The 57,278-nt window shown below is 68.9% G+C and carries 49 protein-coding genes and 1 pseudogene (1 of these 50 running past the window's edge); 22 read left to right on the top strand and 28 right to left on the bottom strand.

All coding sequences use genetic code 11. The annotated features are described in order from the left end of the window. Positions 1 to 254, bottom strand: the 5' portion of a protein-coding gene (locus IEZ21_RS22130) for a phosphoribosyltransferase (protein ID WP_189323650.1). The gene continues 2,197 nt to the left of window position 1, outside the view; 254 of the gene's 2,451 nt are visible here — the first part of the coding sequence; it begins with the start codon at positions 252 to 254; the stop codon falls past the left edge of the window. A gap of 63 nt (positions 255 to 317) precedes the next feature. Then, positions 318 to 1,484, bottom strand: coding sequence for an HpcH/HpaI aldolase/citrate lyase family protein (locus IEZ21_RS22125; RefSeq protein WP_189323649.1), 1,167 nt, complete (start codon positions 1,482 to 1,484; stop codon positions 318 to 320). A gap of 208 nt (positions 1,485 to 1,692) precedes the next feature. Between IEZ21_RS22125 and IEZ21_RS22120 the strand changes: the two genes are divergently transcribed. After that, positions 1,693 to 2,538, top strand: a complete 846-nt coding sequence (locus IEZ21_RS22120; protein ID WP_189323648.1) for a TerD family protein — start codon at positions 1,693 to 1,695, stop codon at positions 2,536 to 2,538. A gap of 43 nt (positions 2,539 to 2,581) precedes the next feature. On the opposite strand, the gene IEZ21_RS22115 is transcribed toward IEZ21_RS22120, so the two are convergent. The 6 genes from IEZ21_RS22115 to IEZ21_RS22090 all read right to left on the bottom strand — a co-directional run bounded on the left by IEZ21_RS22115 (position 2,582) and on the right by IEZ21_RS22090 (position 7,109). Next, positions 2,582 to 3,322, bottom strand: a complete 741-nt coding sequence (locus IEZ21_RS22115) for a TerD family protein (protein ID WP_189323647.1) — start codon at positions 3,320 to 3,322, stop codon at positions 2,582 to 2,584. A gap of 127 nt (positions 3,323 to 3,449) precedes the next feature. After that, positions 3,450 to 4,595, bottom strand: a complete 1,146-nt coding sequence (locus IEZ21_RS22110) for a DUF475 domain-containing protein (RefSeq protein ID WP_033320664.1) — start codon at positions 4,593 to 4,595, stop codon at positions 3,450 to 3,452. Between the two features lie 49 nt (positions 4,596 to 4,644). Next, the gene (locus tag IEZ21_RS22105) at positions 4,645 to 5,220 is read right to left on the bottom strand and encodes a TerD family protein (protein WP_033320665.1); all 576 of its coding nucleotides are present in this window, start codon (positions 5,218 to 5,220) and stop codon (positions 4,645 to 4,647) included. Between the two features lie 125 nt (positions 5,221 to 5,345). Beyond that, complete coding sequence (locus IEZ21_RS22100; RefSeq protein WP_033320773.1) at positions 5,346 to 5,921, bottom strand: TerD family protein; 576 nt, start codon at positions 5,919 to 5,921, stop codon at positions 5,346 to 5,348. Between the two features lie 113 nt (positions 5,922 to 6,034). Further along, a complete protein-coding gene (locus IEZ21_RS22095; protein WP_189323646.1) occupies positions 6,035 to 6,493 on the bottom strand; it encodes a peroxiredoxin in 459 nt (152 codons plus the stop codon). Between the two features lie 178 nt (positions 6,494 to 6,671). Beyond that, positions 6,672 to 7,109 (bottom strand): DUF3052 domain-containing protein, encoded by a 438-nt coding sequence (locus tag IEZ21_RS22090; RefSeq protein WP_033320667.1) that lies wholly within the window; start codon positions 7,107 to 7,109, stop codon positions 6,672 to 6,674. A gap of 479 nt (positions 7,110 to 7,588) precedes the next feature. On the opposite strand from IEZ21_RS22090, the gene aceE reads away from it, so the two are divergent. Both aceE and IEZ21_RS22080 read left to right on the top strand, forming a co-directional pair. After that, the gene (aceE, locus tag IEZ21_RS22085; protein ID WP_189323645.1) at positions 7,589 to 10,336 is read left to right on the top strand and encodes a pyruvate dehydrogenase (acetyl-transferring), homodimeric type; all 2,748 of its coding nucleotides are present in this window, start codon (positions 7,589 to 7,591) and stop codon (positions 10,334 to 10,336) included. 392 nt (positions 10,337 to 10,728) lie between these two features. Continuing rightward, positions 10,729 to 11,484 (top strand): potassium channel family protein, encoded by a 756-nt coding sequence (locus IEZ21_RS22080; RefSeq protein ID WP_189323644.1) that lies wholly within the window; start codon positions 10,729 to 10,731, stop codon positions 11,482 to 11,484. Between the two features lie 71 nt (positions 11,485 to 11,555). On the opposite strand, the gene IEZ21_RS22075 is transcribed toward IEZ21_RS22080, so the two are convergent. Both IEZ21_RS22075 and IEZ21_RS22070 read right to left on the bottom strand, forming a co-directional pair. Then, entirely contained in the window at positions 11,556 to 11,864 is a 309-nt protein-coding gene (locus IEZ21_RS22075) for a hypothetical protein (RefSeq protein WP_033320670.1), read from the bottom strand. A 285-nt stretch (positions 11,865 to 12,149) separates the two neighbouring features. Beyond that, complete coding sequence (locus tag IEZ21_RS22070; RefSeq protein WP_189323643.1) at positions 12,150 to 13,772, bottom strand: MFS transporter; 1,623 nt, start codon at positions 13,770 to 13,772, stop codon at positions 12,150 to 12,152. Between the two features lie 175 nt (positions 13,773 to 13,947). Here IEZ21_RS22070 and IEZ21_RS22065 point away from each other — a divergent pair, with 175 nt between their 5' ends. From IEZ21_RS22065 to IEZ21_RS22050, 4 genes and pseudogenes are all read left to right on the top strand, one after another. Next, on the top strand, positions 13,948 to 14,613 hold the full coding sequence (locus IEZ21_RS22065; RefSeq protein ID WP_189323642.1) for a TetR/AcrR family transcriptional regulator: 666 nt from the start codon (positions 13,948 to 13,950) through the stop codon (positions 14,611 to 14,613). A gap of 134 nt (positions 14,614 to 14,747) precedes the next feature. Then, the gene (locus tag IEZ21_RS22060; RefSeq protein ID WP_189323641.1) at positions 14,748 to 15,968 is read left to right on the top strand and encodes an alpha/beta hydrolase; all 1,221 of its coding nucleotides are present in this window, start codon (positions 14,748 to 14,750) and stop codon (positions 15,966 to 15,968) included. Between the two features lie 67 nt (positions 15,969 to 16,035). After that, positions 16,036 to 16,899 (top strand): DUF4429 domain-containing protein, encoded by an 864-nt coding sequence (locus tag IEZ21_RS22055; protein ID WP_189323640.1) that lies wholly within the window; start codon positions 16,036 to 16,038, stop codon positions 16,897 to 16,899. Positions 16,900 to 16,983: 84 nt separating this feature from the next. Then, a pseudogene (locus IEZ21_RS22050) lies at positions 16,984 to 17,127 on the top strand (LuxR C-terminal-related transcriptional regulator); the annotation flags it as partial. 42 nt (positions 17,128 to 17,169) lie between these two features. Here IEZ21_RS22050 and IEZ21_RS22045 read toward each other — a convergent pair. After that, positions 17,170 to 18,186: an aldo/keto reductase gene (locus IEZ21_RS22045; RefSeq protein WP_189323639.1), complete on the bottom strand. Its 1,017-nt coding sequence runs from the start codon at positions 18,184 to 18,186 to the stop codon at positions 17,170 to 17,172. Next, positions 18,186 to 18,650 (bottom strand): MerR family transcriptional regulator, encoded by a 465-nt coding sequence (locus tag IEZ21_RS22040; RefSeq protein ID WP_033320675.1) that lies wholly within the window; start codon positions 18,648 to 18,650, stop codon positions 18,186 to 18,188. Before IEZ21_RS22040 ends, IEZ21_RS22045 begins: the two co-directional genes overlap by 1 nt. Before the next feature lie 108 nt (positions 18,651 to 18,758). Between IEZ21_RS22040 and IEZ21_RS22035 the strand changes: the two genes are divergently transcribed. Both IEZ21_RS22035 and IEZ21_RS22030 read left to right on the top strand, forming a co-directional pair. After that, entirely contained in the window at positions 18,759 to 19,229 is a 471-nt protein-coding gene (locus IEZ21_RS22035) for a GNAT family N-acetyltransferase (protein ID WP_189323638.1), read from the top strand. Between the two features lie 19 nt (positions 19,230 to 19,248). After that, on the top strand, positions 19,249 to 20,097 hold the full coding sequence (locus IEZ21_RS22030) for a serine hydrolase domain-containing protein (protein ID WP_189323637.1): 849 nt from the start codon (positions 19,249 to 19,251) through the stop codon (positions 20,095 to 20,097). A 7-nt stretch (positions 20,098 to 20,104) separates the two neighbouring features. On the opposite strand, the gene IEZ21_RS22025 is transcribed toward IEZ21_RS22030, so the two are convergent. Continuing rightward, positions 20,105 to 20,764 (bottom strand): pirin family protein, encoded by a 660-nt coding sequence (locus IEZ21_RS22025; protein ID WP_189323685.1) that lies wholly within the window; start codon positions 20,762 to 20,764, stop codon positions 20,105 to 20,107. Between the two features lie 60 nt (positions 20,765 to 20,824). Here IEZ21_RS22025 and fasR point away from each other — a divergent pair, with 60 nt between their 5' ends. The 5 genes from fasR to IEZ21_RS22000 all read left to right on the top strand — a co-directional run bounded on the left by fasR (position 20,825) and on the right by IEZ21_RS22000 (position 25,791). Beyond that, positions 20,825 to 22,030, top strand: coding sequence for a fatty acid biosynthesis transcriptional regulator FasR (gene fasR, locus IEZ21_RS22020; protein ID WP_189323636.1), 1,206 nt, complete (start codon positions 20,825 to 20,827; stop codon positions 22,028 to 22,030). An 89-nt stretch (positions 22,031 to 22,119) separates the two neighbouring features. After that, complete coding sequence (locus tag IEZ21_RS22015) at positions 22,120 to 23,034, top strand: ACP S-malonyltransferase (RefSeq protein WP_189323635.1); 915 nt, start codon at positions 22,120 to 22,122, stop codon at positions 23,032 to 23,034. Between the two features lie 17 nt (positions 23,035 to 23,051). Next, on the top strand, positions 23,052 to 24,083 hold the full coding sequence (locus IEZ21_RS22010; protein ID WP_189323634.1) for a ketoacyl-ACP synthase III: 1,032 nt from the start codon (positions 23,052 to 23,054) through the stop codon (positions 24,081 to 24,083). 101 nt (positions 24,084 to 24,184) lie between these two features. After that, positions 24,185 to 24,433, top strand: a complete 249-nt coding sequence (locus IEZ21_RS22005) for an acyl carrier protein (RefSeq protein ID WP_033320683.1) — start codon at positions 24,185 to 24,187, stop codon at positions 24,431 to 24,433. Between the two features lie 86 nt (positions 24,434 to 24,519). Continuing rightward, positions 24,520 to 25,791 carry a beta-ketoacyl-[acyl-carrier-protein] synthase family protein gene (locus tag IEZ21_RS22000; RefSeq protein ID WP_189323633.1) on the top strand — a complete coding sequence of 424 codons (1,272 nt, stop codon included), beginning with the start codon at positions 24,520 to 24,522 and terminating at the stop codon, positions 25,789 to 25,791. A gap of 112 nt (positions 25,792 to 25,903) precedes the next feature. On the opposite strand, the gene IEZ21_RS21995 is transcribed toward IEZ21_RS22000, so the two are convergent. Next, positions 25,904 to 26,398: a DUF3145 domain-containing protein gene (locus IEZ21_RS21995; protein ID WP_033320685.1), complete on the bottom strand. Its 495-nt coding sequence runs from the start codon at positions 26,396 to 26,398 to the stop codon at positions 25,904 to 25,906. A gap of 292 nt (positions 26,399 to 26,690) precedes the next feature. On the opposite strand from IEZ21_RS21995, the gene IEZ21_RS21990 reads away from it, so the two are divergent. Then, positions 26,691 to 27,620 carry an SGNH/GDSL hydrolase family protein gene (locus IEZ21_RS21990; RefSeq protein WP_189323632.1) on the top strand — a complete coding sequence of 310 codons (930 nt, stop codon included), beginning with the start codon at positions 26,691 to 26,693 and terminating at the stop codon, positions 27,618 to 27,620. 45 nt (positions 27,621 to 27,665) lie between these two features. On the opposite strand, the gene IEZ21_RS21985 is transcribed toward IEZ21_RS21990, so the two are convergent. Further along, positions 27,666 to 30,134, bottom strand: a complete 2,469-nt coding sequence (locus IEZ21_RS21985; RefSeq protein ID WP_189323631.1) for a glycoside hydrolase family 3 protein — start codon at positions 30,132 to 30,134, stop codon at positions 27,666 to 27,668. Positions 30,135 to 30,247: 113 nt separating this feature from the next. Here IEZ21_RS21985 and IEZ21_RS21980 point away from each other — a divergent pair, with 113 nt between their 5' ends. Both IEZ21_RS21980 and IEZ21_RS21975 read left to right on the top strand, forming a co-directional pair. Then, positions 30,248 to 30,835 (top strand): TetR/AcrR family transcriptional regulator, encoded by a 588-nt coding sequence (locus tag IEZ21_RS21980; RefSeq protein WP_189323630.1) that lies wholly within the window; start codon positions 30,248 to 30,250, stop codon positions 30,833 to 30,835. 111 nt (positions 30,836 to 30,946) lie between these two features. Beyond that, entirely contained in the window at positions 30,947 to 32,203 is a 1,257-nt protein-coding gene (locus IEZ21_RS21975; RefSeq protein WP_189323629.1) for a PA0049 family protein, read from the top strand. A gap of 21 nt (positions 32,204 to 32,224) precedes the next feature. On the opposite strand, the gene IEZ21_RS21970 is transcribed toward IEZ21_RS21975, so the two are convergent. Continuing rightward, positions 32,225 to 33,028: an EI24 domain-containing protein gene (locus tag IEZ21_RS21970; RefSeq protein ID WP_189323628.1), complete on the bottom strand. Its 804-nt coding sequence runs from the start codon at positions 33,026 to 33,028 to the stop codon at positions 32,225 to 32,227. A gap of 529 nt (positions 33,029 to 33,557) precedes the next feature. After that, positions 33,558 to 33,824 (bottom strand): hypothetical protein, encoded by a 267-nt coding sequence (locus IEZ21_RS21965; RefSeq protein ID WP_189323627.1) that lies wholly within the window; start codon positions 33,822 to 33,824, stop codon positions 33,558 to 33,560. 878 nt (positions 33,825 to 34,702) lie between these two features. Here IEZ21_RS21965 and IEZ21_RS21955 point away from each other — a divergent pair. Further along, positions 34,703 to 34,867 (top strand): hypothetical protein, encoded by a 165-nt coding sequence (locus tag IEZ21_RS21955; RefSeq protein WP_169786195.1) that lies wholly within the window; start codon positions 34,703 to 34,705, stop codon positions 34,865 to 34,867. Here the strand turns inward: IEZ21_RS21955 and recA are convergent. The 5 genes from recA to IEZ21_RS21930 all read right to left on the bottom strand — a co-directional run bounded on the left by recA (position 34,851) and on the right by IEZ21_RS21930 (position 38,679). Further along, a complete protein-coding gene (gene recA / locus IEZ21_RS21950; protein ID WP_189323626.1) occupies positions 34,851 to 35,900 on the bottom strand; it encodes a recombinase RecA in 1,050 nt (349 codons plus the stop codon). The two genes, IEZ21_RS21955 and recA, sit on opposite strands and share 17 nt — an antisense overlap. A gap of 73 nt (positions 35,901 to 35,973) precedes the next feature. Then, positions 35,974 to 36,456 (bottom strand): single-stranded DNA-binding protein, encoded by a 483-nt coding sequence (locus IEZ21_RS21945; RefSeq protein WP_189323625.1) that lies wholly within the window; start codon positions 36,454 to 36,456, stop codon positions 35,974 to 35,976. A 71-nt stretch (positions 36,457 to 36,527) separates the two neighbouring features. After that, complete coding sequence (locus IEZ21_RS21940) at positions 36,528 to 37,064, bottom strand: zinc finger domain-containing protein (RefSeq protein ID WP_189323624.1); 537 nt, start codon at positions 37,062 to 37,064, stop codon at positions 36,528 to 36,530. Positions 37,065 to 37,189: 125 nt separating this feature from the next. Then, positions 37,190 to 37,702, bottom strand: a complete 513-nt coding sequence (locus tag IEZ21_RS21935) for a hypothetical protein (protein WP_189323623.1) — start codon at positions 37,700 to 37,702, stop codon at positions 37,190 to 37,192. Beyond that, a complete protein-coding gene (locus IEZ21_RS21930) occupies positions 37,699 to 38,679 on the bottom strand; it encodes an ATP-binding protein (protein ID WP_189323622.1) in 981 nt (326 codons plus the stop codon). The genes IEZ21_RS21935 and IEZ21_RS21930 overlap by 4 nt, the downstream gene beginning before the upstream one ends. A gap of 341 nt (positions 38,680 to 39,020) precedes the next feature. Here IEZ21_RS21930 and IEZ21_RS21925 point away from each other — a divergent pair, with 341 nt between their 5' ends. Further along, positions 39,021 to 39,977: a RecB family exonuclease gene (locus IEZ21_RS21925; protein WP_189323621.1), complete on the top strand. Its 957-nt coding sequence runs from the start codon at positions 39,021 to 39,023 to the stop codon at positions 39,975 to 39,977. Here the strand turns inward: IEZ21_RS21925 and IEZ21_RS21920 are convergent. After that, positions 39,869 to 40,738, bottom strand: coding sequence for a hypothetical protein (locus tag IEZ21_RS21920; protein WP_189323620.1), 870 nt, complete (start codon positions 40,736 to 40,738; stop codon positions 39,869 to 39,871). The two genes, IEZ21_RS21925 and IEZ21_RS21920, sit on opposite strands and share 109 nt — an antisense overlap. Before the next feature lie 154 nt (positions 40,739 to 40,892). On the opposite strand from IEZ21_RS21920, the gene IEZ21_RS21915 reads away from it, so the two are divergent. The 3 genes from IEZ21_RS21915 (at position 40,893) to IEZ21_RS21905 (ending at position 50,164) form a co-directional block, all read left to right on the top strand. Next, positions 40,893 to 43,442: a M14 family zinc carboxypeptidase gene (locus IEZ21_RS21915; protein ID WP_189323619.1), complete on the top strand. Its 2,550-nt coding sequence runs from the start codon at positions 40,893 to 40,895 to the stop codon at positions 43,440 to 43,442. Positions 43,443 to 43,492: 50 nt separating this feature from the next. Beyond that, entirely contained in the window at positions 43,493 to 44,641 is a 1,149-nt protein-coding gene (locus IEZ21_RS21910; RefSeq protein WP_189323618.1) for a serine hydrolase domain-containing protein, read from the top strand. A gap of 333 nt (positions 44,642 to 44,974) precedes the next feature. After that, a complete protein-coding gene (locus IEZ21_RS21905) occupies positions 44,975 to 50,164 on the top strand; it encodes a family 43 glycosylhydrolase (RefSeq protein WP_189323617.1) in 5,190 nt (1,729 codons plus the stop codon). Positions 50,165 to 50,744: 580 nt separating this feature from the next. Here the strand turns inward: IEZ21_RS21905 and yjfF are convergent. From yjfF to IEZ21_RS21880, 5 genes are all read right to left on the bottom strand, one after another. Then, positions 50,745 to 51,773, bottom strand: a complete 1,029-nt coding sequence (gene yjfF / locus IEZ21_RS21900; protein ID WP_189323616.1) for a galactofuranose ABC transporter, permease protein YjfF — start codon at positions 51,771 to 51,773, stop codon at positions 50,745 to 50,747. Then, positions 51,773 to 52,885 (bottom strand): ABC transporter permease, encoded by a 1,113-nt coding sequence (locus tag IEZ21_RS21895; RefSeq protein WP_033320698.1) that lies wholly within the window; start codon positions 52,883 to 52,885, stop codon positions 51,773 to 51,775. Before IEZ21_RS21895 ends, yjfF begins: the two co-directional genes overlap by 1 nt. Then, a complete protein-coding gene (locus IEZ21_RS21890; RefSeq protein ID WP_189323615.1) occupies positions 52,882 to 54,420 on the bottom strand; it encodes a sugar ABC transporter ATP-binding protein in 1,539 nt (512 codons plus the stop codon). Before IEZ21_RS21890 ends, IEZ21_RS21895 begins: the two co-directional genes overlap by 4 nt. 108 nt (positions 54,421 to 54,528) lie before the next feature. Continuing rightward, the gene (locus IEZ21_RS21885) at positions 54,529 to 55,539 is read right to left on the bottom strand and encodes an ABC transporter substrate-binding protein (protein ID WP_189323614.1); all 1,011 of its coding nucleotides are present in this window, start codon (positions 55,537 to 55,539) and stop codon (positions 54,529 to 54,531) included. A 150-nt stretch (positions 55,540 to 55,689) separates the two neighbouring features. Beyond that, positions 55,690 to 56,754: a LacI family DNA-binding transcriptional regulator gene (locus IEZ21_RS21880; protein WP_189323613.1), complete on the bottom strand. Its 1,065-nt coding sequence runs from the start codon at positions 56,752 to 56,754 to the stop codon at positions 55,690 to 55,692. Positions 56,755 to 57,278: the final 524 nt, after the last annotated feature.

The raw sequence follows: 57,278 nt of genomic DNA, 5'->3' as shown, positions 1-57,278 counted from the left end.
AGCACCACGGCACGGCTCGCCGCTGCGTCGCCGAGCAGTTCACGCACCCGGTGGCCCAGTTCGTACCCGGCCTGCCACACCCTGCGCGGGCTCTGCGGTACGTGCTTGCCCAGCACGTTCGACACCAGCAGATGCGCGCGCTTGGGGTTGCGCCGCAGGGCAAGTCCAAGCAGCTCGCTCAGCTTCTCGTCACCGACGAGCTCGACGCCGAGCCGCTCGGCGACCCAGGTACCTGTCCACACCACGTTTTCCATTTAATCCCTGTGTTCGGCCGGAGAACCCGGCGGCTAAATCCTGTGCTCGGCCGGACAGACCGGTCAGCCAGGCAGCCCGGCGGCGAGCAGCTCCACGAAGCCGATGTCCTCGTTCGCGACGCCGAAGACCTCGGCGCGCTGCAGGGTGCGCTCGGCCCAGGCGCGGTGCGGCTTCACCTCGTTCATCTTGTTCGTGTACGCGGACCGCAGGACGCCTCCGCCGCCACGCTCCGGACGCAGTATGTCCTGGGCGTCGCTGTACTCCTCGTGGCTGACCACGGACAGGGCGTGCACGGGCAGTACGTGCGAGGGGTGGATGCAGGTCTTGCCGAGCAGACCGTTGGCGCGGTCGAGGGAGATCTCGCGCAGCAGCCCGTCCATGTCGTGCTCGATCAGTGCGTTGCGCAGGTCCTCGGCCTCCGGGGTGAAGGGGCTGCGGCGCAGTTGCGGCTTGAACATGCGCTCCTGGACCCGGAAGTACTCCCACACGGGCCCCGTAACCGTGAATCCGGTGCCGTCGGCCCGTCCCAGCACGTTCACCACGTCGGCGATCACGGAGGCCACGATCTGTACGTCGTACGCGGTCATGTCGGGCGCCCGGCGCAGCCCGTACGAGGAGCAGAAGTCGGTGACGCCGAGCCTGAGCGCGAGAACGCGGTCGCGGTACTTGTCGACGGCGCGGAAGATTCCCGCCAGGGTGTCCACGCGCGACTCGCGGTACAGCAGGTCCGGCGATTCGAGGACGGGCATGGCGAACAGCCGCCGCCCGCTCGCGGCCTCGGACGCGGTGAGCGCCTCCAGGAACGGTACGCCCCGCTCTTCGGTGAACTTCGGCAGTACGAAACCGGACAGCAGCCGGGCCGAGCCGCCGAGCCGCTGGACGAGGTCCGGGATCTGCTCCGGCGTACGGACGCGGACGAACAGCAGCGGCAGCTCCATATCCGGACAGCCATCGGCCAGGACCCCGAACTGCCGGACCAGGTTCTCCTCGGCACCCGGAACCTCCGAGTCGTCTATGGAGTCCTCCAGGCACAGCACCATCGAGACGACGCCGCGGTCGATCTGCTTCACGATGTCCTCGGCCAGCCGCGGTCTGGTCGCGGGGCTGTACAGCGTGGCGCCGAGGGCCACGGAGAGCATCCGGGCCGGGGATTCCGCGGTGAAGACGCAGGGTTCCTGGTGGAAGAGGCGCTGCCGCACCTCCGGAGCGATGTGCCCGAAATGACGCATAAGACTCCCCGGAGCGGCTGATCGGCCTGACGATATGTGGCCGGTAATAGTACGTAGAGACCCATGTCCGGGGTTCCCACCCGGCATGAAATTCAGGTTACGCAGACGAACACAGCCGAATACAGCCATATCCTCCAGCCTCACACCGAACGGGCCGGGGCGCACCCCCGCATTGTCGTGACCAGGATCGAGAAGGCAGGATGACCGCATGACGCACGCGATGCTGAAGGGGTCGAACGTACCGCTGAACGCCAAGGCGGTACGGTCCGTGCTGCGCTGGGCGCCGGGGCCGGGCGTTCCCGACGTGGACGCCTCGGCGCTGCTCCTCGGGCCCGACGATCGTGTGCGATCCGACGAGGACTTCGTCTTCTACAACCAGCCCCGGCATCCCTCGGGCATGGTCTGGCGGCTCGGCAAGAAGCGGGTCGCCGAGGGGCTCACCGAGACGATCCAGTCGGATCTGGCGGGCGTCGAAAAGGCCGTGACGCGGATCCTCCTGGTCGCCTCGGCGGAGGGCGAAACCTTCGACCGCGTCCGCGCCCTGCGGATCCTGCTGTACGACGCCGCCCTCGCGGACGGTGAGCCGCTGGCGTACTTCGACATCAAGCCGGAGACCGGCGAGGAGACCGCGCTGATCTGCGGTGAGCTGTACCGGCGCGGGGAGGGCTGGAAGTTCCGGGCGCTCGGCGAGGGCTATGCGAACGGCATCGAGGGTCTGGCGGGCGACTTCGGAATCGAGGTGGACGAGTCCGAGTCCGAGCCCGCGTCCGCGGGCAACTCGGCGCCGCTGCCGCCCGAGCAGCCCGCCGCCTCCGGTCTGCCCCAGCAACCCTCGCAGCCCGCCTACGGCTACCCCCCGGAGTCCGCGACCCAGCCGGCGTACGGCTATCCGCAGCCGGCCTCCCCGGGCTCGTACGCCTATCCGCAAGCCGCCCCACCCCAGCCCGCCGCGGCGACCGCCCAGCCGGCGTACGGCTATCCGCACCCGGTCCCGGCCATGCCCGACCCGGAGTTCAGGCTGCCGCCGCAGGGGCCGCAGTTCGTCGGGCGGTGAGCACCGCTTCGTCGCCGACACACCCGCTTTGGGAGAGCGGTGCTCAACGGTCGGCCTTCGCCTTGTAACCGCGGCCCCACTGAAGCCCCCACCCGTACAGCCGGTCGAGTTCGGCCTGGAACCCGTACACGAACTTCACCTCACGCCGCACGATCAGCTCGTTCTTGACGTTCTCGATCATGACCACCGCGCAGGAACGGGCCTGCGGGTGGCGCTCGTCGAGGCCGACCTCGATCCGCGGGCCGTTGCTCGGGTAGAGAGTCACGATGGCGTGCGTACGGTCGAAGGCCGGGGTCTGGTCGTAGATGTAGACGAAGACCAGGAGCCGCTTGATCTGCTCCCGGTGGTCGAGGTTGATGAAGATCGTCTCGCCCGAGCCCGAGCCGAAGCGGTCGTCGCCGCTGAGTTTCACGTACGGCGGTCCGTTGAGCTCTCCGTAGAAGCTGCCCAGCGGCTGTACGACGCCCTTGGTGCCGTCCGTCAGCTCGTACAGGCACCCCAGGTCGAGGTCGACGTTGACCATGCTCTCGGTGTGCGCCTGCACCACTTCGGGCTTGAACGCCTGGAAGGGGTGGCGCAGCAGGCTGCTGCGCCGGCCGCCGCCTATGTCGGAGGTGCGCATCCGCCAGGACAGGTTGACACGCAGATTGCCGGTGGCCGCGCCCTGTTTGGTGAGCGAGACCGACTGGTTCCGCTTGGTCAGCGTGATGGCGTTGGTCGCCGCGCTCCCCGAATCGAACTGCGTCGATCGCCCACCACGCCACAGACCGTCCCAGAAGCTCATTCCACCCCCACGGTTAGGTGTTCACCCCGACGGACAACAGACGAATACAACGGATACGACGACGGGGCGGCCATGAGGACTTCCTCGTGACCGCCCCGCCTCAAAGCGTTCCTCACCGGGAGGGGTGTCACACCCCGGACGAGACTTCTGCCTTGTCGTCCGAGGCGTCAGCTTTTCCCTCTGCTGCCGCCAGTGCGCGGTTGCGGCGGACCGAGGACCAGAAGGACCAGCCGATCAGGACGACGCCGATGAGACCGGTGATGATCTCGTTGATCTCGTACTGGATGGTGATCAGCAGGATCGCGGCGAGCGCGCCGATCGCGTAGTGCGCGCCGTGCTCCAGGTAGACGTAGTCGTCGAGCGTGCCCTCGCGGACCAGATAGACGGTGAGCGACCGGACGTACATGGCGCCGATACCGAGGCCGAGGGCCATCAGCACGATGTCGTTGGTGATGGCGAAGGCGCCGATGACACCGTCGAAGGAGAACGAGGCGTCCAGGACCTCCAGGTAGAGGAACATGAAGAAGGCCGCCTTGCCGGCCATCGCCACCGCGGAGACCGGCTTGCCGGCCTTCTTGGCCTCCTCTTCCGCTTCGTGCTCGCGCTCTTCCGATTCCTCGAGCCGATTCTCGAAGAAGCCGGAGAGACCGCCCACCACCATGTATGTGATGAGACCGGCGACGCCGGAGAGCAGCACCGTTTCCGCCTTGTCGGCGTGCCCGGCGTGCAGGTGCGCGTTCTTGGCGAAGGTCAGCGAGACGCCCAGCAGGACGATCAGCGCGATGCAGGCCGAGAGCATGTCGACCTTGCCGAGCTTGGCCAGCGGACGCTCGAGCCAGCCCAGCCACTTGATGTCACGGTCCTCGAAGATGAAGTCGAGGAAGATCATCAACAGGAACATACCGCCGAAGGCCGCGATCGACGGGTGGGCGTCGGTCACCAACTCTTCATAGCGGTCCGGGTTGTTCAGCGCCAGGTCGACGGCCTCGATGGGGCCGAGCGAGGCGCTGACCGCCACGATCACCACGGGGAAGACGAGCCGCATTCCGAAGACGGCGATCAGAATGCCGACGGTGAGGAAGATCTTCTGCCAGAAGGCGTTCATCTTCTTCAGAATTCCGGCGTTGACCACCGCGTTGTCGAAGGACAGCGAGATCTCGAGGATGGACAGGATCAGCACGACCCCGAACGCGCCCCATCCGCCGAACAGCACCGCTGCGACCAGGCCGAGCGCGGTGACCGCGAACGACCAGCCGAAGGTTTTCAGAACCACTGGCTACCCAATCATCTGTGTACGGGTCTCCCCCGCGCCGCGCGCGGCTTTACGAAACGTTGACTCCGAAGTCTAGAGCGATGCCCCGCAGCCCCGACGCGTACCCCTGTCCCACGGCTCGGAACTTCCATTCCGCGCCATATCGGTAGACCTCACCGAAGATCATCGCGGTCTCCGTGGAGGCGTCCTCGGAGAGGTCGTAGCGGGCCAGTTCCTGGCCGTCGGCCTGGTTGACGACGCGGATGAAGGCGTTGCTGACCTGGCCGAAGGTCTGGCCGCGGTTGTCGGCGTCGTGGATCGAGACCGGGAAGATGATCTTGTCGACGTTGGCGGGCACCTTGGAGAGGTCGATCAGGATGGACTCGTCGTCGCCCTCGCCCTCACCCGTGAGGTTGTCCCCGGTGTGCTCGACCGAGCCGTCCGGACTCTTGAGCTGGTTGTAGAAGATGAACCACTCGTCGCCGAGCACCCGCCCCGAGTTGCACAGCAGTGCGCTGGCGTCGAGGTCGAAGTCGGCTCCGGTGGTGGAGCGCGCATCCCAGCCGAGCCCGATCAACACCTGCGTGAGATTCGGTGCGGCCTTGGAGAGGGAGACATTGCCCCCCTTGGCGAGCGTGACGCCCATGTTTCTGTTCCTCCCCGGTCAAGCCTTCAGTTGTCGAGCGCGTCCGGCGCCGCACTAGTGGTGTGCGACGCCGGACGGGAGGTGAAGCGGCAGGTCCTGCCCTCTGCGACAGGAACCGAAAAGGCTCAGACGTTGACGCCGAAGTCCTGCGCGATGCCGCGCAGGCCCGAGGCGTAGCCCTGGCCGATGGCGCGGAACTTCCACTCCGCACCGTGACGGTACAGCTCGCCGAAGACCATCGCGGTCTCCGTCGAGGCGTCCTCGGAGAGGTCGTACCGCGCGATCTCCGCGCCGCCCGCCTGGTTCACCACGCGGATGAACGCGTTGCGGACCTGGCCGAACGACTGCTGGCGGTTCTCGGCGTCGTAGATCGAGACCGGGAACACGATCTTCTCCACGTCCGCCGGTACACCGGCGAGATTGACCTTGATCTGCTCGTCGTCGCCCTCACCCTCACCGGTGAGGTTGTCACCGGTGTGCTCGACCGAGCCGTCCTGGCTCTTGAGGTTGTTGAAGAACACGAAGTTGGCGTCGCTGCTGACCTTGCCCTCCGCGTTCGTCAGGATGGCGCTGGCGTCGAGGTCGAAGTCGGTGCCGGTGGTGGTGCGGACGTCCCACCCCAGACCGACGATGACCGCGGTAAGGCCAGGCGCCTCCTTGGAAAGCGATACGTTGCCGCCCTTGCTGAGGCTGACTCCCACGAGTCCTCCCATTCGTGTCCAGGGGCGGGGTGCCCCGTAGTGCGTTGCTATCGGATCAACGTGTCGATCCTAGTGAGGGGTTCCCTGTTGACGCAGGCCCTGCGCCCGAAGAATCACAGAGTGTCCAGCGCCTTCACGTACTCGTTCAGGTCACGCGCGTCCGGCAGCCCGTTCACGACGGTCCAGCGGACGACGCCCTCCTTGTCGATGATGAAGGTCCCGCGCACCGCGCAGCCCTTGTCCTCGTCGAAGACGCCGTACGCACGCGAGACCTCGCCGTGCGGCCAGAAGTCGGACAGCAGCGGGTACTCCAGTTCCTCCTGCTCACCGAAGACGCGCAGCGTGTGGATGGAGTCGTTGGACACGGCGAGCAGCTGGGTGTCGCGCTCGGAGAACTTCGGCAGGTTGTCGCGCAGGGCACACAGCTCGCCGGTGCACACGCCGGTGAAGGCGAAGGGATAGAAGAGCAGCACCACGTTCTTCGCTCCGCGGAACTGGGAGAGCGCCACGGTGGCCCCGTGGTTGTCCTTCAACTCGAACTCCGGCGCCTTGGTCCCAACCTCGATCGCCATGGTCCTGCCATCCCTTCCTGGGGGTTCGTCGGGCAGACTCCACCTTACGATCACCGGGGCTGCGCCCCCAGGCCCCCTCGAGTGGGCCGTTTCTCGGCTGTGGGCCCACAAAACCCCGGAGGGGCTCGCGCAAGCGAGCCCCTCCGGTACTACGAGAACGTTCGGCCCAGCGGCAGCGTCACCTCTTCGACTTGGCCGCCTTGGGCGTAGCCAACCGGCTGCCACTCCAGTCCTTGCCCACGCTGATGCTCTTGGTCTGGGACAGCCCCGCGGTCGTCGCGGCTTCGGCGATGTCGCTGGCCTCCACGTAGCCGTCACGGCCGGTCTTCGGCGTCAGCAGCAGAATGGCGCCGCCCTCTTCGACGTACGTGGTGGCATCCACCAGCGCATCCGTCAGGTCGCCGTCGTCGTCACGGAACCAGAGCACCACGGCGTCTGCGACGTCGTCGTACTCCTCGTCCACGAGCTCGCTGCCAATGACTTCCTCGATGGCCTCGCGGAGCTCCTGGTCGACGTCGTCGTCGAAGCCGATCTCCTGGACCACCTGCTCGGGCTGGAATCCCAGCCTGGCGGCCAGGCTCGTCCGCTCCTCCGCGTGGTCCGCGGTCGCGCTCACGGGTTGCCTCCTGATCATGTTTGGTAAAGGTTCAAGCCACGCGCGTGCGCGAAGCATTGGCCGTAGTCCACACGGGCGGGACGGATCGCGCAAGTACCCGGCCGTCGAGACCGCCGAAACGGTGACGATCCTGGCGGTGTCGCCGCAACCCCAGACAGCCCATCATGGCCCCAGGTGACGCACATCACAGCGATCTGCCCGCTTTGTGAATTTCGGAACCCTATGAGGGTACGGGACTCGAATGGCTTTGCGGAACGCGTTACGGGTCGGGCGTATCGTTGCGATTTGCCGGAACCCTCCCCCGGAGAACCGCGCGAACGCGCTGGTTACCCCTCGGTAGAGGTGACGTTTCCGTTTCCGAGGTACACGATGGGGACCGGTGCGACTCTCAAGGACAACGGCGAGAACGCCGACGACAACACCGAGCAAGAACCAAGAAAAACCGAGAAGAACGGCCTCCCTGAAAGCGAAGGAACAGCGTGGCTTCCGGACCCGATCGCAACCCGATCATCATTGGCGGCCTTCCGAGTCAGGTACCTGACTTCGATCCCGAAGAGACCCAGGAGTGGCTCGATTCCCTCGATGCCGCTGTCGACCAGCGCGGCCGGGAGCGAGCCCGGTATCTGATGCTGCGTCTGATCGAGCGGGCCCGCGAGAAGCGCGTGGCCGTGCCCGAGATGCGCAGCACGGACTACGTCAACACCATCGCGACCAAGGACGAGCCGTTCTTCCCCGGCAACGAGGAGATCGAGCGCAAGATCCTGAACGCGACCCGGTGGAACGCCGCGGTCATGGTCTCGCGGGCCCAGCGGCCCGGCATCGGCGTCGGCGGCCACATCGCCACCTTCGCCTCCTCCGCCTCGCTGTACGACGTAGGCTTCAACCACTTCTTCCGCGGCAAGGACGAGGGCGACGGCGGCGACCAGGTCTTCTTCCAGGGACACGCCTCGCCGGGCATCTATGCGCGCGCGTTCATGCTGGACCGCCTCTCCGAGCGGCAGCTCGACGGCTTCCGCCAGGAGAAGTCGAAGTATCCGGACGGACTGTCCAGCTACCCGCACCCCCGCTCGATGCCGGACTTCTGGGAGTTCCCGACCGTCTCCATGGGCCTCGGCCCGCTGGGCGCGATCTTCCAGGCGCGGATGAACCGCTACATGGAGGCACGCGGCATCGCGGACACCTCCAAGTCCCACGTATGGGCCTTCCTCGGCGACGGCGAGATGGACGAGCCGGAGTCGCTCGGCCAGCTGTCCATCGCCGCGCGCGAGGGCCTGGACAACCTGACCTTCGTCGTCAACTGCAACCTCCAGCGGCTCGACGGCCCGGTGCGCGGCAACGGCAAGATCATCCAGGAGCTGGAGTCGCAGTTCCGCGGTGCCGGCTGGAACGTCATCAAGCTGGTCTGGGACCGCACCTGGGACCCGCTGCTCGCCCAGGACCGCGACGGTGTGCTGGTCAACAGGCTGAACACCACGCCGGACGGCCAGTTCCAGACGTACGCCACCGAGACCGGTGCGTACATCCGCCAGCACTTCTTCGGTGACGACCACCGGCTGCGGGCCATGGTCGAGAACATGACCGACGACCAGATCTTGCACCTCGGGCGCGGCGGTCACGACCACAAGAAGGTCTACGCGGCGTACGCGGCGGCCAAGGCGCACACCGGCCAGCCGACCGTGATCCTCGCGCAGACCGTCAAGGGCTGGACCCTCGGCCCGAACTTCGAGGGCCGTAACGCCACGCACCAGATGAAGAAGCTGACGGTCGCCGATCTCAAGGGCTTCCGCGACCGCCTGCACCTGCCGATCTCGGACAAGGAGCTGGAGTCCGGCGCACCGCCGTACTACCACCCGGGCCGCGACTCGGAGGAGATCCAGTACATGCACGACCGCCGCAAGGGACTGGGCGGATACGTCCCGACCCGCGTCGTGCGCTCGAAGCCGCTGGCTCTCCCCGAGGACAAGACGTACGCGAGTGTGAAGAAGGGTTCCGGTCAGCAGTCGATCGCCACGACGATGGCGTTCGTACGGCTGCTGAAGGACCTCATGCGGGACAAGGAGATCGGCAAGCGGTTCGTGCTGATCGCGCCGGACGAGTACCGCACGTTCGGCATGGACTCGTTCTTCCCGAGTGCGAAGATCTACAACCCGCTTGGCCAGCAGTACGAGGCCGTCGACCGCGACCTGCTGCTCGCGTACAAGGAGTCGCCGACCGGGCAGATGCTGCACGACGGCATCTCCGAGGCGGGCTGTACGGCCTCGCTGATCGCGGCGGGTTCGGCGTACGCGACGCATGGCGAGCCGCTGATCCCGGTGTACGTCTTCTACTCGATGTTCGGGTTCCAGCGCACCGGTGACCAGTTCTGGCAGATGGCCGACCAACTGGCGCGCGGATTCGTACTGGGTGCGACCGCCGGGCGTACGACGCTGACCGGTGAGGGTCTGCAACACGCGGACGGACACTCGCAGTTGCTGGCCTCGACGAACCCGGGCTGTGTCGCGTACGACCCGGCCTACGGGTTCGAGATCGCGCACATCGTGCGGGACGGGCTGCGCCGGATGTACGGCTCCTCCGAGGAGCACCCGCACGGCGAGGACGTCTTCTACTACCTCACCGTCTACAACGAGCCGATCCAGCACCCGGCCGAACCTGCGAGCGTGGACGTCGAGGGCATCCTCAAGGGCATCCACCGCTTCTCGGCGGGTACTTCGGGCTCCATTCCGGCGCAGATCATGGCGTCCGGTGTCGCGGTGCCGTGGGCCGTCGAGGCGCAGAAGATCCTCGCCGAGGAGTGGAACGTCAAGGCGGACGTCTGGTCGGCGACCTCCTGGAACGAGCTGCGGCGCGAGGCCGTGGAGGTGGAGCAGCACAACCTTCTGCATCCCGAGGAGGAGCAGCGCGTTCCGTATGTGACGCGGAAGCTGTCGGATGCCGAGGGGCCGTTCGTGGCGGTTTCCGACTGGATGCGGTCGGTTCCGGATCAGATCTCGCGCTGGGTGCCCGGTACGTACCAGTCCCTGGGCGCCGACGGCTTCGGCTTCGCGGACACCCGCGGGGCCGCTCGCCGCTACTTCCACATCGACGCCCAGTCGATCGTGGTCGCGGTCCTCACGGAGCTCGCCCGCGAGGGGAAGGTCGATCGCTCGGCCCTCAAGCAGGCCGTCGACCGGTATCAGCTGCTGGATGTTTCGGCGGCGGATCCGGGCGCGGCGGGCGGCGACGCGTAGGCGCTCCGCTTGGAGAGGGTTTCCAAGGTCCGTTCCTTGACTGCAGGTCCGTTGTGGCTGGTCGCGCCCCGCGGCGGAGCCGCTAATGTCACAGCCCCGCGCCCCTAAAAGGGGCGCTCCCGGAACCGTCCGCCATCATGCTCACCAGCCACAACGAAACCCGCTTCCTCCCACCGGCGGGAGGGGCCGTGGGCCGGTGCGTCCTATGCCCGTCGCGTAGCTTCGGTCTCGGAGAACCAGGACCGTGTACCAACGCCGGGGCGTACGCCCGGCCTGCGACGGGCTGACGCACCGGCCCACGGCCCCGACCCACCACCCACCCAGGGGCGCGGGGGAACTGCGCGACCAGCCACAGTCAACCCGCAGCCGCCCAACCGCCGGAGGCACATGGTATGGACGAGCGATCGGCACAACATCGTTGGGAGCGGCGCACTCAGCAGCCGCTGATGGGGCTGGCGGTGGTGTTCGCCGCCGCCTACGCGGTGCCGATCATCTGGCCCGACGCCAGTCAGGCCGTGACAGAAGCGTGCGAGGTAGTGGAGTGGGTCGTGTGGGGAGCCTTCTCCCTCGACTACCTCGTCCGGCTCGTACTGACCGAGCGGCGGGGCGAGTTCGTGCGCACGCACTGGCTCGACCTGTGCGCCGTACTGCTGCCGCTGATCCAGCCGCTACGGCTGCTCCGGGTCGTGGCCACGGTGCTGCTTGTCGGGCAGCGGGCCAGGATGGCCACGCAGATCCGGCTCACCACGTACGTCGCGGGTGCCGTGGTCGCGCTGATGATGTTCGGCTCACTCGCCGTGCTGTCCGTCGAACGGGAGTCGCCGGACGGCAACATCAAGTCGATGGGGGACGCGGTGTGGTGGTCGTTCACCACCATGACGACCGTCGGCTACGGCGACCACGCGCCGACGACCGGCCTCGGCCGCATGATCGCGGTCGGGCTGATGCTCTCCGGGATCGCCCTGCTCGGTGTCGTCACCGCCAATATCGCGGCCTGGTTCATCGCCCGCTTCGAGTCGGACGACGTGGAGGAGCGACGGCAGACGGCCGCGATCGAGGCCCTCGCGGAGGAGGTACGGGCACTGCGCGCCCAGGTCGCCGCGCTGTCCGATTCTTCAGGGAAGGTCCCCGAGAAGAGCCGTACGTAGGGCTCGTATACAGGTGACCGCCCGCGCCCCTGACGGAGCGCGGGGCTCCCTCACGTCCCGCGGACCGCGGATCAGAACATTCCGGCCGCGGGTGTCCCTGTCCCGGCGAGCCAGACGATCGCCAGGACCGTGTCGATCGTGCCCAGCACCACGGCTATCAGTGCCGGTACCGGGCGGGCGCCGCTCCAGCTGCGTCCCATGGCGAGCCAGCCGCAGGCGATCGCCACCGGGCCGAGAATGATGCCCAGTGTGAAGAAGCCGGCGACCGCGCAGATGGCTCCGATGATTCCGAGCGTCGCGCGATCCGGCCCACTCCGATGCCACGTCCGGCCCCGTGAGCGGGGGTGCTTGCGCGTGGTGTGTCCGAAGCCCGCCATCATCAACTCCCTGGACTTTTGCTGCCGGTTCGGGCTCGATGCGGCGAGTACCCCGGTTCGTCATCCCTAGACCCGCTCTCCGGGACCAGAGTTGGATCCGCGGCGCGCCATCCCCCTCCGGCGGCGCGCCGCGGCCTGGCCCGACTGCCGTGGCGTACGGATCAGTTGAACCACTCTGGCCGCCGACAAGGCCCGTACGAAAGTCGTACGGACACCTGTCACCCTGATAGGCGAACGCCCCGCCGGGCGAACCCGACAGGGCGTCAGACTCGGTGGGTGAACGGCTGCCTAGATGTGCCCCGCCCCCGGACCCGCGGCGTCCGCGTTGGCGCCGCGCTTGGTGAGGAAGGCGACGAGGACCGCGACGGCGGCGACCCCTGCGGCGACCAGGCTGGCCAGGCTCATACCGGAGATGAACGTGTCGTGGGCGACTTCCGTGATCTTCTCCGCGATCGGGGCCGGGGTGTCCGGCGGCACCGGCGCGGCGCCGACCTGGACCGCCTCGGAGGCCTGGTGGAGCTGGGCCTCGTTGAGCGGCGGAAGCTTGGCGTCCGCCCAGTTGCCCGCGAGGTCGCTGTCGACCTTGGAGGCCATCACGGCGCCGAGGACCGCCGTACCGAGGCTGCCGCCGATCTGCATGGCCGCCTGCTGGAGACCGCCGGCGACACCGGAGAGCTCCATCGGCGCGTTGCCCACGATGACCTCGGTCGCGCCGACCATGACGGGTGCGAGTCCGAGGCCGAGGAGGGCGAACCAGATCGACATGACGCCGCTGCCGGTGCCCTTCTCCAGCGTCGACATGCCGTACATGGCGATGGCCGTGCACGCCATGCCGCCCGCGAGCGGGATGCGCGGCCCGACCTTGGTGATCATGGCGCCCGCGAGGGGTGAGCCGACGATCATCATGCCGGTGAGGGGGAGCAGGTGGAGGCCCGCGTCGATGGGGCTCATGCCGTGCACGTTCTGCAGGTAGAAGGTGACGAAGAAGAGGCCGCCCATGAAGGCGATGGCCATGAGCACCATCAGGACCACACCGGCCGAGAGCGGTACGGAACGGAACAGGGCCAGCGGGATGAGCGGTTCCCTGACCTTCGTCTCCCAGAGCGCGAACAGGGCGAAGCCGAGCACGGAGATACCCAGGAACGTCCAGGTCATACCGTCGCCCCAGCCCCACTCGGGGGCCTTGATGAGCGCCCAGACCAGGCAGAACATGGCGCCGGAGAGCAGCCCGATGCCGAGCACGTCGAAGGAGCGCGGCGCGTTCTCGGCGCGGTGGTCGGTGAGGATCACCACGCCGAGGACGACGGCCAGGATGCCGACGGGGACGTTGATGAAGAAGACGGACTGCCAGTTGACGTTCTCGACGAGTACGCCGCCGAGGATCGGGCCGCCCGCTGTGGAGGCGCCGATCACCATGCCCCAGATACCGATGGCCATGTTCAGCTTCTCGGCGGGGAAGGTGGCCCGCAGCAGTCCGAGCGCGGCCGGCATCAGCAGCGCGCCGAACAGGCCCTGGAAGACGCGGAACGTGATGACCATGGCGATGGAGCTGGACATTCCGATGACGCCCGAGGCCACCGCGAAGCCCACGACGCCTATGAGGAAGGTCTGCCGGTGTCCGAACCGGTCGCCGAGCTTGCCCGCCGTGATCAGCGTGACGGCGAGCGCGAGGAAGTACGCGTTGGTGATCCACTGGACGTCGGCGAAGGTGGCGCCCAGGTCCGTGGCGATGGCCGGGTTGGCGATGGCCACGATGGTGCCGTCGAGGGCGACCATCATGACGCCTACGGCCACAGTGATGAGGGTCAACCAGGGGTGGCCGCGAAGCCCCCGGTCCGTTGTCCGATCCGACGGGACGACTGGCGTCTTGTCCCCCGAGCCCGTCTTGTCGACAGTGGTCTGACTAGTCATGCGTTCGAGGCTAACGACAGTCACTGACACTTGACGAATCGATTCACAAGTCGGTAACTGTCACGTCACTCATGGATAGGGTGAGCCGGACAAAAAGGCTTGGGCAAGGCTTCGGAGCGAACAAGGCTTGGTGCGAACAGTTCGGGCAGCTCAGACAGCCCGGAAGGGAGGGCCCATGGACACGCTGCCCCGACCCGGGCTGCGCGAGCGCAAGAAGCAGCGGACCAGGGACGCGCTGGCGCGGGCCGCCCTGGAGCTGTTCACGGACAAGGGGTACGAGCGGACGACCGTCGACGAGATCACCGAAGCCGTCGATGTGTCACAGCGCACGTTCTTCCGTTACTTCGCGGGCAAGGAGGAGGCCGCGTTCGCCGTCCTGGAGATGACGGAGGCGCACTTCCTCGACCTGGTGCGCGAACGCCCGCCCCACGAGAGCCCGTTGGAGGCGCTGCGCCGGGCCGTCCTGGAGAACTGGGACACCCTGAACGAGACCGTCGAGAGCGTCATACCGGTCGAACTGCACATGCGCACCTTCCAGCTGATCGAGTCGACGCCCGCCCTGCTCGCCGTCCATCTGCGCCGCACCGCGGAGCTGGAGGAGAAGCTCGCACGACTGATCGCCGAGCGTGAGGGCCTGGACGTGGACGCCGATCCGCGGCCGCGGGTGGCGGTGGCCGTGTTCAGCGGGGTGATGCGGGTGACCGGGCGGCTGTGGAGCACGGGCGGGGACCTCAGCGTCGAGGCGATTCGCACGCTGACCACCGCTTACCTCGACCAGGTGGGGCCCGCGTTGACCAAGGACTGGAACATACAAGGCAAAAGAGGCAAAGGCCCGGCGTGACGCTTCAACTCCTACACACAGCGTGACGCTTTAACTCCCACTGAGCCCGGATTAGCCCAATTACCCGACAAGAAACGTGATCCCCCTCACTCGGTTAACGCGAGACACTCTTGTTCTCTTAGTGTGTCCTCCCAGTGACTTCCTTCGGCTCCCCTCCCCAGCTCAACGTCTGGCGCGCTCTCCTCGCTCTGGCCGTCGTCTTCGTCATGCTGGCGACCACCGGCTGGACCGTCGTACGCAACCACAGAGCCGCGGCGACACCGCTCGAGGCCTCCCTCTCCGCCTGGGAACGCGGCGGCATCGGCGGACGTGAGCTGCCGGACCCGGACTCCGCGCCGGCCCGCCTCGCCCGCTTCTTCGCCTCGCTCGACGTCCAGCAGCGCCACCGGCTCGCCGCCCGCTATCCGCTCGCGGTCGGCAACATGAACGGGGCGCCGGTGAAACTCCGCTACCGCGCCAACCGCATCGCGCTCGACGAAGCACGCAGGACCGAGCGAAAGCGCATGTACGACGAACGGCTCTCGCCCGCGGGTCAGCACGAGGCGGGCCGCCGTATGCATCGTTACGAGGACCTGCTGCAAAAGGACCGTCAGGTCCTCGCCTTCGACCCGCTGGGCGCGGGCCGGATCGCCGAGGTCTTCGGAGACCTGGGCAAGGCACAGCGCGTCTCGGTCGTCGTTCCGGGCGTCGACACCGACGTACTGAACTTCCAGCGCACCGACCGCGAGTTCTCCGCACCCGTCGGCATGGCGAGGTCGCTGTACCTGGAGGAGCGCTCGGCGAGCCCGAGTACGCGTACGGCCGTGATCGCCTGGGCCGATTACACGGCGCCCAGCGGGCTCGGTATGGACGCGGCCACCGGCGTACGCGCCGAGGAGGGCGCGGTCCGGCTCAACACACTTGTACGGACGCTGCCCGGCCGTTCACCCATCGCGCTGTACTGCCACAGCTACGGCTCCGTGGTCTGCGGCGTCGCCGCGGACGCGCTGCCGTCCCGGGTCTCCGACATCGCGGTCGCGGGCAGCCCCGGGATGCGGGTCGCGAACGCCGGGCAACTGCACACCTCCGCGCGGGTGTGGGCCACGCGGGACTCCGACGACTGGATCCAGGACGTGCCGTACATGGAGGTCGGCTGGCTCGGTCACGGGGCCGATCCGGTGTCCTCGGGATTCGGGGCGCGGGTGCTGTCCGCATGGGGCGCGAAGGGCCACGGCGGCTATTTCGAGCCGGGTACGGAGAGCCTGCGCAACTTCGCCGAGATCGGTGTTGGCGCGTACCGCGCGGTGAGCTGCGCACACGAGGATGACGTGTGCCAGAAGGGTTTGTCCGACATGGCTGAAGCCGGACGCGCGTAGAGGACGAAGAAACCGCGGTTCGCACGGGGAGGGGACGAGAAAGCGCATGGCGCATACGATGGCCCGCATGGGTGACGTACTGGCCGGATTGCATGCCGCCTGGGAGTTCGAGTCCGACTCCGTGCTCATCCGCTTCGAACGGGGGATCCGTACGCCGAAGCTGTTCCAGGCGCTCGGCGAACGCCGTATCCCCATCGAGGCGATCGCGGCGGTGACGCTGACTCCCGGTAAACGCGGGACGGTCGTCCTGCGCGCCGAACCGAGACCGGGCGCGGACCCGCTGATGGAGGCGGCGGCGGGACAGCTCAAGGAAGCATGCGATCCCTACCGTCTGGTGCTCCCCGGCGATCGCGAGACGCTTGCCGAGTACTACGCCGACGAGCTGCGGGCCCAACTCGTCCCCGACGACGCGGCCGTGGCGGAGCGTTATCTGGTGGACCCGCCCGAGGCGCCGCTGCAGTTCAAGGCGTACGACGGGAAGGCGTCCTTCGACGGCAAGTCGGTGTCCTTCCGGTGGTTCTGGACGGGCGCCTCGTCCGCCAAGTGGAAGGCGGGCGACCAGAGTTTCGCGGTCTCGGAGCTGAGCGGCGTCGAGTGGCGCTCGCCCGAGGTCTTCGAGGGCCATCTACGGCTGCTGCACCGCGAACCGTCCTACGCTCAGCCCGCGCAGGCCGACCAGGACCCGGCGGCGGTCGTCTTCGGCCTCGGTTACGGACCCGTGCACGAGTCGCTGCCCTTCGCGGCCTCGGTCCTCGCGGCGGTACGCGCGGCCGGGCCCCCGGCGAAGAGCGACGGCGCCCCGTCCGCCCGGCACCGCGACCCCGCGGACATCGCCGACCGGATCCGGCACCTCGGGGAGCTGCACCAGGCGGGGCTGGTGACGGACGAGGAGTTCACGTCCAAGAAGGCGGAGCTGCTCGCGGAGTTGTGACGGGTCGTGCGGTGATCTGTTGTGCCGTGAGCAGTCGTACAGTGCCGACTGGGCGGTGACTCGTCGTCATACCGCTCGTACCTGGAGATAGCGGACCACCTGGTGCCGGCCGAGCAGACGGTGAAGACCCACATAGGCCGCGTACTGGCGAAGCTGGACCTTCGCGATCGCGCACAGGCCGTGATCTTCGCCTATGAGTCGGGGCTGGTCACGCCCGGCGACCGATAGGGCCGTCGGGGCGCGACCAGCGGGTTCACCGCCGGCTTGGGCTCACTCCCGGCCGGCGGAGGTGAACGTCATGTCGGCGTACCGGTTTCCGGCCACCTTGGAAGCGATCGGCTCCAGCAGGGCCATGTCCTCCTCGCCGAGGACGATGCGGGTGGCGGCCGCGTTCTCCTCGATGCGGCTGCGCTTGCGGGTGCCCGGGATCGGTACGACGGGCAGCCCGTGCGTCGCCGCCTGCTGTTGCACCCACGCCAGCGCGATCTGTCCGAGCGAGGCGCTGTGGGAGTCGGCGACGGCGCGTATCGGCTCAAGGAGGGCGACGTTCGCGGCCGCGTTCTCGCCCGTGAAGCGGGGCTGCTGACGGCGGAAGTCGTCGGCGGTCAGGTCCTTCTCGGCGTTGGCGAAGGAGCCCGTGAGGAAGCCGCGGCCGAGCGGCGAGTACGGCACCAGGGCCACGCCCAGCTCACGGGCGGCCGGTACGACACCGGCCTCGATGTCGCGGCTGAACAACGACCACTCCGACTGCACGGCCGCGATCGGATGCACGGCCTGCGCCGCGCGCAGCTCGCCGCCCGTGACCTCGCTCAGCCCAAGGTGCTTGACCTTGCCCTCGCGCACCAGCTCGGCCATGACGCCGACGGTCTCCTCGATGGGGATGTTCGGGTCGCGGCGGTGCATGTAGTAGAGGTCGATCACGTCGACGTCCAGGCGCTGCAGGCTCGCCTCGACGGCCTGGCGGATGTACGGCGGGTCATTGCGGATGATGCGCTTCGTCGGCTCGTCCGGCGGGACCGACAGGGCGAACTTCGTCGCGATGACGACCTCGTCGCGGTGGGCCTTGAAGAACGGCGAGAGGAACTTCTCGTTCTCGCCCCGGCCGTAGGCATCGGCGGTGTCGTAGTGCGTCACGCCCAGTTCCAGCGCACGCTCCAGGGTGGCCCGTGCCTCGTCGGCGTCCGTCGGGCCGTACGCGAAGCTCATCCCCATGCAGCCGAGGCCCTGCACACCGACCTCGGGGCCGCCCGTGCCGAGTTCCACCTTCGCGATCTTGCTGTCCGTCATCAGGACCTCTCCGACGCCAGGGCACGCCCGGCGTCCGCGTAGAAATTGATCTTTCGGTCGAGTACCGCGAGCGTGTCCTGCAGCTCGGCGATCCGGGACAGGACGTCCTCCCGAGTCGCCTTCAGGAGCTCGAAGCGGTCGCCATAGGTGTGGTCGCCCTCCCGCACCAGCTCCGCGTACCGCACCATGTCGGCGACCGGCATGCCGGTCAGCCGGAGCTTGCCGACGAGGTCGAGCCAGTCCAGGTCACGGTTGCTGTAGCGGCGCTGCCCGGTGTGGGAGCGGTCGATGTGCGGCATCAGCCCGATCCGCTCGTACCAGCGCAGGGTGTGCGCCGTGAGGCCGGTGAAGGCGACGACCTCACTGATCGTGTACTTGTCCTGTCCGTCCGGGCGTCGGTCGACCTGCCGCGGGCCGGCGCAACTGTCGGTCCTGGTAGTACTCGTGGTCTCCATCACCGTCATGGCCCCCACGCTAAAACCTTGGAGTGCGCTCCAAGCAAGCGAATACCAAGCGAATACGGTAAGAAAACCGGAGGACGTGACGTGAGCGCGGTGGTTAGCGTGCGGGACATGAGTCTCGTACGACGTGCCACGGTCGAGGACGCGGAGGAAGTACTCCGGCTGCGTCAGGTGATGATCGACTCGGTCTTCACCGCGGACGGTTCAACCGAGTGGCACGCCGAGTCCCTGCCCACCGTACGCGTCAGACTCGCCGATGCGGACGGGGACTTCGCGGCCTTCGTCGTCGACCACCCCGACCGGCCGGACGCGCTCGCGGCGCTCGTCGTCGGGACCATCGAGTACCGGATCGGGCGGGCGGACAATCCGCACGGCCGCGTGGGGCACGTCTTCAGCGTGGCCACCGACCCGGACACGCGGCGCCGCGGGTACGCGCGCGCGTGCATGGAGAGCCTCCTCGACTGGTTCCGCGAGAAGGGCGCCGCCCACGTCGATCTGAACGCCTCCGCCGAGGCCGAGCCGCTGTACGCGTCGCTGGGCTTCGTACGCAAGCCCGACCCCTCGATGCGGCTGACGCTGTGAGCCGCATAACCTCGTATGCATGTCTCTGCACAGCCTGGCGTTGATCGAGAACTGGCCGGTGCCCACCGCCGCAGCGGCCGTCGTACGCGCGGACGGCACCGTCCTCGGCTCGTACGGCCCGACCGGGCAGCGCTTCCCGCTGGCCTCGGTCACCAAGCCGCTCGCCGCGTACGCCGTGCTGGTCGCGTACGAGGAGGGGGCCGTCGACCTGGACGAACCGGCAGGACCGCCCGGCTCCACGGTCCGCCACCTCCTCGCCCACACCTCCGGCCTGGCCTTCGACGAGCACCGGGTGACGTCCGCGCCCGGGGAGCGGCGGCTGTACTCCAACGCCGGGTTCGAGCAGCTCGGGGACCATGTGGCGAAGGCGGCGGACATCCCGTTCGCGGAGTACGCGCGGCAGGCGGTCCTTGAGCCGCTGGGGATGACGTCGACCGCGCTCGACGGCTCGCCCGCCAAGGACGGCGTCTCGACCGTCGACGACCTGCTCCGCTTCGCGGCCGAGGTGCAGGCGCCGCGACTCCTCGACCCGAGGACGGTCGCCGAGGCGATGACGGTCCAGTACCCCGGTACGAAGGGCGTCCTGCCGGGCTACGGCCACCAGAACCCCAACGACTGGGGCCTGGGCTTCGAGATCCGCGACTCCAAGTCCCCCCACTGGACGGGCAGTTCGTCCTCCCCCCGCACCTTCGGTCACTTCGGCCAGTCGGGCACGTTCCTGTGGATCGACCCGGCCGCGGGGGTGGCCTGCGCGGCTCTCGCGGACCGAGCGTTCGGGCCGTGGGCGATCGAGGCGTGGACACCGTTCACGGACGCGGTGCTCGCCGAGCTGGCCGAGCTCAAGAGCGGTGGTCGAGGCTCCGGTTGAGCCCTCGTCACCCCGACAACTCCCAGATCAGCACCTCGGCCGGGACGGACCCGGCGACCAGTTCCAGCCCCTTCTCCCCCTCGGCCCGCACCGCGTCCCCGGCCCCCAGCTCATGGGGCCCGACCCGGACGGCACCCCGTACGACGTGCAGATACGTGCGCGGCGCGTCCGGTATGGCGGTCCGCTCCCCCACCGCCTCCAGCCGCCGCACATGCAGCATCGCCCCAGCCTCCGGAACGGCGTACGGCGTGGAATCCGCGATGCCGTGCACGATCTCGTACGCGGGATCGCCGCCGGGGTCCAAGGGCGCCAGCCACATCTGTACGAAGGTCAGCGGCTCGGCGCCGTCGTTGCGCTCCACGTGCCGTACGCCGCCCGCCGAGCTGAGCCGCTGCACGTCCCCGGGCCTGACCACCGACTCATGGCCGGCCGAGTCCCGGTGCGTCAGCTCGCCCGAGACGACCCAGGTCACGATCTCCGTGTGACTGTGCGGGTGCTCGTCGAAGCCCGCGCCGGGCGCGAGGCGCTCCTCGTTGCAGGCGATGACCGCGCCGAAACGGAGGTTGTCGGGGGCGTAGTGGGGTCCGAAGGAGAAGGCGTGCAGGGACTCGATCCCGGCCGCCGGGTCGCCTCCGCGGTAGCGCTCAGCGGAGCGCCGTATGTCCATCACGGGCCCACGGTAGACCCGCCGCCGCACACTCCCGTCCGGATAAGGCAGTCTTGTCCCGTGCCCGAACCCGAATCCAGTGCCACCAAAGCCGCTGCCCGCGCCGCCCACGCGCACGCCGCGACCCTGAAGCGGCTGGAGAAGTCCTCCGGAAGTCTCGCCGCGCAGGCCATCGCGCGCATGGACGAGACGCTGCCGTGGTATCGGGCGATGCCCCCGGAGAACCGGTCGTGGATCGGGCTCGTCGCCCAGGCCGGTATCGCCGCCTTCACCGAGTGGTTCCGGCATCCGGACGCCCCACAGGCCATCTCCACCGATGTCTTCGGCACCGCGCCCCGCGAGCTGACCAGGGCGATCACGCTGCGCCAGACCGTGGAGATGGTGCGTACGACCATCGAGGTCATGGAGTCCGCGATCGACGAGGTCGCGGCCCCCGGCGACGAGTCCATCCTGCGTGAGGCCCTCCTGGTGTACGCCCGCGAGATCGCCTTCGCCACCGCCCAGGTGTACGCACAGGCCGCCGAGGCACGCGGTGCCTGGGACGCCCGGCTCGAGTCACTGGTCGTCAACGCCGTCCTGTCCGGCGAGGCCGACGAGGGCGCCGTCAGCCGGGCCGCGGCCCTCGGCTGGAACTCCCCCGAGCATGTGTGCGTGGTGCTGGGCACGGCCCCCGACGGGGACAGCGAGCTGACCGTCGAGGCGATTCGGCGAGCCGCCCGCCACGCCAAGCTCCAGGTCCTCACCGGAGTACTCGGCGACCGGCTCGTCGTCATCGCCGGTGGCAGTGACGATCCGCTGGGAGTCGCCAAGTCGCTGATCGGGCCGTATGCGGCGGGAGCGGTGGTGGCGGGGCCCGTCGTACCCGATCTGCTGGCCGCGACCCGGTCCGCGCAGGCCGCCGCCGCCGGGCTCAAGGCGTGTTTCGCCTGGCAGGACGCCCCGCGGCCGGTACTGGCGGACGATCTGCTGCCGGAGCGCGCGATCGCCGGCGACCCCGCGGCGCGCGACCAACTGGTGGAGGAGATCTACAGACCACTGGAGGAGGCCGGGTCCGCTCTCCTGGAGACCCTGAGCGTCTATCTGGAGCAGGCGAGCAGTCTGGAGGGCGCCGCCAGGATGCTCTTCGTTCACCCGAACACCGTGCGCTACCGGCTTCGACGTGTGACTGACGTCACCGGTTGGTCACCCTCCGATGTACGATCCGCGTTCACACTCCGGATCGCGCTGATCCTGGGGCGTCTGGCCGATGGAGATCCCCAGCTCTAGGCTTTTGTCGGGGCTCCACAAAACCCCCTGCTGTTCTTCGTCCCTGTCCCCACGGGCGGCGGTGCCCATCCACAAGAGAGAGTGTGAGAGTGCTCGTACTCGTCGCTCCCGGCCAGGGCGCCCAGACGCCCGGCTTCCTGACTCCTTGGCTCGAACTCCCCGGCGCCGCCGACCGTCTCGGCACGTGGTCGGACGCCATCGGCCTCGACCTCGCCCACTACGGCACGCAGGCTGACGCGGACGCGATCCGTGACACGGCGGTGGCGCAGCCGCTGCTCGTCGCGGCCGGACTCCTGTCGGCGTCCGCGCTCGGCGAGGTGGCACCGGGTGCCGTCGCGGGCCACAGCGTCGGCGAGATCACGGCCGCCGCCTTCGCGGGCGTCCTGGACGACACGGCCGCCCTGGAACTCGTACGCAAGCGAGGCCTGGCCATGGCCGAGGCCGCCGCGATCACGCAGACCGGTATGTCGGCGCTGCTCGGCGGTGACCCCGAGGCGACGATTCCGCACCTGGAGAAGCTCGGCCTGACCCCGGCGAACGTGAACGGCGCGGGCCAGATCGTCGCCGCCGGCACCATGGAGGAACTGGCGGCTCTGGAGGCCGACAAGCCGGAGGGCGTACGACGCGTCGTCGCCCTCAAGGTCGCGGGCGCCTTCCACACGCACCACATGGCCCCCGCGGTCGCGAGCCTGGAGCAGGCCGCGGCGGAGCTGACGCCGGCCGACCCGAAGATCACGTACGTCTCGAACAAGGACGGCCAGGCCGTCGCGACCGGCGCCGAGGTACTGTCTCGGCTGGTCGGCCAGGTCGCCAACCCCGTTCGCTGGGATCTGTGCATGGAGACCTTCAAGGAGCTGGGCGTGACCGCGCTGGTCGAGGTGTGCCCGGGCGGCACCCTGACCGGTCTCGCCAAGCGCGCCCTGCCCGGCGTGCAGACGCTGGCGCTCAAGACCCCTGACGACCTCGACGCTGCTCGCGAGCTCATCGCCGAGCACGCTGGCTGACAAGGAGCCCCGAGAGCATGTCGAAGATCAGGCCCAGCAAAGGTGCCCCGTACGCCCGGATCATGGGCGTGGGCGGTTACCGTCCCACCCGGGTCGTGCCGAACGAGGTGATCCTCGAGACGATCGACTCCTCCGACGAGTGGATCCGCTCGCGCTCCGGCATCGAGACCCGTCACTGGGCCTCCGACGAGGAGACCGTCGCCGCGATGTCCATCGAGGCCTCCGGCAAGGCGATCGCCGACTCCGGGATCACGGCCGAGCAGATCGGCGCGGTGGTCGTCTCGACCGTCTCGCACTTCAGCCAGACCCCGGCCGTCGCCACCGAGATCGCCGACAAGCTCGGCACGAACAAGGCCGCCGCCTTCGACATCTCGGCGGGCTGCGCGGGCTTCGGCTACGGCCTGACCCTCGCCAAGGGCATGGTCGTCGAGGGTTCGGCAGAGTATGTACTCGTCATCGGCGTCGAGCGCCTTTCCGACCTCACCGACCTGGAGGACCGCGCGACGGCCTTCCTGTTCGGTGACGGTGCGGGCGCGGTCGTCGTCGGCCCTTCCCAGGAGCCGCACATCGGCCCGACCGTCTGGGGTTCCGAGGGCGACAAGGCCGACACGATCAAGCAGACCGTGCCGTGGGACCGTTTTCGGATCGGCAATGTGTCCGAGCTGCCGCTCGACTCCAAGGGCGACATCAAGTTCCCTGCGATCACGCAGGAGGGCCAGGCGGTGTTCCGCTGGGCCGTGTTCGAGATGGCGAAGGTCGCCAAGCAGGCGCTGGACGCGGCCGGAATCACCCCGGACGACCTGGACGTCTTCATTCCCCACCAGGCCAACGAGCGGATCATCGACTCGATGGTGAAGACACTCAAGCTGCCGGAGCACGTCACGGTCGCGCGTGACGTGCGCACCACCGGCAACACCTCGGCCGCCTCGATTCCGCTCGCTATGGAGCGGCTCCTGGCGACCGGCGAGGCGAAGAGCGGCGACACCGCGCTCGTCATCGGCTTCGGGGCGGGTCTCGTGTACGCCGCGACGGTCGTTACCCTCCCCTAGGCACCCCGTGCCAGGTCCCCCTCGGACCCGGTACGCAGCAACACCTGCCGCTGACGCGGCGGGCGCCACACCCTCTGGATATCTACGAAGGAGCGCCTCACATGGCCGCCACTCAGGAAGAGATCGTCGCCGGTCTCGCCGACATCGTGAACGAGATCGCCGGGATCCCGGTCGAGGACGTCCAGCTGGACAAGTCCTTCACCGACGACCTGGACGTCGACTCGCTGTCCATGGTCGAGGTCGTCGTCGCCGCCGAAGAGCGCTTCGACGTCAAGATCCCGGACGACGACGTCAAGGACCTCAAGACGGTCGGCGACGCCACCAACTACATCCTCAAGCACCAGGGCTGAGCAGGCCGCTCGGCCAGGGCGCTGAAAGGCCCCGCCACCCGGCGGTGGCGCCGCTGATCCTCGTAAACGTTGGAGAAAGAATTCCCGTGAGCTCGACCAATCGCACCGTGGTCGTCACCGGTATCGGCGCAACCACACCGCTGGGTGGCGACGCAGCCTCGACCTGGGAGGGTCTGGTCGCCGGTCGTTCCGGCGTCAAGGCCCTGGAGCAGGAGTGGGCCGCCGAACAGGCGGTCCGTATCGCGGCCCCGGTCGCCGTGGAGCCGACCGAGGTCATCCCCCGGCCGCAGGCCCGCCGCCTCGACCGCTCGGCGCAGTTCGCGCTGATCGCGGCCAAGGAGGCCTGGGCGGACGCCGGTTACACCGACAAGGCGGGCGAGGGCGCTGACGTCGACCCGAACAGGCTGGGCGCGGTCATCGCCTCCGGCATCGGCGGCGTCACCACCCTGCTCGACCAGTACGACGTACTGAAGGAGAAGGGCGTACGCCGCGTCTCCCCGCACACCGTCCCGATGCTGATGCCGAACGGGCCGTCCGCCAACGTGGGTCTCCTCGTGGGCGCCCGTGCCGGTGTGCACACCCCGGTCTCCGCCTGCGCGTCGGGCGCCGAGGCCATCGGCTACGGGATCGAGATGATCCGCACCGGCCGCGCCGACGTGGTCATCGCCGGTGGCACGGAGGCGGCCATCCACCCGCTGCCCATCGCCGCGTTCGGCAACATGATGGCGATGTCCAAGAACAACGACGACCCGCAGGGTGCCTCGCGCCCCTACGACATGGCGCGCGACGGCTTCGTCCTCGGTGAGGGCGCGGGCGTCATCGTGCTTGAGTCGGCCGAGCACGCCGCGAGGCGCGGTGCCCGCGTCTACGCGGAGGCGGTCGGCCAGGGCATCTCGGCCGACGGCCACGACATCGTGCAGCCGGAGCCCGAGGGCCTCGGCATCTCGCACGCCCTGCAGAACCTGCTCGACAACACCGACCTCAACCCGGCCGAGATCGTGCACGTGAACGCGCACGCCACCTCGACCCCGGCCGGTGACGTCGCCGAACTGAAGGCGCTGCGCAAGGTCTTCGGCGACGACACCGACCACTTCGCGGTCTCCGGCACCAAGTCGATGACGGGTCATCTCCTCGGTGGCGCGGGCGGCGTGGAGTCGGTCGCGACGGTGCTCGCCCTGTACCACCGGGTGGCCCCGCCGACCATCAACATCGACAACATCGACCCGGAGGCCGAGGCCAACGCCGACGTCGTCCGCGGCGAGGCCCGCAAGCTCCCCGTCGAGGGCCGCATCGCCGCGCTGAACGACTCGTTCGGCTTCGGCGGGCACAACGTCGTGCTGGCGTTCCGAACTGTCTGATCGACTGTTCCAGCCGCCGGAGAGCGATTTCCGGTCGTACGCGGCGTGATGTGCGTCTACGTGATGAAGGGCCCCACCGTCTGGTGGGGCCCTTCATCGTGTTGAGCAGGCATCAGACGACTTGGTGCAGCCAGCGCACCGGAGCGCCCTCGCCCGCGTACCGGAAGGGCTCAAGTTCGTCGTCCCAGGGCTTGCCGAGGAGCTTGGTGAGTTCGGACTCCAGTTCCGTCTCGCCGCTCTGGGCGCGGACGAGGGCGGCGCGCAGCCGGTCCTCAGGGATCAGGATGTCGCCGTGGATGCCGGTGACGGCGTGGAAGATGCCCAGTTCAGGGGTGCAGCTGTAGCGCTCGCCCTCGGCGGTGGCGGACGGCTCGGCGGTGACCTCGAAGCGCAGCATCTGCCAGCCGCGCAGTGCCGAAGCCAGTTTGGAGGCGGTGCCGGCTTCGGCCTGCCAGGAGAGCTCGGATCTCCACGTGCCCGGCGCCGCGGGCTGCCGGATCCAGTCGAGGTTGACGCGTGCACCGAGCACGCCCGCGACTGCCCATTCGACGTGTGGGCACAGCGCGCGCGGCGCGGAGTGCACGTAGAGAACTCCACGTGTCGTCACTGGGACCTCCGGGCAGAGCGTTGCATCTTGTGACTTTGCGGACCGACCTCGGTGGCAGGGCAGCCACGTGGCGAGGCTATCGTGCGAGGGCGCAAGGAGTGTGACGTACCGTCTGTCCCAGCACCCTGAAACACTGAGGTTTCACTCGGCGGGACGCGTACGAGGTCCCGGCCGGGGGTCCGGCCCGTGACGTAGCCACGAAACGGACTACGCGCCCACGGGAAAACACAGTCACCCAGGGGGACGCCCGTACCGCGGGTTACAGTTGCACGACGAGCGAGGAGATCCGGGAATGCGTAGACGTGGCCACCGATCACGTGCTGTTGCCGTCACAGCGGCGGCGGCGCTTCTCGGCATCGTGGGGACGGCCGGCTGCGACGCGGTCGGCGGCAACGAAGCGGCCCCCACCGGCAGTACCTCGCGGTCGAAGCCGTCCACGGAAGCCACCACCTGGAACCTCAGCCCGAACTCGATCGCCGCGGTCGGCGACTCCATCACGCGCGCCTTCGACGCCTGCGAGGCGCTGTCCGACTGCCCCAAGGTCTCATGGGCGACCGGCAGCGACGCGAAGGTCGACAGCCTCGCGGTGCGGCTGCTCGGGAAGTCCGGGGCCGCCCAGCGGAGCTGGAACTACGCGAAGACCGGCGCCCAGATGGCCGAGCTGGACGACCAGCTGGCCCAGGCGGCGACGCGGAAGCCGGAACTGGTGACGGTGCTGGCCGGCGCCAACGACGCCTGCCAGCCGACGGTGGCCGCCATGACATCGGTGCCGGAGTTCCGCGCCCAGTTCGAGGACGCGATGAACACGCTGCGCGAGACGTCGCCCAAGACCCAGGTGTTCGTGGCGAGCGTGCCCGATCTGAAGCGGCTGTGGTCGATCGGCCGGACCAACGAGCTCAGCAAGGAGATGTGGAAGCTGGGCATCTGCTCCTCGATGCTGGCGGAGCCGGACGACCTGGGCGCGACGGCGACGTCGCGGCGCGACAAGGTGCAGGACCGGGTCAAGGAGTACAACGCCGTACTGGAAGACGTGTGCGAGAAGGACAAGCTGTGCCGCTTCGACGGCGGGGCCGTCTACAAGTACCGCTTCGACGCAGCGCAGTTGAGCACCGTGGACTGGTTCCACCCGAGCACGAGCGGCCAGAAACTGCTGGCGGAGATGGCGTATCGCGTGGTGACGGCGCCGAAGCCGGCCGACTTGAAGTTGCCGACGACCGGCTGACGGACGCGGCGCGCGTCGCAGGGGCCCGCAAGGGCCCCTGCACCGTCACACGTCGATCGTCGTCGTGACCCGAAGGTCCGCGATCGACCTCCCCGCCTCCACCTCGTACGGACCCTTCACGAACGCCCATGAGTCAGCGGTCTCGTCCCAGATTTCGAAGGCCCGGCGCGGGAGTTCGACCCCGACCTCGACGCTCTCACCGGGCCCGGCCTCGACGCCCGCGAACCCGGCGAGCCACCTCACCGGCCGCTCGGGGTCGGTCTCCGTCGGCGCGAGATAGACCTGGACGACTTCGCGGCCCGCGCGCGTACCGGAGTTGGTGACGCGGACCGTGGCCGTGGTGCCCTCGATCTTGACCGACTCGTACGTCCAGTCGGTGTAGCCGAGGCCGTGGCCGAAGGCGTACGAGGGGGTCCTGCCCTCCTTCTGCCAGGCGCGGTAGCCGATGAACACGCCCTCGGTGTAAGGGAGTTCGCCGTCCGACGGGACCACCTGAGTGACGGGGGCGTCCGTCAGCGAGCCCCAGGTGGTGGGCAGTCGGCCGCCCGGTTCGTACGCGCCGGTGAGCACGTCCGCCAGCGCGGCGCCGCCTTCCTGGCCAGGGAACCAGTCGAGCAGTACGGCGGCGACCTCGTCGCGCCAGGGAAGCTCCACCGGGGAGCCGGAGTTGACGACCACGACGGTGTTCGGGTTGGCGGCGGCGACCGCGCGGACGAGGTCGTCCTGGTGGCCGGGGAGCCGCAGGTCCTTTCGGTCGAAGCCCTCCGACTCGACGCGCTCGGTGGTGGCGACCACGACGACGGCGGTGTCGGCGGAGCGGGCCGCTTCGACCGCCTCGGCGATCAGTTCGTCGGGGTCGCGCTGGGGCTCCTGGTGGGCGAGGGTGAAGGCGATGGCCTTCATGGTGCCGCTGTCGCTGTCGGGTATGGCCGGGACGTAGGTGAGGGACACCTCCACCGGTTCGCCCGCTCGCAGTTCGGCCTCGGCACGCGGCACGGGAGGCGCGAAGAAGGCCTCGAACGGGCCGTCGTCCTCGCCGGGGAGCTGGGGCCCGTCGAAGTAGATGGTGCCGTCCACTGCCAGCGTGAACTCGCCCAGGCCCCGGACGCCGAACGTGTGCGGGCCGCTCTCGCGCGGGGTGAAGGTGCCGGTCAGCTCGACGCTGTGCAGGGTGTCGTGGGTGACGCCCTCGGGGAGGTCGTTGCCCATCCACTGGAGCTGGCCGCTGGGGGCGGAGCCGGCGCCGATGACGTTGCCGTCGGCGTCCCGGCAGACGGCGCGCAGCTCGAACCCCTTGTCGGCGGTGGCGAGTTCCTCGTTCGGGTCGGCGCCGACCGCGTACGTCAGGCTGCCCTGGGGCAGGGCGGCGGTGAGTCCGTCGAGCGGCGAGACGACCCGGGCGGGGAAGACGACGGCGGACCCGCCGCCGAGGACGCGGGCGTCGCGGGCGGCGGCGCCGATCAGGGCGACCTTGTGTCCTTCGGGCAGCGGCAGGGCGCCTTCATTGCGTACGAGGACGAAGGAGCGGCGGGCGATCTCGCGGGCCAGGGCCTCGCCGTCGACGGTCCCGGGCAGCTCGGTCACGACGGGCTCGGCGCCCTCCAGGATGCCGACGCGGGCGGCGAGCCGCAGCACGTTCCGTACCGCCGCGTCGATCTTGTCCTCCGTGACCAGCCCGTCCCGTACGGCCTGCGCGAGTGCGTCGCCGTACACGGTCTGCGGGCCGGGCATCGCGATGTCCAGACCACCCTCGATGGCCGCGGTGGTCGACCGGGCGGCCATCCAGTCGGAGACGTTGATGCCGTCGAAGCCCCATTCTCCGCGCAGGACTTCCTCGACGAGCCGGTGGTGCTCGGTCATCGTCGTGCCGTTGACCGAGTTGTAGGCGGTCATGACGCCCCAGGGGCGGGCGTCGGCGACGATGGCCTCGAAGGGGGCCAAGTAGAGCTCGCGCAGGGCGCGTTCGGAGACGACGTTGTTCACCGTGAAGCGGTCGGTCTCGGCGTCGTTCGCGACGAAGTGCTTGACGGTGGTGCCGACGCCGCCCTCCTGCACACCGGCGACGTACCCGGTTCCGATCCGCCCGGTCAGGTACGGGTCCTCGCTGTACGCCTCGAAGTGGCGCCCGCCGAGCGGCGACCGCTGGAGGTTGACGGTGGGTGCGAGCAGGACGTGCACGCCCTTGCGGCGGGCCTCCTGGGCGAGCAACACCCCTGCCCTGCGGGCGAGTTCGGGGTCCCAGGTGGCGGCGAGCGCGGTCGGGGACGGCAGCGCGACGGACGGGTCGTCGGCGGTCCAGCGCACGCCTCGTACGCCGATCGGACCGTCGGACATGACCAGGGACGGCAGCCCGATCTCGGGCAGTGCGGGCAGCGACCAGATGTCCTGCCCGGCAAGCAACCGCACTTTCGCGTCCAGGTCGAGCCTGCCCAGCGCGGCCTCGACCACGGCCTCGCGTGCCTGGTCGGCCGGGTGCTTGCCGTGGTCGACCTGGTTGCCTTGCGTGCCCGCCATGACGGTGCCTCCTCGTTGAAGTCCGGTCCGTCCGCTCATCGTGCACGTTTCACCAGTAGATAGGTAGGTCTCGTTATCTTGTAGTTACATGAATCTTCACGTACGTCGTAGGCATGTCGTACGGTGGCCATATGTCGACGACCAGGGCAATCAGGGGTGCCGAGCGGCGCGCGGAGATTCTCCGGGCCGCCCTGGAGGTGATCGCCGAGCGCGGCTACCGGGGGGCGAGCCTGAGTGTGGTCGCCGAGCGGGTGGGGCTCACCCAGCAGGGGCTGCTGCACTACTTCCCGACGAAGGAGGCCATGCTCGTCGCCGTCCTGGAGGAGCGCGACCAGTGGGACGCGATGCCGGACTCCAACTGGCGGCTCGACCTGCTCGCCTCACTCGTCGACTACAACGCGATGCGCTCGGGCATCGTGCAGACCTTCTCCGCACTGCTCGGCGAGAGCGTCACGGAGGAGCATCCGGCACGCGAGTTCTTCACCGGCCGGTACGAGGCCGTGCGCGCGAACGTGGCGGAGGTGCTGCGCGCCGAGTACGGCGAGCGGCTGCCAAGCGGACTCACACCGGAGCGGGCGGCCCCGCTGCTCGTCGCGGTGATGGACGGCCTTCAGTACCAGTGGCTGCTGGCCCCGGAGGAGGTGGACATGCCCGGCGCGTTCCGGGACTTCCTCACACTGCTTGGTGAGAAGGGGAGTTGACGCCGGGGGCTGGTGGATTCGGCGACCGCGCCCCCCATGGCCTACGCCCCAACCGTCACGCGATACTTTCGCCACCCCGGCGTTTCGCGTGACGGAAGGACCTGAACTCCCTTGACGTATCTACGTGTTCGGCTCGGCGCCCTCGGACTGGCAGCCGTCCTCGCAGGCCTCGCGACCCCGCCCGCCCTGGCCGCACCCGCCGAGGAGCCCACGGCCGCGCTCACCGTGGAGGAACAGCGCCTCGACAGGGCGGCGCCCCAGGAGATCCTGCGCCGGTCCGGATTCGACACGGTGGCACCGGAGTTGGCGCGCGCGCTGGGCAAGGTGCGGTCGTATGCGGAGGCCGAGCGGGTGGTCGTACGGCAGGGTGCGCGGCTGTGGCAGCGGGCTGTGGACCGGGCGCAGGGGCGGGGGCCGTCAGGCGGTGACCTCAGCCGGGACGACGACCGGCCGTTGTACTGGGCACGGCTGGGCATGACGCGTGAAGTACGCCAGTGGGAGCCGGAGTTCGGCCTCACGGACGCCCGACGCACCAAGCTGCTGGGCGCACTTGAGCGGACCTCGCGCGGTCAGGACTCCATCCGCTATCCGCATCGCAAAGGCGTCGAGCGGATCCTGGTGACCGGCTTCGACCCGTTCACGCTGGACCGGGACGTACGGATCTCCAACCCCTCCGGGGCCACCGCCCTCGCTCTCGACGGCACGGTGATCGAGACGGCCGACGGCCCGGCCCGTATCGAGACCGCGCTCTTCCCGGTCCGCTGGCAGGACTTCAGCGACGGAACGGTGGAGCGGACGCTGCGTCCGTACCTCCCCCGCGTCGACCTGTTCACCACGGTCAGCCAGGGCCGCGTGGGCCGCTTCGACGTCGAGCGCACCAACGGCGCCTGGCGGGGCGGCTTCCCCGACAACGAGAACCTCTCGCGCACGGAGACCATCCCGGTGACCGACCCGGCCTCGCAGCCGCAGTGGACGTCGACGACCTTGCCGTACAAGGAGATTGTGGCCGCCGATACGGGCCGCTTCCCCGTGTACGACAACACAGAGGTGACCGAGATCCCGGCGGGCGGCACCGATCCCGTCGTACGCCCCGAAGGCCCGACGCCGGGCTCGACGGCTCGCGAGGGCGGCGGCGGGGACTACCTCTCCAACGAGATCGCGTACCGCGCGACGCTGCTGCGCGACCGGCTCGGGCTGGGCGGCTCGCTGCCCGGCGGGCATGTGCACACGCCGGTGCTCCAGTTCGGTACGGGCAACACGGATCCGGCGACGGGCACGGTCACGGATCCGCAGTTCGTGCAGAACCGGCTGGACATCATCGCGCAGGTCCGCGAGATCGTGACGGTGGCGGCGGGCGCGTCGCGGTAGGTCAGGACGCGTCCCGGTAGGTCACCAGGCGACGGAGTCGCCCCGGACCTGTCCCTCTCCCTCGCCCTCTTCTTCTCCGGTTTCCTCACCCAGCAGGTCGCGGGCCATCAGCGTGGCGCCCGCGACCGCGCCGGGCATCAGGAACACGGCGACGAACGGTACGACGAAGGCGAGGGCGAGGGGTGTGCCGAAGCCCCACACCAGGGCCTTGCGGGAGCGCAACAGGCGCAGGCGGTCTCGGGCTTCGACGCGACGGCGCTGCATCGCGACCGACGTCAGCTCCTCGGTCAGGAAGAACCCGGTGACGAAGAACCCGATCACCGGCACGACGGTCTGCCCGACGAACGGAATGAACCCGAGCGCGAAGAGCAACACGCCCCACGCCGCGGCCCTGACGACGATCCGCAGACTGTCCCGCGCCGAGATCACCAACTCCCGCCACAACGACAGCCCCGACTCGGGCGCCGTCCCGTCCGGCGAGACGTCCCGGTCCACGGACTCGGAGAGCTTCTCGTAGAAGGGCTGCCCGATGAGCAGGGTCACGGCGGTGAAGGTGACGACGGCGAGGAGGAGGGCGAGTGCGAAAAGGACTGCCGTCAGGAACCCCCGGAAGAGGCCCAGCCAGGGGCTCGCCCAGTCATCGGCGAACGGGGTGGCCCAGGCCACGAAGTCCGTACCCCACACGGCCAGGCCGACGAGCGCGGCCGCATACAGCACAAGCGTGATGAGCCCCGGGATCAGCCCGAACCCGAACTGCTTCCCATGCCGGGCAACCCAACGCTGCCCCTGCCCCAAGTAGCCGAACCCCACGCGCAGATCATGCATGGGGGCACCATATCGGGGGCGTGCCGCTCGTCGTAGGTGTAGCAGTAGGTCATATGTTGCTCCTCAGTGCCGTGGGTCGCAGTGCTTCCGGCAGATCGCGAGGTGCACCAAGCCCATGTCGAGCTTGAGTATTTCGCTGAGCAAAGCGTCTCTGGTCACCGTGGTGGAGCCGGACATCATCTTCCCTGTTCGATCGCGAGGCCGACCGACTGCCGAAAGGCCGATGCAGTCCTGCGAGTTCCTCGGCGGCCTGCGCGTACAGGTCTGCGATTACGTCGCAGCCCTGCTGGCGGAACATGTACTCGGCCCCGTAGAACGGGTAGGCAGGACGGGCCAGGAGGTACCTGTCGACGAAGGCTCCGGCGCCTCGTTGCGGCCAGTGAGGATCCTGCGGGATCGTCCGCGCCACTCACGCCCGTACAGCTTTGTCCAGGTTGTTGTGCGGGCCTCCGTCTCGCTCAGCGTGTCAGTTCATCAAATCCGGGCTCATGGCCCGCGACGGTGATTGTCGCGGGCCATGAGCCCGTTGTCAGAACAGGTCCAGCTGGGCAGACTCGACCGCTCCCAGCATGCGGCACTTCCCCGTCTCTCCGTCGACGCACACGTAGCCCGTGCCGATAGCCATGTCTCGAAGGTCTCCGCTGCGGAGGTAGGCGACCGACTGACAGTCGAAGTAGAAGGTGCTTCCCACCTGGGCGTGCTCTCCTTCGACGAGCGCAAAGGTCATGCCCTCATGGCTGACTTTCTCATCCAGGAACCTCTGGGCCAGCCTGGTCGCCTCTTCGATGTCCAGCATCAGTCTGTCCTCAGGAGGGAGAAGTTCCGCCACCGCGCTCTTCGAGTACCTGGAAATCTTCCACAACCGCCAGCGCAGACACTCCGCGCTGGGCATGCTCACCCCGGGAGAGCCAGACTTCGGCAAGCGGTTCACGAGCCACTCCGGCCGGCGCCCTGCAGCACGCTACGGGCAGCAAACCCGACCACGCGCTACTACCGCACATATAAGTCAGCGGTTCACTCGACCTGCCCCGAGCTGCGTGGCGTCGGCGGATCCGGGAACGGTTCACTGCGCTGACGGTCAGAACGGCACGCCGGCTCGCTTGGCAAGGCGGGTCAGCCTCGGGTTGCTGCGACGGTGCAGTGAGGTCAGCACCCGCATCAACTCCTGGCTCATCGGGTGGACGCGGGCCATCTCGGGCGCGACACCCCATGCTTCTTCGAGCGACTCGAGAGCGGAGTCACGGTCACCGAGGGCCAGTCGCGGCCGGCCAAGGAGGCGCGCACCGACATGGGCCCAATGGGCGGGTAGCCGTGGTGGCGTGGGAAGAGGGCGGCACGGCTCGGTTCCCGGCCGGAGATGAGCTACTCCTTGGCGAATCCGGCCGGTGACGCGCGATCCGGGCATGCACTCCACGAAAAGTGTGACACTTTCCCGGAAAGTGTCACACTTTTCGCACCTGGTACCCCGGCAGAAGGGCTTGGCCACAGCGTCACTCAGCTGAGGCGGGGCTCCCCTTCTGCGGGCGCGCATCTCGGACCGGCTCCGCGCCTGTGCCAACTGCCCGGCTCCGGGCGCAGCGGCGTCGGCGGCTGTTCCGCCGAAAGTGTGGCGGGGACAGCGGGCCAGAGGTGCACGGCGGTGAGAGCCGGAGCAGGAGCAGTAGCTTCGGTTTCATGACCGAGGAGACGATCATCGCGCTGCGGAACTACGACTGGCTCGTCCGCGCTCGAGGGCTTGATGACGTAGTGCTGGACTGGGACTCCGGCACCCTCGTGTACGACGATGGCGGCACCACCATCGACGCACTGGCCGAACGGGGTTTCACTCCGGCGACGTAGCTGCCGGATCCTCCGGCCGAGTCCCGAGGTCCTCCGGCCGTGTCCCGACACCCAGCTTCTCCTTGATCTTCTTCTCGATCTCGTCGGCGAGGTCGGGGTTGTCCTTCAGGAAGGTGCGGGCGTTCTCCTTGCCCTGGCCGAGCTGGTCGCCCTCGTACGTGTACCAGGCGCCGGCCTTGCGGACGAAGCCGTGTTCCATCCCCATGTCGATCAGCTCGCCCTCGCGGCTGATGCCCTGCCCGTAGAGGATGTCGAACTCGGCCTGTTTGAAGGGCGGCGCGATCTTATTCTTGGCCACCTTGACGCGGGTGCGGTTGCCGACCGGCTCGGCGCCGCGCTTGAGGGTCTCGATGCGGCGGATGTCCAGGCGCACCGAGGCGTAGAACTTCAGCGCCCGGCCGCCGGTCGTGGTCTCTGGAGGGCCGAATACGATGCCGATCTTCTCCCGGAGCTGGTTGATGAAGATCATCGTGGTCCTCGACTGGCCGAGTGCTCCGGTGATCTTCCGCAGCGCCTGGCTCATCAGCCGGGCCTGGAGGCCGACGTGGGGGTCGCCCATCTCGCCCTCGATCTCCGCCCTCGGCACGAGGGCGGCGACGGAGTCGATGACGATGAGGTCGACGGCTCCGGAGCGGACCAGCGTGTCGGCGATCTCCAGCGCCTGCTCGCCGGTGTCGGGCTGGCAGGCGATGAGGTCGTCGATGTCGACGCCGAGCCTTCTCGCGTACTCGATGTCGAGGCCGTACTCGGCGTCGATGAACACCGCGGTCCCGCCGGCCCGCTGCACGTTGGCCAGGGCGTGCAGCGCGATGGTGGTTTTCCCGCTCATCTCCGGGCCGTAGATCTCCACGACCCGCCCGCGCGGCAGGCCGCCCACGCCGAGGGCGACGTCGAGGGCGACGGAGCCGGTGGGGATGACCTCGACGGGGACCCAGGGGTCGTCGCCGAGGCGCATGACCGAGCCCTGGCCGAACCGCTTCTCGATCTGGGCGAGGGCTAGTTCGAGCGTCTCTTCGCGGTTCTGTACTTTCATGGGGTCCCCCTCGGGGGTAATGGGGGTCTGGATGTGCCATCGCGGCCGACGGACAGGCTCAGAGCGGGCAGGCTCAGAAGGGGAACGTGGAGCTCTTCTCGGGGGTGCTCTTGTCCCCGTCGGGTGCCCTCGGTGTGTCCTTCGGCGCGGGCGGCTCGGTGCCGAAGAGGGTGCCGCCGGAAGCGCCCACGCGAGAGGTCTTGCTGACCGTCGCGTCGGCGTAGCGCAGGGAGGGGCCGATCTCCGTGGCCTCCAGCTCGATGACGGTCCGCTTCTCGCCCTCCTTGGTCTCGTATGCCCGCTGGTGCAGCCGTCCCTGGACGATGACGCGGGTGCCGCGCGTCAGGGACCTGGCGATGTGTTCCGCCATCTGCCGCCAGGCCGAGCAGCGCAGGAACAGCGTGTCGGCGTCCTTCCACTCGTTGCTCTGTCGGTCGAAGGCGCGGGGCGTGGAGGCGACGGTGAAGTGTGTGACCGCGTCGCCGGACGGGGTCATGCGGATTTCGGGGTCGTCGGTCAGGTTGCCGACGACGGTGACTACGGTCTCGCCGACCATGAGAGGTACTCCTAACGCGCGTACGGGCGGGGGGGAGTTGGTTGTCTTACGTGTCTTACGGCGGACGTGTCTTACGGCGGATCGGCCGCGGTGAGTCTCGACGCGTGGGCCGGGGCGTTCTTCAACGGAATGCCGAGGCGGGGGACGGTGCACGGATGGCCGGGGGCGGCTTTGCACCATGGGCAGGGAACTCGGAGGGCGCGGACGCGGAGGTCGTTCCTCGAGCGGTCGGCGGGGGCGTGGGGCGGCGGGGCCGGGCTGGTGGGTGCCCGCTCGACGCGCTGTCCCGAGGCGATCGCGGTCACGATCGCGAGGAGTTCCGCGCGGTAGCGGCGCGGGTCGTCCGGGTCCGCGTCCGGGAGCGGCAGCGGGTCGCGGGCGAGCCGCTCCTCCCTGATCGCGCGTACCTCGTCACGGATGTCGACGGCGGCGATGTGGTGCCGCCGTCGGCCCAGCCGGATCACGGCCTCGTGTGCGTCGGCGGCGTCCAGGTCTGCCAGGAGGGGGTGCCAGTTCTTCGCCGTGGTCTCCGTGGTCTCCTCCATGTGCGTCGACGGGCAGATCGAGGCGATCAGGGTGACCAGCCGGGCCGTCTCGGCCGTTGTCATCCGGGACTCCCTTCCGCGGGAACGCATCCCACCTCCCCGGGACCGCTCGGCTCGTGGGACCGGGAACCACAGGGCGGCGGATGCGTCCCTGCCGGAGGGCGCTGTGGTGGCGGGCATGGTGGTGGTCATCGCGTCTCGCCGCCGAGGGCGAGCAGCCGGCGCAGGTCGATCTCGCCGGTGTGCCAGGCGCGAGCGACCTGTTCCGTTCCGCCGGGAACGGGCCGGAGGCTGAACGAACGCGGTTCGGACGCCGGAAGCGTCGCCAGTCCGGGGATCACCTCGCCGGTGTGCGGGTCGGTGACCGCGTCGAGGCCGGCGAGCCGGGCGAAGAACTCCCGCTGCCAGTGGGGGCGTACCTGGGTGAGCGTCTCCACCTCGTCGGGGTGGTTCTCGGCCACCCAGGTGAGGAAGGCGTGCTCGTCGGCGATCACGACCGTCGGCTGGGGGTCGATGAGCGTGATGATGGCGATCGGGGTGCCGTCCGGCAGTGTCGCCCGGATCGACTTGAGGCCGAGCTCGGCGCGGGCCGCGCGCAGGCCGTCGAGGACCTCGCGGCGCGTGGCCCGGTACTCGGCCTCCACCACGTCGCGCAGCACCCTGAGCACGGCGACCCGGGTGGCGTGGTCCCTGAGGCTCATGCGACCTTGTCCTTCCTCCGCCCGGTTCCGACCTCGTCCTTCCTCCGCTCGGTCTCGCGCTCGGTCTCGGCCCTCGACTCGGCATCTCGGGCGTCCTGCTTCTTCGCCGCCTCGGTGCCGTGGCGCACGATCAGCTCGCCGAGCGTGCGGGTCTCCCCGTCGTCCAGGACGGCGGAGCCGAGCAGGTTGTGCCGGCGGGCCTCCTCGTAGAGGGAGCGCAGGCCGTCATAGGTGGCGTCCGGTGCGGTGGCCGCCGCGATGTAGTCGGACACGGACTTGGCGGGCTTGCCGGTCTTGAGCCAGCCGAGGATGGCCTCGGCGAACTCCGCGCCGGGCTTGTGGAGCACCATCCCGGACAGCGGCTTCGCCCGGGACTTGGAGATCACCAGGGTGTTCTCGTGGTCGAGGTCGCCGACGATGTCGAATTCGTACTCGATGCCCTCCCGCTGCTCGGGCTTGAGCCCGACCTTGCGCGGTACCTTGCGCCCGCGCTCGTCGGCCTCGACGACGTACTCGGTCTTGGTACGCATGGTGGCGATGAGCTGACCGGGATAGGCGAGCAGGGCGTCGATCATCGCTCGCTCCAGGGGGCGGGCCTCCTTCCAGCCGGCGAAGCTGTTCCCCGACCCGGTGCGCTTGGCCGCGTTGTCGACCTGCTCCAGCATCCCGCCCGTGCCGGACCAGAAGTGCGAGAGCGAGTCGACGATCACGACGTCGTAGCCCTCGTGGGCGGCCACCGCGAGCGCCTCGACGAGCGCCCGGGGCTCGAACGTCGTGAGCGGGAGGGTGTCGAAGGCGAATTCGTCGGCGTACTTGGAAGCGCTGCCGTGCTCGGTGTCGATCAGGGCGATCCGGTCGCCGAGCCCGGTGCCGATGACGAGCGCGGTGTAGGTCTTGCCCGAGCCGGTGGGACCGGTGAGCGCGATGCGGGCCTTGGCCTGCTCCTTGGTGGCTGGGGTGAAGGTGAAGGTGCTCACGCCGTTCTCCTCTGGCGCATCCGACGGCGGTTCGGGGTGGGCTTGGGAAGGGCCGGAACACGGTCCTCATCTGGCAAGACGTGCACCCACACGGCCGTCACTTGCTCGAATGTCAGTTCGAAACTGCCTGAAACCACACGTTAGGCATGCACAGAGGAAAAATCAACACTTTTCTCCAGAAAAGTAACCAATGCTCTTGATGTCCGTATCGGCCGGAGCGAGTGCGCCTGCGCCACGACGCGGGCGGGCACAGTGGGCACAGTGGGTACAGGGTCGTAGCCGGAACCGGTCCGGTGGATTCAGAAAGGGCCCTGCGCAGGCCCCCGGCGTAAGGTCGGAATATGTCCCCGTCCGGGAGTTCCGCCGCATCGGACGCGGCCCCGCCCGCGGCACCTCGGCCCGCCCCGAGGACGCCGTCCTCGCTGTCGCCCTCGCGCGCGGACGACTTCATGACCTGCCCGCTGCGCTACCGGCTCCGGGCGATCGACAAGCTGCCGGAGCCACCGAACCCGGCGGCGGCCCGGGGCATTGTGGTGCACGCGGTGCTGGAGCGGCTCTTCGACGTGCCGGCCGGGCAGCGCACCCCGGACCGTGCCCGTGCGTTGCTGCGCCCGGAGTGGGAGCGACTGCTGGGCAAACGGCCCGAACTGGCCGCCCTCTTCCCGCAGGACACGGACGGCGCGGTACTGGCCTCCTGGCTGGCCGAGGCGGAACAGCTGCTGGAGCAGTACTTCCGGATGGAGGACCCGACCCGGTTGGAGCCCGCCGGGCGGGAGCTGTTCGTGGAGACCACGCTGGAGTCCGGGCTGACACTGCGCGGGATCATCGACCGGGTGGACGTCGCCCCGACCGGCGAGGTCCGCGTGGTGGACTACAAGACGGGTAAGGCGCCCCCGCCGGACTTCGAGCACCGGGCCATGTTCCAGATGAAGTTCTACGCCCTGGTGCTGTGGCGGCGGCGCGGAGTGGTCCCGCGCCGCCTCCAGCTGCTCTATCTGGGCAGCGGCGACATGGTGACGTACGACCCGGACGAGGCGGACCTGCGTGCGGTGGAGCGGAAGCTGCGGGCGCTGTGGGCGGCGATCCAGCGGGCGGTGACGACGGGCGAGTGGCAGCCCAGCCCGAGCCGCTTCTGCGACTGGTGCGGCTACCGGGACCTCTGCCCCGCGTTCGGCGGCACCCCGCCGCCCTATCCCCTGGCCGGCGTCACCGCCACCACCACTCCCGGCTCCGCCGCAGGCGACACCGCCGCCGACACCCGTACCGCCGCCGCCCGGGCCACCCGCCCCGCCCGATAGGCGGACGCCAGGAGCAAGGGCTGGAGGTGTTCCAGGCCGGAGACGACGAACTCCTCGCCGGCGACCAGCAGCGGGCGGCCCGCCTTGATACCGGCGGCCGCCGCCTCCGTCAGGTCCGCCAGAGGCGGAAGCGTCGCGCGGACGACGCCCGCCCCCGCGGCAGCGGCCCGTTCCGCCAACGCCACCTGCAAGGGCAGGAGCGGGGCCAGTGCGGCCGTCAACGCGTCGGCGATGCGGCGGAGTTCGGGGGACGAGTCCCGTAGTACGTCCGCCGCGGCCCGGATCAGAGGGGCGAGGGCGAGGAGCACGCCCGCCATCACCCCCGCCGCCGTGGGCAGCAGCGGCGACGTCGCGGCGACCAGCTCGCCGAGTGCCTCCGCCGCCTCCTCCACGGCGGGCTCCACGGCGTCAAGGACCGGCAGCAGGCTGTCACCCAATGCAGTGAGCAACGCCTGCGCGGGCTCACTGACGGGGTGGGTGGCGAGCGGCGCCCCGCTCGTACCGAGCCGCGTCAGTGTGTCCACGATGCGGTAGAAGGCCTCCTGCGCCTGTGGGGAGGCGCTCGCCTCGGCCAGTTCGGCCGTGGTCTCCCGCAGTACCCGCAGCGCCTCAGCGCCCGAACCGTCCCTCGGATCAAAGGTATTGATGGCGATACGGGTTATATTGCCCGCGGTGTCCAGAAGTTGGCCGGTGATGTCGGTGGTGTTCCGTGCGATACGCGCCACGTCATCCCTGCTGGGGAGCGACGGAATCGTTGCCATGGACTGCTCCTCGCCTCACGCACTGCGCTCCAGCGCCCGGCCCCCGTCGCGCCGACGCCCACCCACAGCATGCCCGCTCCGCCACGCCAACGCCCTCTTGTTGCAGGGGAATCGAACCGGTACACCTCCCCGTACCGACTAACAGGAGGTACGCGTGCGTCTGCCGAGACCCGTCCTGCTCGCCACCGCCACAGCCACCGCTGCGGCAACGCTCCTGCTCAGCCCGTACGGCGCCGTAGCCGACCCGACGCCCCAACCCCCGACCCGCGAGAGGGAGACCGGAGCCGCCTCGGAGGGAGCCGACAGAGCTGCCAGAGCGCCCGAGAGCACCACCGACCGAGCCCTCACCTCCCCCGTCCCCAACCTCACCACGGACGCCCGCGGCTACCCCCGCGAACAGACCCTCACCCCGGACCCGCAGAACCCCGCGGACAAGTCCATCAAGCTCGGCCTCACCCCGTACCACGCCATCGCCCCGAAGCTGAACGCCCTCCAACAGCTCGGCGACCGAGTCAGCGTGGAGATCGCGGGCCGCTCGGCGGGCGGTCACCGCCTCTACCTGGTCACCGTCACCGCCCCGGAGTCGTCGAAGCAGGCCCGCGCCCAGGAACGTATGCGTGAACTCATCGAGAACGTCCCAGCGGCCGCCGCGAAAGACCCGGCGATCAAGAGGACGTACAAGACACCCCTCTTCTTCAACAACAACATTCACGGCAACGAATGGGAGGGCACCGACGCCGCGCTCAAGCTCATCGAACGGCTCGCGAAGGCCAAGGACAAGGACACCACCGATCTCCTCGCCCGCAACCGCCTCTACTTCAACATCACCGCGAACCCCGACGGCCGTATCGCCGGCACCCGTGCCAACGCCAACGGCTTCGACATGAACCGCGACTTCATCACCGCCTCGCAGCCCGAAGTCCGCGCGATGCGGCAGATCGAGATCGACAAGCAGCCGGCCGTCATGCTCGACCTGCACGGCTACGTCAACGGCACCCTCATCGAGCCGACCACTCCCCCGCACGGCGAGAACTACGAATACGACCTCTTCCTCAAGAACACCTACGCCAACGCCCTCGGAATGGAGTCCGCCGTCAACGGCCTCGGCTACACACCCGAGAAGGACGGCGTGGAGCCCGCCCAGATCCCCTTCCGCGACCAGGAGGAGGGCTGGGACGACTGGCCGCCGATCTTCACCCCGCAGTACGCGGCCTTCCACGGCACCGTCGCCGCGCACACGATCGAGATCCCGCTCGCGGTGAACAACAAGGAGTACGACGAGCTGCCGGTCACCGAGCTGCGCCGCCGTGCGGCGATCAACGTGGACGTGGCGGGCGCGGCGATGGACGCCACCCTCAACTTCGCCCAGAAGCACCGTACTTCACTCATCGCCGACCAGATCGAGGTCTTCCGCCGGGGCGCTACGGGTGCCGCGCAAACACCCGTCTCGCCCGAAACGGTGCCGGGTGTTCCGGGCATCGGTCCTGAGGACGTCTACACGACCGACTTCCCGCGCGCGTACGTCATTCCCTCCGGCCGCGGTCAGCGCTCAAGCACCGCCGCGGCCCGCCTCGTCGACCACCTGCTCGCCAACGACGTCCAAGTCCGGCGCGCCACAAAGGACTTCAGGCTGGGCGGCAAGTCGTACACACGGGGCTCGTACGTCATCGACATGCACCAGCCCAAGCGCGGTCTCGCCAATGTGATGCTGGCGGACGGCCGGGACATCAGCGACAAGGTGTCGACGATGTACGACATCTCGGGCTGGAGTCTGGGCCGCCTGTGGGGCGCGTCGGTCGACTCCGTCCGGACCGCCGGGCTCTCCGTCCCGTCCCGTACGGTCCACGAGGCCGCTGGCGTCGGGTATGTGGCCCCGGGCGCCAACCTCCGTCTGCGCCTGGACGACGCCCGCGAGATCGCGGCGCTCAACTCCCTTCTGGCGGACGGGGTTTCGGTACGCCAGTCGGCCGATGACGGCAGCGCGATCGTGCCCGCGTCGGCCCGGACGAAGGCAGCGGCGCTCGCCAAGAAGTACGACGTCGCCTTCGACGCGACGAAGACGACCGGAGGCACCCCGCTCCACCGCGTACGCGTCGCCGCGGCCGTCACCCCCGGCGAACTCTTCGCCCTCCGCGAGATGAACTTCGACGTCACCCCGGTGTCCACGGCGATCCTCAACGCGGGCTTCGACTGGTCGAAGGCGGACGTCCTGTTCGCGTCGGCCGGGCTCGACCACGAGGAGCTCGGCGCGGCGGCCCGTACCGCCCTGGACCGCTTCCTCGCCCGCGAGGGCCTCGTCGGCCGCGGAGCCACCGGAGCCGCGCTCAACGCCGCCGCGGACCTGCTCGCCGTCAAGCCGGTCGAGGGCAATGGGGACGCCAACGGCGTTGTACGCGTGGTCAATTCACGCGGCGGCATCACGCAGGATGCTCCGGACCACAGCTTCGTGTACGCCCCCATGTGGTTCACGGACCTGGGCTCCTCGGTCCGTGTGGAGCAGTCGTACGCGACCGGAAATCCCCTGGTCTCCGGCCACTGGCGCGCGTTGGATGACGGCACCGGCGGCCCGGACCGGGCGGCCGGCCGGGCCTCGGTCGTCAGCGGGCCGCACGTCGTCCTGTTCGGCACGGAACCGCTCTTCCGCGCCCACCCGAAGGGGGAATTCCCCCAGGTCGCACGGGCCTTGTTGACGATGTCCCGCTGACACCCTGAGGCACGACAGGCACAACAGGCACGACGACTGGAGGAGTACGGATGACCCCGGAGATCCACGGCACCGTCGCCGACGGCTACGAGGCGGTACGCGAGGAGTTCGCGGCCGTCGTGGCAGCCGAACGGCCGGACTACGCAGGCCAGTTGAGCGCGTACGTCCACGGGCGACGGGTCGTCGATCTCTGGGCCGGTCCTCAGACGGAGGAGGACACGCTGTTCGGTGTCTTCTCGTCCACGAAGGGGGCGGCCCATCTGGTGGTCGCCCTCCTCGTGCAGGAGGGAACGCTGGAGCTGGACCGTGAAGTGGCGTACTACTGGCCCGAGTTCGCGGTCGAGGGCAAGTCGGCGATCACCCTGCGCGAGCTGCTCGCGCATCGCGCGGGCGTGGTCGGCTCCGACGCGGGCTTCACGGACGACGAACTCGCCGACGACCGCGCGGTCGCCGAACGGCTCGCGGGCCAGCGTCCGTTCTGGCGGCCGGGCACCGCCTTCGGTTACCACGCGCTCGTGATCGGCGCGCTGACGGGCGAGGTCGTACGGCGGGTCACGGGCCGTACGCTCCAGGAGGTGCACGAGGAGCGGATCCGTGCCCCGTACGGGCTGGACTTCTTCCTGGGGCTGCCCGAGGCGGAGGAGCCCCGCTTCCGCTCCGTACAGCCGATGGCGCCGACGGCCGCCGAGCAGGCCGTACTGGACGCGGCGCCCACCGGCCCGCACACGCTCACGTCGATCGCGTTCAACGAGCACGTGCCGGAGCCCGGAACGCTGGAGGGCTTCGCCAACTCCCGTACCGTGCGCGCCCAGGGCCAGGCGTCGGCGGGCGGCGTCGCCTCCGCGCGCGGGCTCGCCGGGATGTACGCGGCGGCGATCAGCCGGGTGGGCGGCCGGGCGCCGCTGCTGAAGCCGGACACGATCGCGGAGGTCGGGCAGGTCCACTCGATCGGCTTCGACCTGGTGATGCGCGCCCACAAGGCGTACGGGCTCGGCTTCCAGGCCACGGCGGAGAACTGGTATCCATTCCTCGGCGCCGGGGCCTTCGGCCACAGCGGAGCGGGCGGCAGCCAGGCCTTCGCCGATCCGCGCAGCGGCCTGGCCTACGGCTACACACGGCGCCGGATGTCGTTCCCGGGCGGGGCGGCGCCGGAGAACGAGCGGCTGGTGCGGGCGGTGCACATAGCTGCACTTGCCTAAGCCAAGCGGACCTGCCGAAGTCCGATGCGGTTACGCGCCCCGAGGGGGCCGCAGGCCCCTTAGGGGCGCGGGGAACTGCGCGACAAGCCACAACGAACCCGCAGCTACGAACCGCCTTCCCAGCGAAGCATCTTGTCCGACCGGCCGGACATTGTTCGAAACCTATTGACGGCCCCGTGTACACCGGCTGACACTCTCGCAACACGACGTCACGCGGACGAAACAGCGCGGACGAAACAGCAGGGTGCCCAGGCGTCAGGGCCGCCACCCACTCTCCCTTCGTTCCCCGTCGTCCCTTGAGCGATGAGCGACGTCTCAACGAGGAGACTTGACATGCCGCAGACCGACCGGCCTCGCAGCCGCGCGAGACGCCTGGCGGGCCATCTCGCCGGGCTGACCGCCGCGTCACTGTTCCTGGGTCTCGCCGGACCCGTCACCCCCGTACAGGCGGCGGAGATCACCGACGGCCTGGCCCTCTGGTACAAGCTCGACGCCACTTCGGGCACCGCGGTGGCCGACGCCTCCGGAAACGGCCGGAACGGCACCGTCAGCGGTACCGCCAACTGGTCCGGCAGCGGCGAGGGACTCGCCTTCAACGGCTCCGACACCTACATCGATGTGCCGGACGACATCATGAGCGGCATGGACGCGATCAGCGTCTCGATGGACGTACGGATCGACTCCACGCAGGCCACCCCGTACTTCCTCTACGGCTTCGGCAACACCAGCGGCACCGCCGGCAACGGCTACCTCTTCACCACCGGCGACAGCTTCCGGACCTCCATAGCCACCGGCAACTGGTCGACGGAACAGACCACCAGGCCGTCCGCCTCCGGCAACCTCACCCATTCCGTCTGGAAGCAGGTCACGTACACCCAGACCGGCAACACGGGTGTGCTGTACGAGGACGGCGTGGAGGTGGCCCGCAACACCTCGGTCACCATCACCCCGGGCGCCATCGGCTCCGGCAAGACGACCGCCAACTACATCGGCAAGTCCGTGTACCCGGGCGACAAGCTCTTCAAGGGCCAGATCCGCGACTTCCGGGTCTACAACCGGGCACTCGGCGGTTCGGAGGTCGAGGAGCTCTCCCTCCCCGTCGCCACCCAGGGCGTCGCCGACGACAAGGTCGCCCTCACCCTCGGCGACACCACCGGCGTCGTCTCCGACCTGACCCTGCCCACCACGGGCACCGCCGGCGGCTCGAAGATCAGCTGGGCCACGGACAACGCCGGCGTGGTCTCCGCCACCGGCAAGGTCACCCGCCCCGCCGCCGGTGAGCCGGACGGCCGCGCCACGCTCACGGCGACCCTGAAGAAGGGAACCGCGACCGACACCAAGAGCTTCGACATCACGGTCTCCCCCGCCTTCGACGACGCCACGGCCACCGAGCAGGCCGCCGAGGCGCTGTCCGTCCACAACCTCGACGACGTACGCGGCAACCTCACCCTGCCCGCGACCGGCGACTACGGCACGAAGGTCGCCTGGTCCTCCGCGAAGCCGGACGTCATCGACGCCGACGGCCTGGTGAAGCGCCCCGCGAACGGCGACGGCGACACCACCGTGGAGCTGACCGCGACGGTCACGAAGGGCGACGCGAAGGCGACTCGGACCTTCACCGCCAAGGTGCCTCAGCTGCCGAAGAAGGAAGCCCTCAAGGGCTATATGTTCAGCTACTTCACCGGCGAGGGCACCTCGGACGGCGAGCAGCTCTACGCCGCTCTCAGCAAGGGCAACGACCCGCTGAACTGGCGGGAGTTGAACGAGGGCAAGCCGGTCCTGACCTCCACGCTCGGTGAGAAGGGTCTGCGCGACCCGTTCATCATCCGCTCCCCCGAGGGCGACAAGTTCTACCAGATCGCCACCGACCTGCGGATCTACGGCAACGGCAACTGGGACGCCTCGCAGCGCACCGGCAGCAAGTCCATCATGGTCTGGGAGTCCACCGACCTGGTGAACTGGACGAACCAGCGCCTGGTCAAGGTCTCCCCGGACTCGGCGGGCAACACCTGGGCCCCGGAGGCCTATTACGACGAGAAGCTCGGCGAGTACGTCGTCTTCTGGGCGTCGAAGCTGTACGACAACGAGGCGCACACCGGCGACACGTACAACCGCATGATGTACGCCACCACCCGCGACTTCCACACCTTCAGCGAGCCCAAGGTCTGGATCGACCGCGGCTACTCGGTCATCGACTCCACGATGATCGAGCACGACGGCACGTACCACCGTCTGTCCAAGGACGAGCGGAACAACACCTCCTCCACCCCGAACAGCAAGTTCATCTTCCACGAGAAGAGCGACTCGATCCTCGACCCCACCTACGACTTCGTCGCCGAGGGCATCGGCAAGGGGGAGATGAGCGCCGCCGAGGGACCGCTGGTCTTCAAGTCCAACACCGAGGAGAAGTGGTACGCGTTCCTCGACGAGTTCGGCGGCCGCGGCTACATCCCGTTCGAGACGACGGACCTCGACTCCGGCAACTGGACGCCGTCCACTGGATATGACCTGCCGTCAAAGCCCCGTCACGGCACGGTACTTCCGGTCACGCAGGCCGAGTACGACCGGCTGCTGAAGGCCTATCAGTCGGACGAGCTCGTCAAGTCGGTCGAGGACGTGGAGGTGACGACGGGCATCGGTGAGGCACCGGTCCTGCCGGGCACCGTGATCGCCGAGTACGCGGACGGCGCCAAGCGGCCCGTCGCCGTCACCTGGGACGACGTCCCGGCCTCGGCCTACGCGCAGGCCGGCACCTTCACGGTGGAGGGCAGCCTGCCCGACGGCGCCGCGCTCAAGGCCAGGGCCGAGGTCACGGTCTCGGCTCAGGGCCCCGAGGTGCCCGCCGACCTGCTGCTGCGCTACGACTTCGACGAGACCGGCGGCAACATCGCCCGTGACTCCAGCGGGCACGGCTACCACGGCACGTACGTCCGTACGCCCGACTTCGGAACGGGGGTCAAGGACGGCTCCTTCAAGATGTCAGGCGGTTCCAGCTCCTCCACCACCTCCCCGTACGTCAGCATCCCGAACGGCGTTCTGAAGGGCGCTGACAGCGTCACCGTCTCCACTCACGTGAAGTGGAAGGGCGGGGACAACTTCCAGTGGCTGTTCGGCCTGGGCCCGGACAGCGACAAGTACCTCTTCGCCACCCCGTCCAACGGCGCAGGCAAGGTCTTCTCCGCGATCACCAAGGCCACTTGGTCGGGCGAGAAGCAGATGGTCGGCGGCTCGCAGCTCACTCCCGGTGAGTGGAAGCACGTCACCGTCACGGTGAACAGCGCGACCGAGACGGCGGTCCTCTACGTCGACGGCGCCGAGGCGGCCCGGGCGAACGGTGTCACCATCAAGCCGTCCGAGATGTACGACGCGTCGAAGGGCTACTCCGGCTACATCGGCAAGTCCATGTACTCCCCCGACCCGTACTTCGGCGGCGAGGTCGACGACTTCCGGATCTACAACCGGGCGCTGTCGCCCGCCGAGATCCTGGAGCTCAGCGGGAACACCACGGGTATCGCCTCGGCGACCCACCCCGCGCTGAAGGTCGACGCGATCATCGACGACGCGGACAGCAGGATCACGCTCCCGCTGACCGCGGGCAGTGATGTGACCGCCCTGGCACCGGAGTTCGGTCTCGCCAACGGCGCAACCATCAGCCCCGCGTCCGGCACCCTGCGCGACTTCACCGAGCCGGTGACGTACGAGGTGACCGGCTCGGACGGCGAGAAGCGCACCTGGACGGTCCGGGCCCTGGAGATGAAGAGCCCGGTCCTGCCGGGGCTCAACGCCGACCCGAACATCGTCAGGTTCGGCGACACCTTCTACATCTACCCGACCACCGACGGCTTCCCGGGCTGGAGCGGCACGCAGTTCAAGGCGTACTCCTCCAAGGACCTGGTGAACTGGAAGGACCACGGAGTCATCCTCGACCTGGGCCCGGACGTGGCGTGGGCCGACAGCAGGGCCTGGGCGCCGACGATGGAGGAGAAGAACGGCAAGTACTACTTCTACTACTCCGCCGACGCGAACATCGGTGTCGCGGTCTCCGACTCGCCCACCGGCCCGTTCAAGGAGCCCCTGGGCAAGCCGCTGATCGCCGCCGGCGCCTACACGGGCCAGATGATCGACCCGGCGGTCTTCACGGACGACGACGGCCAGTCGTACCTCTACTGGGGCAACGGCAGGGCGTACGTCGTGCCGCTGAACGACGACATGGTCTCCTTCGACGCCTCGAAGGTCACCAACATCACCCCGAGCGGCTACAACGAGGGCACCTTCGTCATCAAGCGCAAGGGCACCTACTACTTCATGTGGTCGGAGAACGACACGCGGGACGAGAACTACCGCGTCGCCTACGCCACCGGGTCCTCGCCCACCGGTCCCTGGACCAAGCAGGGCGTGATCCTGGAGAAGGACCTCTCGCTCGGCATCAAGGGCCCCGGCCACCACTCGGTGGTGAAGGTGCCGAACTCCGACGACTGGTACATCGCCTACCACCGTTTCGCCATCCCCGGCGGCGACGGCACCCACCGCGAAACCACCGTCGACAAGCTGGAGTTCGACTCCGACGGCCTGATCAAGAAGGTCGTACCGACGCTGGCGAGCATCGACCCGGTCACCATCGTCCGCGCCGGGCCCGACGCCTCCGGCACCGAGGGCGGCGCGATCTCGCTCACCGGCACGGTCTCCGGGGCCGGTGACCCGAAGTGGACGGTGGAGGACGGAGCGCCCTGCGCCTTCTCCGACCCCTCCGCCATCCTGACCACGCTCACCTGCGACGACGACGGCACGTACGAGGTCACGCTGACCGGCGGCCGCAGCAGCGACACGCTCACCGTGACCGTGGACAACGCGGCGCCGGTGATCACCTCGGCCGCGGGCCCGGCGTCCCCGGTGTCGGTCGGCAAGAGCGCGGTCGTCACGGCCGACTTCACCGACCTCGGCTCCGGTGACACCCAGACCTGCCGGGTCGACTGGAAGGACGGCACCGAGCCGGCCACGGGGAAGGTCAGCGGCTCCCGCTGCGAAGCCGGCCACACCTACACCAAGGCGGGCATTCACCGCCCGGAGATCACGGTCACGGACGACGACGGTGGCTCGGCCGGCACCAAGCTGCCCGAACTGATCGTGTACGACCGGGCGGCCTGGCCCATCGCGGGCGTCGGCGTGATCGCCTCCCCGGCCGGGGCCTACCCCGCCAAGCCCAGCCTGAAGGGTCCGGCGGGCTTCTCCTTCGGCGCCAAGTACAAGAAGGGCGCCACCGTTCCGAGCGGCAACGCCACCTTCGACTACGCGGCCGCCAAGCTGAAGTTCCGTTCCACCTCCTCCGACTGGCTGGTGGTCACCGGCTCCGACGCCCAGTACCAGGGCTCCGGCACGGTCAACGGCACCAGCGGCTACGGCTTCCGTATCACCGTGACCAACTCCCCCGACACGTACCGCATCAAGATCTGGAAGAAGTCCACGGGAGACGTCGTCTACGACAACCTCACGGGCAGCAAGGCGTACGGCATCATCTTCGGCTGACGGCCCGTCCCGTCCTTCTGCACACCGAGCGGCGCTCGGGGCACCCAGCCCCGGGCGCCGCTCGTCGTGTCACGCACGCGGGGCGGTGGGGCGGGGTTTTCTTCGCCCTCGCCGCCCCTACCCGTCCCGTTCCGGGGCTCCGCCCCTTCGACCCCGCCAGGGGCGCTGCCCCTGGACCCCGCTGGGGCTGCGCCCCAGGCCCCCATCGGCCTGAACGGCCTCGTCCTCAAGCGCCGGACGGGCTGATTGGTGCGGGACTGGGCTGCAAAGTGCCCCCTGGGCGAGGATCCGCTTGGGCAGCGGAATCTCGGCTGCGGAAATCAGCCCAGGGCCGCGCAAAATCAGCCCGGGTCCGCGGAAAATCAGCCCCTCCGGCGTTTGAGGAGCGGGAGTCCGGGGGCTGGCCCCCGAAACGGGGTCCGGGGCGAAGCCCCGAAACGGGGTCTGGGGGCGCAGCCCCCAGCGGGGTCCGGGGCTGGCCCCGGGACGGGACGGGTAGGGGCGGCGGGAGCGAAACCCCCACGCCAAAGGCCCGCCCCGGGTACAGGGCGGGCCAAAAGACAGGCGGCAGGCAGACGGCTCAGGTCTTCTTACGAGCCGTCATCGCCCGCTGGATCAGGATGAACGCGCACAGCAGCACACCCGTGGCGATCTTCGTCCACCAGGAGCTGAGCGTGCCCTCGAACTGGATGATGCTCTTGATCAGGCCCAGCACCAGCACACCGAACAGCGTGCCGATCACATAGCCGGAGCCGCCCGTGAGCAGCGTGCCGCCGATGACGACCGCGGCGATCGCGTCGAGTTCCATGCCGGTGGCGTGCAGCGGGTCACCGGACTGGATGTAGAGGGTGAACAGCAGTCCGGCGAGCGCCGAGCAGAAGCCGCTGATCGTGTAGACGGCGATCTTCGTGCCGCCCTGCGGAAGGCCCATCAGCATGGCCGACTGCTCGTTGCCGCCGACGGCGTACACCCGGCGTCCGAAGCGCGTGTAGTGCAGGACGTAGAACGCCACGGCGAGGACGACCAGCGCGACGATCGCGCCGATCGACAGGAAGCCCGCCCCCAGGTTCACCTGCGCCCCGGCCATGCTGCTCACCGAGGAGTCGCCGATGGAGATCGACTCCTTGCTGATGACCAGGCACAGGCCCCGGAAGAGGAAGAGGCCGGCCAGGGTCACGATGAAGGGCTGGATCTCGAAGTTGTGGATCACATAGCCCATCAGGAAGCCACCGAAGGCGCCCACGGCCAGCGCCATGGGGATGACGACCAGGATCGGCAGGCCCTGACGCTCCACCAGCCATGCCGTGAACATGGTGGTGAAGCCGATGACGGAGCCCACGGACAGGTCGATGCCGCCGGACAGGATGACGAAGGTGACCCCGACGGCGGCGACCAGCAGATAGCCGTTGTCGATGAACAGGTTCATGAAGACCTGCGCTTCGCCGAACCCGTAGTTCTGGTACCGGCTCAGGCCCGCCACGTACATCGCGAGGAAGAGCCCGGCCGTCACCAGGACGGGCAGCCGCCGGTCGCCGAGCAGCTGCGCGGCCTTGGACGGCGTACGGCTGTCCGGGGCCGGGGGACGCTTGGTGGTCGTGGTCGTGCTCATCACGACACCTCCATCTTGGGAGCGGCCTCGGTCGTCTTGGCGGTCTGCGCCGGTGCCACGGCGGGCTGACCGGTGCCGCCCTTCGCGCCGGGCTTGTTGCCGAACCTGCCGCCGAAGGCCTTGGCGCGGAACTTCGGGGACTGCAGCAGGCAGACGACGATGACGACGGCGGCCTTGAAGACCAGGTTGGTCTGGGTCGGCACGCCGATGGTGTAGATCGTGGTGGTCAGGGTCTGGATGACGAGGGCGCCGATCACCGTGCCGCCGATGGAGAACCGGCCGCCCAGCAGTGAGGTGCCGCCGATCACCACGGCGAGGATCGCGTCGAGTTCGATCCACAGGCCGGCGTTGTTGCCGTCCGCGGCCGAGGTGTTGGAGCTGATCATCAGGCCCGCGATGCCCGCGCACAGCGCGCAGAACACGTACACCATGATCTTGATACGCCGGGAGCGGATGCCCACAAGGCGGCTGGCCTCGGCGTTGCCGCCGACCGACTCGACGAGCAGGCCGAGCGCCGTCTTGCGGGTCAGCACCACGGTGACGGCCACGACCGCCGCGACCACGAAGATGGAGAAGGGCAGGGTCAGCCAGTAGCCGCCGCCGATCAGCTTGTACGGCTCGCTGTTGATGGTGATGATCTGGCCGTCGGTGACCAGCTGGGCGACACCGCGTCCGGCGACCATGATGATCAGCGTGGCGATGATCGGCTGGATGCCCATACGGGCGACCAGGAAGCCGTTCCACAGTCCGCAGACGACCGCCGCCAGCAGACCGATGCCGATGGCGAAGAACACGCCGGACAGGGCGCTCTGGTCGGACTGGTCACTGATGTACGAACAGGTCAGGGCCCCGGTGATGGCGACCACGGCGCCGACCGAGAGGTCGATGCCCCCGGTGGCGATGACCAGGGTCATGCCGACCGCCACCAGGATGAGGGGCGAGCCGAACAGCACGATCGAGACGAGGCTGCCGTGGAGGTGGCCGTTCGTCATCCGGATCGAGAAGAAGTCGGGCGTGAAGGGAACGTTGACGAGCAGCAGGACGACCAGGACCACGACCGGCCAGAACAGGTTGTGGTGCGTCAGCGCTCGCCATCGGGGTGTGGTGGTCACTGGTGCTCTCCGCTCGCGATGGTCTCCAGGATCCGGCTGGGAGTGATCTCGGGCCCGTTGGCGATCTGCGCGACCAGCTTGCGGTCGCGCAGCACTCCGATGGTGTGGCTGAGCCGGAGTACTTCCTCCAGCTCGGCCGCGATGTACAGCACGGACATGCCGTCCTCGGAGAGTGAGACCACGAGCTTCTGGATCTCCGTCTTCGCGCCGACGTCGATGCCGCGCGTCGGTTCGTCCAGGATCAGCAGCTTCGGCTGGGTGATCAGCCAGCGGGCGAGCAGTACCTTCTGCTGGTTGCCGCCGCTGAGCTGGCCGACGCGGGCCTCCGGGTTGGCGGGGCGGATGTCCAGCGCCTTGATGTACTTGGCGACGAGTTCGTCCCGCTGGGAGGCGGGGATGGGCCGGGTCCAGCCGCGGGCCGCCTGGAGGGCGAGGATGATGTTCTCGCGCACCGTCAGATCCGGTACGAGGCCCTCGCTCTTGCGGTTCTCCGAGCAGAACGCGACACCCGCGCCGATCGCGTCGTTCGGGGCGCTCATCGAGACCTGCTTGCCGCCGATCGACACCTTGCCGCTGTCCGGCTGGTCGGCGCCGAAGAGAAGCCGGGCGAGTTCGGTACGGCCCGAGCCGAGCAGGCCGGCCAGTCCGACGACCTCGCCCTTCTTGATCTCCAGGTCGAAGGGGGCGATGCCGCCCGTCCTGCCGAGGCCGTCCGCCTTGACCAGCGTCTCGCCGACGTCGGAGCGCAGCTGATGGTCGTGGAGCTCCTCCAGCTGGTCCAGGGCCTTGCCGATCATGAGCTGGATCAGTCCGACCTGATCGAGCTCGCTCACCATGTGCTCGCCGACGAGGGTGCCGTTGCGCAGGACGGTCATCCGGTCGCAGATCTCGTAGATCTGGTCGAGGAAGTGGGAGACGAACAGGATCGCGACGCCCTCGTCCCTCAACTGCCGCATCAGGCGGAACAGTTCGAGGACCTCGTCGCGGTCGAGGCTGGAGGTCGGCTCGTCCAGGACCAGCACCTTGGTGCCGGCTCCCGCGCCGTCGCTGTCGCCGGTGCCCACCGACCGTACGATCGCGACCAGTTGCTGCACGGCCAGCGGATACGAGGACAGGGGCGCGGTCACGTCGATGTCGAGGCCGAGCCGGTCGACCAGCTCCGCCGCTTCCTTGCGCATGCGGTTCCACTGGATGCGGCCGAAGCGGGTGGGTTCACGGCCGATGAAGATGTTCTCCGCCACCGACAGGTTGGGGCAGAGGTTCACCTCCTGGTAGACCGTGCTGATACCGGCCTGCTGCGCCTGCAGCGGGCTGTCGATCTGCACGGGCTGCCCGTCGAGGGTGATGGTGCCGTCGTCCAGCGAGTAGACACCGGTCAGCACCTTGATGAGGGTGGACTTCCCGGCTCCGTTCTCGCCCATCAGGGCGTGGATCTCGCCGGGGAAGAGCCGGAAGTCGACGCCGGACAGAGCCCGTACCCCCGGAAACTCTTTGACTATGCCCGTCATCTCCAGGACGGGCTGCGGCTCTGCCATGGCAGCGCTCCTCTTGACTTTCGTTCAGGCCCGCAGGGAGCCTCCTGGCCGGCCCTCCGGACGGAGGGTTCGGTCGGGCGGAGGCTCCCTGCCGGTGGGTGCGGTCGGTCAGTACTTGCGGGTGGGGAGCGCTTCCTTGGCCTGGTCCTGCATGAAGTCGCTCTCCTTGGTCTTGATCCAGCGCTCGACCGTCTCGCCGTCCTTGACCTTCTGCACGACCTCCATCAGCTGGGGGCCGAGCAGCGGGTTGCACTCGACGATGGCGTTGATCTTGCCCTCGGACATGGCGACGAAGCCGTCCTTCACGCCGTCGACCGTGACGATCAGGATGTCCTTGCCGGGCTTCTTGCCGGCCGCCTCGATGGCCTGGATGGCGCCGATACCCATGTCGTCGTTGTGCGCGAACAGCACGTCGATGTCCGGGTTGGACTGCAGGAAGGCCGCCATGACCTGCTTGCCGCCGGCGCGGGTGAAGTCACCGGTCTGGCTGACGACGATCTTCCAGTCGTCCTTGTGGTCGGCGTCCATGACCTCCTTGAAGCCCTTGGCACGCTCGATCGCGGGGGCGGCACCGGTGGTGCCCTCCAGCTGTGCGATCTTCACGGCACCCTTGTGGCCGGCCTTCTCGAGGACCTTCTCCAGGATCCTGGCCGCGCGCCGGCCCTCGTCCGTGAAGTCCGAGCCGACGAGGGTGACGTACAGGGACTCGTCGGAGGTCTCGACGGAGCGGTCGGTGAGGACGACCGGGATCTTCTTGGCCTTGGCCTCCTTGAGCACCGCGTCCCAGCCGGTGACGACCACCGGCGAGAAGGCTATGACGTCCACCTTCTGGGCGATGAAGCCGCGGATCGCGGAGATCTGGTTCTCCTGCTTCTGCTGGGCGTCGGAGAACTGGAGCTTGTAACCCGCTTCCTTGGCCGACGCCTTCACCGAGTCGGTGTTGGCGCTGCGCCAGCCGCTCTCCGAGCCGACCTGGGAGAAGCCGAGGGTGAGCTTCTTGCCGCCGCTGCCGCCGGAGGAGGAGGTGGAGGAGCCCTCGTCCTCCTTGGCGCAGGCCGCCAGGCCGCCCGCAGCCGCCACGCCGACCGCCGCGGTGAGGAAGTTCCGTCTGTTGAGCATGTCTTCTCCTTTGAAGTGCCGGCCCGGCGATGGACCCGCTGTCACTCGGTGGTGCTGGTGGAACGGCCGGCCGCACTACGTCCAGCCTGTCGATCATTGTTCGAAATGCCGGTCACGGTGGTGCGTGCGAGGCGACCGGTTGCGCCCGCGTCAGTCGGGAGCGCCCTCCGGCTGGAGGGCGTACGGCGGTTGAGGGCCGTACGGAAAGGTACTGGCGCGGACGACGAGTTGGGGTTCGATGGCGATCCGGGCCGCCCCGGAAGGAGCCCGGCCCTCCATGAGATCGAGGAGGAGGGCGATGCTCCGCTCGCCCACCGTCGAGAAGTCCTGCCGGACGGTGGTGAGCGGCGGGGCGAAGAACTCCGACTCCGGGATGTCGTCGAAGCCGACCACCGCCACGTCCTGGGGAGTTCTGACACCTGCTTCACGCAGGGCCCGCAACACCCCCAGTGCCATCTGGTCGTTGGAGACGAAGACGGCGGTCAGCCCCCGGCCCACCCAGCCGGCCAGTTCCTGGCCGGCACGGTAGCCCGACAGCGGACTCCAGTCTCCGCGGAGCAGCACGGGCGGCTCGACATCCGCCGCTTCGAGGGTCGCCCGCCAGCCGGCGGCCCGGTCGGCCGCCTCCTGCCAGTCCTCGGGCCCGGCGAGATGCCAGACCTTGCGGTGGCCGGCGGCCAGCAGATGGCCGGTGGCCAGCCGCGCGCCCAGTTGCTGGTCCACGTTGACGTTGGGGACCTCCGCGCCGGACCCGGTGCCCACGGCCACCACCGGGAAGGGGTGGCGGAGTTCGGCGAGTGCCTCGACCGCCGACCGCTGTGGGGCGATGGCGATGACACCCTCCACCCCGCCCTCGCTGAGGCGGTCCAGGGCCTCGGACAGCGTCTCCACCGTCAGCCTGCGCAGACTGACCGTCGAGACGAGATACCCCTCGGCACGCGCCGCCTCCTCCAGCGCGAACAACGTGCTGGCCGGCCCGTAGAGCGTGGTGTTGGAGGCGACCACACCCAGGGTCCGGGTGCGCCGGGTCGCCAGGGCCCGTGCGGAGAAGTTGCGGCGGTAGCCCATCTCCTCGATCGCGCGGAGCACCCTCGCCCGTGTCTCCTCCCGCACATTGGGGTGGTCCCCCAGTACGCGGGACACGGTCTGGTGGGACACCCCTGCCAGTCGTGCGACATCCGCCATGGTGGGCGGCCGAAGCTGTGCATGTGTCACGGCCGCACCTCCTTGGGATGCCGTTGAACACCGTTGGCCGGCGATGGCCGCCGACCGGTGAGTGCGGACGCCATTGTGAGCGCTAACAATCCATGGCGGTCAAGAGAGCTGCAAGGAGAAGGCGTCACGGTTGAATAACACGGCAGAAGGTGCAGGTCGAAGCGGAGGCCGGCTGCGGCGGCCGAGTGCCTCCGCGGCGAAAGCCCCGGCCATGCGGTATTGACGTGCGGTTCCTCATGGCCGTATGTCGATCGGGGTCGGCAACTCCCTTGGTCTGTGCGGGACTTGGACAACGTTGTTAATGCCGTCCGCCGACGGCTCGACGACGGTGGTCGTACGTGTGAGTAACGGTCGCCGTACGCACGAGTAGCCATACACGCGCGAAGTCGTACGCGAAGCGCTCCGCTGGAAGAACGGTGATGAACCTGCGGGCCGGTGAGGGCTGGTCGCGCAGTTCCCCGCGCCCCTAGGGAGGCCTGCGGCCTCCTAGGGGCGCGGTACTGCACCGGACTTCGCCAAGGCCG

The organism is Streptomyces flaveus (genome assembly GCF_014647675.1).
Taxonomy (GTDB): Bacteria; Actinomycetota; Actinomycetes; order Streptomycetales; family Streptomycetaceae; genus Streptomyces; species Streptomyces flaveus.
This window is presented reverse-complemented; position numbering and strand designations above follow the sequence as displayed.

Excerpts from the sequence above, each read along its gene's own strand:
- IEZ21_RS22005 (WP_033320683.1), top strand. The coding sequence starts at position 24,185 with ATGGCCGCCACTCAGGAAGAGATCGTCGCCGGTCTCGCCGACATCGTG.
- IEZ21_RS22075 (WP_033320670.1), bottom strand. The coding sequence starts at position 11,864 with ATGATGGCGGGCTTCGGACACACCACGCGCAAGCACCCCCGCTCACGG.
- IEZ21_RS21885 (WP_189323614.1), bottom strand. The coding sequence starts at position 55,539 with ATGCTCAACAGACGGAACTTCCTCACCGCGGCGGTCGGCGTGGCGGCT.
- IEZ21_RS22035 (WP_189323638.1), top strand. The coding sequence starts at position 18,759 with ATGAGTCTCGTACGACGTGCCACGGTCGAGGACGCGGAGGAAGTACTC.
- IEZ21_RS22080 (WP_189323644.1), top strand. The coding sequence starts at position 10,729 with ATGGACGAGCGATCGGCACAACATCGTTGGGAGCGGCGCACTCAGCAG.
- IEZ21_RS22105 (WP_033320665.1), bottom strand. The coding sequence starts at position 5,220 with ATGGGCGTCACGCTCGCCAAGGGGGGCAATGTCTCCCTCTCCAAGGCC.
- IEZ21_RS22030 (WP_189323637.1), top strand. The coding sequence starts at position 19,249 with ATGTCTCTGCACAGCCTGGCGTTGATCGAGAACTGGCCGGTGCCCACC.
- IEZ21_RS21955 (WP_169786195.1), top strand. The coding sequence starts at position 34,703 with ATGACCGAGGAGACGATCATCGCGCTGCGGAACTACGACTGGCTCGTC.
- IEZ21_RS21905 (WP_189323617.1), top strand. The coding sequence starts at position 44,975 with ATGCCGCAGACCGACCGGCCTCGCAGCCGCGCGAGACGCCTGGCGGGC.
- IEZ21_RS21910 (WP_189323618.1), top strand. The coding sequence starts at position 43,493 with ATGACCCCGGAGATCCACGGCACCGTCGCCGACGGCTACGAGGCGGTA.
- IEZ21_RS22120 (WP_189323648.1), top strand. The coding sequence starts at position 1,693 with ATGACGCACGCGATGCTGAAGGGGTCGAACGTACCGCTGAACGCCAAG.
- IEZ21_RS22010 (WP_189323634.1), top strand. The coding sequence starts at position 23,052 with ATGTCGAAGATCAGGCCCAGCAAAGGTGCCCCGTACGCCCGGATCATG.
- IEZ21_RS21985 (WP_189323631.1), bottom strand. The coding sequence starts at position 30,134 with ATGGCGGGCACGCAAGGCAACCAGGTCGACCACGGCAAGCACCCGGCC.
- IEZ21_RS21970 (WP_189323628.1), bottom strand. The coding sequence starts at position 33,028 with ATGCATGATCTGCGCGTGGGGTTCGGCTACTTGGGGCAGGGGCAGCGT.
- IEZ21_RS21940 (WP_189323624.1), bottom strand. The coding sequence starts at position 37,064 with ATGACAACGGCCGAGACGGCCCGGCTGGTCACCCTGATCGCCTCGATC.
- IEZ21_RS22055 (WP_189323640.1), top strand. The coding sequence starts at position 16,036 with ATGGGTGACGTACTGGCCGGATTGCATGCCGCCTGGGAGTTCGAGTCC.
- IEZ21_RS21925 (WP_189323621.1), top strand. The coding sequence starts at position 39,021 with ATGTCCCCGTCCGGGAGTTCCGCCGCATCGGACGCGGCCCCGCCCGCG.
- IEZ21_RS22065 (WP_189323642.1), top strand. The coding sequence starts at position 13,948 with ATGGACACGCTGCCCCGACCCGGGCTGCGCGAGCGCAAGAAGCAGCGG.
- IEZ21_RS22025 (WP_189323685.1), bottom strand. The coding sequence starts at position 20,764 with ATGGACATACGGCGCTCCGCTGAGCGCTACCGCGGAGGCGACCCGGCG.
- recA (WP_189323626.1), bottom strand. The coding sequence starts at position 35,900 with ATGAAAGTACAGAACCGCGAAGAGACGCTCGAACTAGCCCTCGCCCAG.
- IEZ21_RS21920 (WP_189323620.1), bottom strand. The coding sequence starts at position 40,738 with ATGGCAACGATTCCGTCGCTCCCCAGCAGGGATGACGTGGCGCGTATC.
- IEZ21_RS22040 (WP_033320675.1), bottom strand. The coding sequence starts at position 18,650 with ATGACGGTGATGGAGACCACGAGTACTACCAGGACCGACAGTTGCGCC.
- IEZ21_RS21965 (WP_189323627.1), bottom strand. The coding sequence starts at position 33,824 with ATGCTGGACATCGAAGAGGCGACCAGGCTGGCCCAGAGGTTCCTGGAT.
- IEZ21_RS21890 (WP_189323615.1), bottom strand. The coding sequence starts at position 54,420 with ATGGCAGAGCCGCAGCCCGTCCTGGAGATGACGGGCATAGTCAAAGAG.
- IEZ21_RS21980 (WP_189323630.1), top strand. The coding sequence starts at position 30,248 with ATGTCGTACGGTGGCCATATGTCGACGACCAGGGCAATCAGGGGTGCC.
- IEZ21_RS21935 (WP_189323623.1), bottom strand. The coding sequence starts at position 37,702 with ATGAGCCTCAGGGACCACGCCACCCGGGTCGCCGTGCTCAGGGTGCTG.
- IEZ21_RS21945 (WP_189323625.1), bottom strand. The coding sequence starts at position 36,456 with ATGGTCGGCGAGACCGTAGTCACCGTCGTCGGCAACCTGACCGACGAC.
- IEZ21_RS22115 (WP_189323647.1), bottom strand. The coding sequence starts at position 3,322 with ATGAGCTTCTGGGACGGTCTGTGGCGTGGTGGGCGATCGACGCAGTTC.
- IEZ21_RS22045 (WP_189323639.1), bottom strand. The coding sequence starts at position 18,186 with ATGACGGACAGCAAGATCGCGAAGGTGGAACTCGGCACGGGCGGCCCC.
- IEZ21_RS22125 (WP_189323649.1), bottom strand. The coding sequence starts at position 1,484 with ATGCGTCATTTCGGGCACATCGCTCCGGAGGTGCGGCAGCGCCTCTTC.
- IEZ21_RS22095 (WP_189323646.1), bottom strand. The coding sequence starts at position 6,493 with ATGGCGATCGAGGTTGGGACCAAGGCGCCGGAGTTCGAGTTGAAGGAC.
- IEZ21_RS21990 (WP_189323632.1), top strand. The coding sequence starts at position 26,691 with ATGCGTAGACGTGGCCACCGATCACGTGCTGTTGCCGTCACAGCGGCG.
- IEZ21_RS22070 (WP_189323643.1), bottom strand. The coding sequence starts at position 13,772 with ATGACTAGTCAGACCACTGTCGACAAGACGGGCTCGGGGGACAAGACG.
- yjfF (WP_189323616.1), bottom strand. The coding sequence starts at position 51,773 with ATGAGCACGACCACGACCACCAAGCGTCCCCCGGCCCCGGACAGCCGT.